Source organism: Pseudomonas sp. L-22-4S-12, from assembly GCF_009799935.1.
In the GTDB taxonomy this organism is placed as follows: Bacteria; Pseudomonadota; Gammaproteobacteria; order Pseudomonadales; family Pseudomonadaceae; genus Aquipseudomonas.
In genome coordinates, this window is the sequence record NZ_WELL01000002.1 from 330413 (window position 1) to 378734 (window position 48322).

The 48322-nt window shown below is 66.1% G+C and carries 43 protein-coding genes and 2 tRNA genes (2 of these 45 cut by a window edge); 36 read left to right on the top strand and 9 right to left on the bottom strand.

The window, feature by feature from the left end:
* The 9 genes from F3I16_RS08125 to F3I16_RS08165 form a co-directional block, all read left to right on the top strand.
* Window positions 1-1543, top strand: the 3' portion of a protein-coding gene (locus F3I16_RS08125) for a nitrite/sulfite reductase (protein WP_160493211.1). The gene continues 125 nt to the left of window position 1, outside the view; 1543 of the gene's 1668 nt are visible here — the last part of the coding sequence; its start codon lies off the left edge, out of view; the stop codon is at window positions 1541-1543.
* Window positions 1540-2022 (top strand): DUF934 domain-containing protein, encoded by a 483-nt coding sequence (locus F3I16_RS08130; RefSeq protein WP_160493212.1) that lies wholly within the window; start codon window positions 1540-1542, stop codon window positions 2020-2022. The genes F3I16_RS08125 and F3I16_RS08130 overlap by 4 nt, the downstream gene beginning before the upstream one ends.
* Window positions 2023-2264: 242 nt before the next feature.
* Window positions 2265-4712, top strand: coding sequence for an EAL domain-containing protein (locus tag F3I16_RS08135; protein ID WP_256670119.1), 2448 nt, complete (start codon window positions 2265-2267; stop codon window positions 4710-4712).
* Between the two features lie 354 nt (window positions 4713-5066).
* On the top strand, window positions 5067-6140 hold the full coding sequence (gene hppD / locus F3I16_RS08140; RefSeq protein WP_160493214.1) for a 4-hydroxyphenylpyruvate dioxygenase: 1074 nt from the start codon (window positions 5067-5069) through the stop codon (window positions 6138-6140).
* Window positions 6141-6201: 61 nt separating this feature from the next.
* Window positions 6202-7341 (top strand): homogentisate 1,2-dioxygenase, encoded by a 1140-nt coding sequence (locus F3I16_RS08145; RefSeq protein ID WP_160493215.1) that lies wholly within the window; start codon window positions 6202-6204, stop codon window positions 7339-7341.
* Between the two features lie 88 nt (window positions 7342-7429).
* Window positions 7430-8413 carry a fumarylacetoacetate hydrolase family protein gene (locus F3I16_RS08150; protein ID WP_160493216.1) on the top strand — a complete coding sequence of 328 codons (984 nt, stop codon included), beginning with the start codon at window positions 7430-7432 and terminating at the stop codon, window positions 8411-8413.
* Window positions 8403-9062: a maleylacetoacetate isomerase gene (gene maiA, locus F3I16_RS08155; protein WP_160493217.1), complete on the top strand. Its 660-nt coding sequence runs from the start codon at window positions 8403-8405 to the stop codon at window positions 9060-9062. Before F3I16_RS08150 ends, maiA begins: the two co-directional genes overlap by 11 nt.
* An 82-nt stretch (window positions 9063-9144) precedes the next feature.
* Window positions 9145-10605, top strand: coding sequence for a sodium-dependent transporter (locus F3I16_RS08160; protein WP_160493218.1), 1461 nt, complete (start codon window positions 9145-9147; stop codon window positions 10603-10605).
* Between the two features lie 564 nt (window positions 10606-11169).
* On the top strand, window positions 11170-12573 hold the full coding sequence (locus F3I16_RS08165) for an amino acid permease (protein WP_160493407.1): 1404 nt from the start codon (window positions 11170-11172) through the stop codon (window positions 12571-12573).
* A 248-nt stretch (window positions 12574-12821) separates the two neighbouring features.
* On the opposite strand, the gene F3I16_RS08170 is transcribed toward F3I16_RS08165, so the two are convergent.
* On the bottom strand, window positions 12822-13865 hold the full coding sequence (locus F3I16_RS08170; RefSeq protein ID WP_160493219.1) for a metal-dependent hydrolase: 1044 nt from the start codon (window positions 13863-13865) through the stop codon (window positions 12822-12824).
* A gap of 176 nt (window positions 13866-14041) precedes the next feature.
* On the opposite strand from F3I16_RS08170, the gene F3I16_RS08175 reads away from it, so the two are divergent.
* The 5 genes from F3I16_RS08175 (at window position 14042) to F3I16_RS08195 (ending at window position 17003) form a co-directional block, all read left to right on the top strand.
* On the top strand, window positions 14042-14464 hold the full coding sequence (locus F3I16_RS08175) for a YciI family protein (protein ID WP_160493220.1): 423 nt from the start codon (window positions 14042-14044) through the stop codon (window positions 14462-14464).
* Window positions 14465-14474: 10 nt separating this feature from the next.
* Window positions 14475-14912: a VOC family protein gene (locus F3I16_RS08180; protein WP_160493221.1), complete on the top strand. Its 438-nt coding sequence runs from the start codon at window positions 14475-14477 to the stop codon at window positions 14910-14912.
* An 80-nt stretch (window positions 14913-14992) separates the two neighbouring features.
* Window positions 14993-15421, top strand: coding sequence for a thioesterase family protein (locus tag F3I16_RS08185; protein WP_160493222.1), 429 nt, complete (start codon window positions 14993-14995; stop codon window positions 15419-15421).
* A gap of 57 nt (window positions 15422-15478) precedes the next feature.
* A complete protein-coding gene (gene arfB / locus F3I16_RS08190; RefSeq protein WP_160493223.1) occupies window positions 15479-15892 on the top strand; it encodes an alternative ribosome rescue aminoacyl-tRNA hydrolase ArfB in 414 nt (137 codons plus the stop codon).
* Window positions 15893-16031: 139 nt separating this feature from the next.
* A complete protein-coding gene (locus tag F3I16_RS08195) occupies window positions 16032-17003 on the top strand; it encodes a sensor domain-containing diguanylate cyclase (RefSeq protein WP_160493224.1) in 972 nt (323 codons plus the stop codon).
* Window positions 17004-17064: 61 nt separating this feature from the next.
* Here the strand turns inward: F3I16_RS08195 and F3I16_RS08200 are convergent, their stop codons facing one another.
* From F3I16_RS08200 to F3I16_RS08220, 5 genes are all read right to left on the bottom strand, one after another.
* A complete protein-coding gene (locus tag F3I16_RS08200) occupies window positions 17065-17682 on the bottom strand; it encodes a DUF4157 domain-containing protein (RefSeq protein ID WP_160493225.1) in 618 nt (205 codons plus the stop codon).
* A gap of 98 nt (window positions 17683-17780) precedes the next feature.
* Window positions 17781-18548 carry a phosphonate ABC transporter, permease protein PhnE gene (gene phnE / locus F3I16_RS08205; protein ID WP_160493226.1) on the bottom strand — a complete coding sequence of 256 codons (768 nt, stop codon included), beginning with the start codon at window positions 18546-18548 and terminating at the stop codon, window positions 17781-17783.
* On the bottom strand, window positions 18545-19372 hold the full coding sequence (locus tag F3I16_RS08210; RefSeq protein ID WP_160493227.1) for an ABC transporter permease: 828 nt from the start codon (window positions 19370-19372) through the stop codon (window positions 18545-18547). Before F3I16_RS08210 ends, phnE begins: the two co-directional genes overlap by 4 nt.
* The gene (locus tag F3I16_RS08215) at window positions 19366-20163 is read right to left on the bottom strand and encodes a phosphonate ABC transporter ATP-binding protein (protein ID WP_160493228.1); all 798 of its coding nucleotides are present in this window, start codon (window positions 20161-20163) and stop codon (window positions 19366-19368) included. Before F3I16_RS08215 ends, F3I16_RS08210 begins: the two co-directional genes overlap by 7 nt.
* On the bottom strand, window positions 20160-21011 hold the full coding sequence (locus F3I16_RS08220) for a putative selenate ABC transporter substrate-binding protein (RefSeq protein ID WP_160493229.1): 852 nt from the start codon (window positions 21009-21011) through the stop codon (window positions 20160-20162). Before F3I16_RS08220 ends, F3I16_RS08215 begins: the two co-directional genes overlap by 4 nt.
* A gap of 167 nt (window positions 21012-21178) precedes the next feature.
* Here F3I16_RS08220 and selD point away from each other — a divergent pair, with 167 nt between their 5' ends.
* Genes selD through F3I16_RS08235 form a run of 3 tightly spaced genes read left to right on the top strand, consistent with a single transcriptional unit; the run spans window position 21179 to window position 23687 of the window.
* A complete protein-coding gene (gene selD / locus F3I16_RS08225) occupies window positions 21179-22213 on the top strand; it encodes a selenide, water dikinase SelD (RefSeq protein WP_160493230.1) in 1035 nt (344 codons plus the stop codon).
* On the top strand, window positions 22213-23319 hold the full coding sequence (mnmH, locus tag F3I16_RS08230) for a tRNA 2-selenouridine(34) synthase MnmH (protein WP_160493231.1): 1107 nt from the start codon (window positions 22213-22215) through the stop codon (window positions 23317-23319). Before selD ends, mnmH begins: the two co-directional genes overlap by 1 nt.
* Window positions 23316-23687, top strand: a complete 372-nt coding sequence (locus F3I16_RS08235) for a hypothetical protein (RefSeq protein ID WP_160493232.1) — start codon at window positions 23316-23318, stop codon at window positions 23685-23687. Before mnmH ends, F3I16_RS08235 begins: the two co-directional genes overlap by 4 nt.
* Window positions 23688-23768: 81 nt before the next feature.
* On the opposite strand, the gene F3I16_RS08240 is transcribed toward F3I16_RS08235, so the two are convergent.
* From F3I16_RS08240 to phhA, 3 genes are all read right to left on the bottom strand, one after another.
* Window positions 23769-24965: an amino acid aminotransferase gene (locus F3I16_RS08240; RefSeq protein ID WP_160493233.1), complete on the bottom strand. Its 1197-nt coding sequence runs from the start codon at window positions 24963-24965 to the stop codon at window positions 23769-23771.
* The gene (locus F3I16_RS08245; protein WP_160493408.1) at window positions 24962-25318 is read right to left on the bottom strand and encodes a 4a-hydroxytetrahydrobiopterin dehydratase; all 357 of its coding nucleotides are present in this window, start codon (window positions 25316-25318) and stop codon (window positions 24962-24964) included. Before F3I16_RS08245 ends, F3I16_RS08240 begins: the two co-directional genes overlap by 4 nt.
* A gap of 124 nt (window positions 25319-25442) precedes the next feature.
* Entirely contained in the window at window positions 25443-26228 is a 786-nt protein-coding gene (gene phhA / locus F3I16_RS08250; protein ID WP_160493234.1) for a phenylalanine 4-monooxygenase, read from the bottom strand.
* Between the two features lie 257 nt (window positions 26229-26485).
* On the opposite strand from phhA, the gene F3I16_RS08255 reads away from it, so the two are divergent.
* From F3I16_RS08255 to F3I16_RS21075, 19 genes are all read left to right on the top strand, one after another.
* Window positions 26486-28039, top strand: a complete 1554-nt coding sequence (locus F3I16_RS08255) for a sigma-54-dependent transcriptional regulator (protein WP_160493235.1) — start codon at window positions 26486-26488, stop codon at window positions 28037-28039.
* Between the two features lie 364 nt (window positions 28040-28403).
* Window positions 28404-30359 (top strand): acetate--CoA ligase, encoded by a 1956-nt coding sequence (gene acs / locus F3I16_RS08260; RefSeq protein WP_160079157.1) that lies wholly within the window; start codon window positions 28404-28406, stop codon window positions 30357-30359.
* A 546-nt stretch (window positions 30360-30905) separates the two neighbouring features.
* Window positions 30906-31682 (top strand): ABC transporter substrate-binding protein, encoded by a 777-nt coding sequence (locus F3I16_RS08265; protein WP_160493236.1) that lies wholly within the window; start codon window positions 30906-30908, stop codon window positions 31680-31682.
* A gap of 133 nt (window positions 31683-31815) precedes the next feature.
* The gene (locus F3I16_RS08270) at window positions 31816-32505 is read left to right on the top strand and encodes an ABC transporter permease (RefSeq protein ID WP_160493237.1); all 690 of its coding nucleotides are present in this window, start codon (window positions 31816-31818) and stop codon (window positions 32503-32505) included.
* A gap of 118 nt (window positions 32506-32623) precedes the next feature.
* On the top strand, window positions 32624-33304 hold the full coding sequence (locus F3I16_RS08275) for an ABC transporter permease (RefSeq protein WP_372239610.1): 681 nt from the start codon (window positions 32624-32626) through the stop codon (window positions 33302-33304).
* 40 nt (window positions 33305-33344) lie between these two features.
* Window positions 33345-34109, top strand: a complete 765-nt coding sequence (gene aotP, locus F3I16_RS08280; RefSeq protein ID WP_160079460.1) for an arginine/ornithine transport ATP-binding protein AotP — start codon at window positions 33345-33347, stop codon at window positions 34107-34109.
* A gap of 17 nt (window positions 34110-34126) precedes the next feature.
* Window positions 34127-35116, top strand: a complete 990-nt coding sequence (argR, locus tag F3I16_RS08285) for a transcriptional regulator ArgR (RefSeq protein WP_160493239.1) — start codon at window positions 34127-34129, stop codon at window positions 35114-35116.
* Window positions 35117-35988: 872 nt separating this feature from the next.
* Window positions 35989-37209 (top strand): aspartate aminotransferase family protein, encoded by a 1221-nt coding sequence (locus tag F3I16_RS08295; RefSeq protein ID WP_160493240.1) that lies wholly within the window; start codon window positions 35989-35991, stop codon window positions 37207-37209.
* Between the two features lie 153 nt (window positions 37210-37362).
* Window positions 37363-38379, top strand: coding sequence for an arginine/ornithine succinyltransferase subunit alpha (gene aruF, locus F3I16_RS08300; protein ID WP_160493241.1), 1017 nt, complete (start codon window positions 37363-37365; stop codon window positions 38377-38379).
* A gap of 83 nt (window positions 38380-38462) precedes the next feature.
* Window positions 38463-39485: an arginine N-succinyltransferase gene (gene astA / locus F3I16_RS08305; protein WP_160493242.1), complete on the top strand. Its 1023-nt coding sequence runs from the start codon at window positions 38463-38465 to the stop codon at window positions 39483-39485.
* Complete coding sequence (gene astD / locus F3I16_RS08310; protein WP_178116659.1) at window positions 39485-40951, top strand: succinylglutamate-semialdehyde dehydrogenase; 1467 nt, start codon at window positions 39485-39487, stop codon at window positions 40949-40951. Before astA ends, astD begins: the two co-directional genes overlap by 1 nt.
* Window positions 40951-42297, top strand: a complete 1347-nt coding sequence (astB, locus tag F3I16_RS08315; protein WP_160493244.1) for an N-succinylarginine dihydrolase — start codon at window positions 40951-40953, stop codon at window positions 42295-42297. Before astD ends, astB begins: the two co-directional genes overlap by 1 nt.
* Before the next feature lie 14 nt (window positions 42298-42311).
* Window positions 42312-42599 carry a topoisomerase II gene (locus F3I16_RS08320; protein ID WP_160079467.1) on the top strand — a complete coding sequence of 96 codons (288 nt, stop codon included), beginning with the start codon at window positions 42312-42314 and terminating at the stop codon, window positions 42597-42599.
* A 14-nt stretch (window positions 42600-42613) separates the two neighbouring features.
* A complete protein-coding gene (gene astE, locus F3I16_RS08325; RefSeq protein WP_160493245.1) occupies window positions 42614-43606 on the top strand; it encodes a succinylglutamate desuccinylase in 993 nt (330 codons plus the stop codon).
* A gap of 152 nt (window positions 43607-43758) precedes the next feature.
* On the top strand, window positions 43759-46374 hold the full coding sequence (alaS, locus tag F3I16_RS08330; protein WP_160493246.1) for an alanine--tRNA ligase: 2616 nt from the start codon (window positions 43759-43761) through the stop codon (window positions 46372-46374).
* Between the two features lie 110 nt (window positions 46375-46484).
* On the top strand, window positions 46485-47723 hold the full coding sequence (locus tag F3I16_RS08335) for an aspartate kinase (protein ID WP_160493247.1): 1239 nt from the start codon (window positions 46485-46487) through the stop codon (window positions 47721-47723).
* 183 nt (window positions 47724-47906) lie between these two features.
* A complete protein-coding gene (csrA, locus tag F3I16_RS08340; RefSeq protein ID WP_069517029.1) occupies window positions 47907-48092 on the top strand; it encodes a carbon storage regulator CsrA in 186 nt (61 codons plus the stop codon).
* 62 nt (window positions 48093-48154) lie between these two features.
* Window positions 48155-48245: transfer RNA gene (locus F3I16_RS08345), tRNA-Ser, on the top strand.
* 53 nt (window positions 48246-48298) lie between these two features.
* Window positions 48299-48322 (top strand) — tRNA-Arg (locus F3I16_RS21075); it runs 153 nt beyond the window's last position.

A 48322-nucleotide genomic window follows, 5' to 3' on the forward strand; every position in this document is an offset into this window, starting at 1 on the left:
GAACGGCCTGTACCTGCAGAAGCACGCCTACATGCTGCGGGTGGCGATTCCCTACGGCACCCTGTCGTCGAGCCAGTTGCGCACCCTGGCGTGGATTGCCCGCGAGCACGACCGCGGCTACGGCCACCTGACCACGCGGCAGAACATCCAGTTCAACTGGATCGAGCTTGAGCAGGTGCCGGACATCCTCGAACGGCTGGCGGCGGTGCAGATGCACGCCATCCAGACCTCCGGCAACTGCGTGCGCAACGTCACCACCGAGGCCTTCGCCGGGGTCGCGGCCGACGAGATCCTCGACCCGCGGCCGCTGGCGGAAATCCTCCGCCAGTGGTCGACGGTCAACCCGGAATTCCTGTTTCTGCCGCGCAAGTTCAAGATCGCCCTGTGCGCAGCGGCCGAGGACCGCGCGGCGGTGCAGGTGCACGATATCGGCCTGCAGCTGTACCGCGACGCCAGCGGCGAGTTGCTGCTGCGCGTGCTGGTCGGCGGCGGCCTGGGGCGCACGCCGATCATCGGCGTGCAAATCCGCGAGGGCCTGGCGTGGCGCCACACCCTGAGCTACGTCGAGGCCATCCTGCGCGTATACAACCGCCACGGCCGGCGCGACAACAAGTACAAGGCGCGCATCAAGATTCTGGTCAAGGCCCTGGGCATCGAGGCCTTCGCCCGCGAGGTGGAGGAGGAGTGGGCGACGATCAAGGATGGTCCGGCCGAACTCACCGAGGCGGAATACCAGCGGGTGGCCGCGCACTTCCAGCCACCGGCCTACGCCACCCTGGCCGATGGCGGCGTGCAGCCGCTGGAACAACCACACGACCCGCACTTCGCCCGCTGGTTGGCGCGCAACGTGCGCCTGCACAAGGTGCCGGGCTACGCCAGCGTGGTGCTGTCGAGCAAACCGGGTGCGGCGTTGCCGCCGGGTGATATCACCGCTGCGCAGATGGACGCGGTGGCCGACTGGGCCGAGGCTTTCGGTTTCGGCGAAATTCGCGTGGCCCACGAGCAGAACCTGGTGCTGCCGGATGTGCGCCAGACTGAGCTGTATCACCTCTGGCAGCTGGCTACGGCAGCGGGCCTGGCCACGCCAAACATCGGCCTGCTCAGCGATATCATCGCCTGCCCGGGCGGCGACTACTGCGCGCTGGCCAACGCCAAGTCGATCCCCATCGCCCAGGCCATCCAGCAGCGTTTCGAGGACCTCGACTACCTGCACGACATCGGCGAGCTGAGCCTGAACATCTCCGGCTGCATGAACGCCTGCGGCCACCACCATATCGGCAACATCGGCATCCTCGGCGTGGATAAGAACGGCAGCGAGTGGTACCAGATCACCCTCGGTGGCGCCCAGGGCCACGGCGCGGCGCTGGGCAAGGTGATCGGCCCAGCGTTCGGCGCCGACGAGGTGCCGGCGGTGATCGAGGGCCTGATCCAGGTCTACCTGCAGCAGCGTGCGGTGGGCGAGCCCTTCGTCGACTGCGTGGCGCGCATCGGCCTGGAGCCGTTCAAGCAGCGGGTCTACCGCCAGCAGGAGGTGCCGGCATGAACAACCTGATCAGGCTGGTGGATGGCGCGGCGCGGCTGGTTGACGACGACCCCTGGCAGCTGCTGCGCGAGGGCCTGGAGCCGGCCGGGGCAGGGCCGCTGATCGTGCCGCTGGCGCAGTGGCTGCAGCGCCGCGACCCGGCACAGGGCCTGTGGCTGGCGCCCGACGATGACGCCGAGAGCGTGCGCGGGTGGCTGGCGGAGCTGCCGCTGATCGCCGTGGACTTCCCGACCTTCCGCGATGGCCGCGGCTACAGCCAGGCCTACCTGCTGCGTACGCGCCTGGGCTGGGGCGGCGAGCTGCGGGCGGTGGGCGATGTGCTGCGCGACCAGCTCAGCCATATGCGCCAGTGCGGTTTCGACGCCTTCGCCGTGCGCGCCGACAAATCGGCGCAGGACGCGCTCAAGGGCCTGGCCGGCATGAGCGTGCTCTATGGCCGCTCGGTGATCGAGCCGCGGCCGCTGTTCCGCCGCCGTTGAGCGTACCCTGCCAAAGCGCGGCGTGGCCGGCTTCCGCGCGCCGGTCGGGCTGGAAACTTTCGCGTCTGCGAATGGCTCCTGACCTGTCGCTCAGCAAGAAATCCATCTATACCTGACAGGTACGCCAGTACCTCTTGGACGAAGAGCTGTGGGCGCCTGTCGTTCTCTCCTAGGCGCGTGGCATGACGTTCGTGTCGCAGGTCGCTCCGGCTGCCCGCGCACCCAGGTCAGGAGAAAGGGATTTGATCAGTGCGAAGACCCGGGGCCGGCGCAGGCGTGCCACCTCCCAGCTGCTGCGGCTGGTGTGGCCCTTTGTCGTGGTGGTTCTGCTGCAGTCGTTGCTGGCCGGTGGCAGCCTCTACCTGCTGTCCGCCGTGCGTGGCTACGTGGGCGGTGAGAGCCTGTGGTCGAAAGGCCTGAAGGATGCCATCCATCATCTCGATCTCTACGCGCAGACCCAGTTTCCCGAGCATTTCCAGGCCTACCGCGAGGCGGTAGCCGTGCCGCTGGGCGACCATGCCTTTCGCCTGGCCATGCACCGGGTCCCGCCCGATCTGCCCGCGGCGCGGGCCGGCATCCTACAGGGCAAGAACCACCCGGACGACGTCGAGGCGATGATCTGGCTGTTCCGCCACTTCCAGAACGTCAGCTACCTGCGCCAGGCCATCGAGCAGTGGACCCTGGGCGACCGCTACATCGCCGAGCTGACCGCGCTGGCCGCCGAGGTGCATGCCAGCGTGGCCCGCGGCCAGCCGAGCTCGCGCCAGGTGATCGACTGGCAGGCGCGCATCGAGCTGATCAACAACGGCGCCACGCCGGCGGCCGAGGCCTTCTCCAGCATTCTCGGCGAGGCCTCGCGGGTGGTGCTGCGCCTGCTGATCTGGCTCAACCTGCTCGTCGCCATCCTGCTGATCGGCCTGGTGCTGCTGCGCACGCGCAAGCTGCTGAACCAGCGCCAACGGGCCGACCACGCCCTGGAGCGCGAGAAGCTGCGCGCCCAGGTGACCCTGGCGGCGATCGGCGATGCAGTGATCAGCCTCGACCAGCAGGGCCTGATCGCCTACATGAACCCCACCGCCGAGCAGCTCACCGGCTGCCGGGTCGAGCAGGCCCGCGGCCAGGCCTTCGATGCGCTGTTCTCGATCGTCGACGAGCAGCCCGGCGCCGCCGGCGAGCCGCTGCTGCAGACGCTGCTGGCCGGCAACAGCCGCAGCATCTGCGACCACAGCAAGCTGATCGTGCGCCCGGACGGCAGTGCGGTGGCGGTCAACCTGGTCGGCACGCCGATCCTCAGCGAAGGCCGGGTCAGCGGCGCGGTGATGGTGCTGCACGACATGACCCGCGAACGCCAGTTCGTTGCCAGCCTGTCCTGGCAGGCCAGCCACGATGCGCTGACCGGCCTGGTCAACCGCCGCGAGTTCGAATACCGCCTGGCCCAGCTGCTGGAGCGCCTGCAGCACGAGCAGCGCCGGCATGCGCTGATGTTCCTCGACCTGGACCAGTTCAAGCTGGTCAACGACACCAGCGGCCACGCCGCCGGCGACGAGCTGCTGCGCCAGGTCTGCGGCGAGCTGCAGCACCACCTGCGCGAGGGCGACACCTTGGCCCGCCTGGGCGGCGACGAGTTCGGCATCATCCTGGAAAACTGCCCGGCGGAGGCCAGCGAGCGGATTGCCGAGGCCCTGCGCAAGTCGGTGCAGGACCTGCGCTTCGTCTGGAGCGGGCGGCCCTTCGCGATCAGCATCAGCATCGGTCTGGTGCAGATCAGCGAAGGCCACAGCAGCCTGGAGTCGCTGCTGCGCACCGCCGACATGGCCTGCTACACGGCCAAGGAAAAGGGCCGCAACCGCGTGCATGCCTACCAGCCGGACGACTCCGAGCTGTCCCAGCGGGTCGGCGAGATGAGCTGGGTGCAGCGCATCCACACGGCCCTGCAGGAAGACCGCTTCCGCCTCTATGCCCAGCGCATCCTCGCCCTGGGCGAGGAGCCGGGCGGCGTGCACATGGAGATCCTCCTGCGCCTGGAGGACGAGGATGGCCAGCTCATCGGCCCCGGCAGCTTCATTCCGGCGGCCGAGCGCTACGGCCTGATGCACCGGATCGATCGCTGGGTGCTGCGCAGCACCCTGCAGGCCCTGGCCGAGCAGCTGGCCAGCGGCACCCTGCAGGACAACGCCACCTGCGCCGTCAACCTGTCGGGGGCGAGCATCGGCGACGCCGAGTTCCTCGACTTCATCCGTCAGCAGTTCGCCAGCCAGCCGGTACCGCCGCGGATGATCTGCTTCGAGATCACCGAAACCACGGCGATCACCAACCTGGCCGAGGCCACGCGCTTCATCGGCGAGCTCAAGGGCCTGGGTTGCCGCTTCTCGCTGGATGACTTCTGCGCCGGCATGTCGTCCTTCATGTACCTCAAGCACCTGCCGGTGGACTATCTGAAGATCGACGGCAGCTTCGTCCGCGACCTGCTGGAAGACCCCATCGACCGGGCCATGGTCGAGGTGATCAACCATATCGGTCATGTCATGGGCAAGCTGACCATCGCCGAGTTCGTCGAGTCGGCGGAGATCCTCAAGGCCCTGCGCGAAATCGGCGTCGACTACGCCCAGGGCTACGTGGTCACCCGGCCGCAGCCCTTCGCCGTGCTCGCCGCATCGCTGGCACAGGAGCAGGCGGTGCCGGCCGACTAAGGCGCGGGCACCGCTGGCCGGCCTCTCGCCGCCAGGGTGCCGAGCTGGCGCCGAACGGTCCGCGGGCATGGACGGCATGAGGCGATTTCGCCCCATTCCACCCCCTGCGACAGTAGCGCTGGCAGGCTGGCGTACCGCCTTGTAAACAAATCATTACGCCGGCGGGTGGGGAATAGGCCGTCGGCCGGCTTTTTGGCGGCTGTCAGGAATACTTGCCAGATCGGCCGGCCGGCCGGCCGCACTGCGCGAACCGGGCGGCTTGTTCGCACCCCGGCCGCGGGTTGTCATGGGGCTATCCACAGCGCGCTGCCGTCAGGGCAGGGTGCATGCCTACAACAACAACGAGGAGGCCGGATGAACGCCGTGGCCAAGATCGAGCAGCACAATCCCATTGGTACCGACGGTTTCGAATTCGTCGAATACACCGCCCCGACCGCGGAAGGCATCGAGCAGCTGCGCCAGCTGTTTACCGCCATGGGTTTCACCGAAACCGCCAAGCACCGCTCCAAGCAGGTCTGGCTGTTCCAGCAGAACGACATCAACTTCGTCCTCAACGGCAGCCCCACCGGCCATGTCCGTGAGTTCGGCCTCAAGCACGGGCCCAGCGCCTGCGCCATGGCCTTCCGGGTGAAGAACGCGGCCCAGGCCGCCGCCTATGTCGAGGCCCAGGGCGCCAAGCTGGTCGGCAGCCACGCCAACTTCGGCGAGCTGAACATCCCCTGCGTCGAGGGCATCGGCGGCTCGCTGCTGTATCTGGTCGACCGCTATGGCGACAAGACCATCTACGACGTCGACTTCGAGTACATCGAAGGCCGCACGCCGCAGGACCACGCGGTCGGCCTGCAGGCCATCGACCACCTGACCCACAACGTCAAGCGCGGGCAGATGGACGTCTGGTCCGGCTTCTACGAGCGCATCGCCAACTTCCGCGAGATCCGCTACTTCGACATCGAAGGCAAGCTCACCGGCCTGCTGTCGCGCGCCATGACCGCACCGTGCGGCAAGATTCGCATCCCGATCAACGAGTCGGCCGACGACAAGTCGCAGATCGAGGAATTCATCCGCGAGTACCACGGCGAAGGCATCCAGCACATCGCCCTGTCCACCGACGACATCTACGCCACCGTGCGCCAGCTGCGCGCCAACGGCGTGGAATTTCTCAGCACCCCGGACACCTACTACGCCAAGGTCGACAGCCGCGTCGCCGGCCACGGCGAGCCGACCGAGGTGCTGCGCGAGCTGAATATCCTGATCGACGGCGCGCCAGGCGACGACGGCATCCTGCTGCAGATCTTCACCCACACGGTGATCGGCCCGATCTTCTTCGAGATCATCCAGCGCAAGGGCAACCAGGGCTTCGGCGAGGGCAACTTCAAGGCGCTGTTCGAGTCCATCGAGGAAGACCAGCTGCGCCGTGGCGTGATCTGAGGATGAGCGCCTTGTTCAGACCCCTGTGGTGCGCACGGCGCACCCTACCTGGAGCTTCGCGATGAGCCGTAACTGGATCAGCTTCCCCCTGCGTGAAGGCGAGTGCTCGCGCCAGGCGCACTGCGACTTCCCGCAGGGCACCTACGAGCGCGAGATGGGCCGCGAGGGCTTCTTCGGCCCGGTGACCCAGCTGCACCACAAGCATCCGCCCACCGGCTGGATCGACTGGCAGGGTCCGCTGCGCCCGCACGCCTTCAACTTCAATAAGATTGCCAGCGAGCGCGACTGCCCGCTGGAGGCGCCGCTGACCCTGCACAATGCCGACGTCAAGCTGCGCGTGTGGAAGACCCACGGCGCCATGCGCCACCTGGTGCGCAACAGCGACGGCGACGAGCTGCTGTTCGTGCATGACGGCGCCGGGCACTTCTACTGCGACTTCGGCCACCTGGAATACCGCGACGGCGATTACCTGGTGATCCCGCGCGGCACCGCCTGGCGAATCGAGCCGACGGCGCCGAGCCATTTCCTGCTGATCGAGAACACCGACGGCGCCTATCAACTGCCGGACAAGGGCCTGCTCGGCCCGCAGGCGATCTTCGACCCGGCAGTGCTCGACCATCCGCGCATCGATGCCGCCTTCAAGGCCCAGCAGGACGAAAACCCCTGGCAGATCCGGATCAAGCGGCGCGAGCAGATCACGACCGTGACCTACCCCTACAACCCGCTGGATGTGGTCGGCTGGCACGGCGACAACACCGTGGTGCGCCTCAACTGGCGCGACATCCGCCCGCTGATGAGCCATCGCTACCACCTGCCGCCCTCGGCGCACACCACCTTCGTCGCCAATGGCTTCGTCGTCTGCACCTTCACCCCGCGGCCGATCGAGTCCGATCCGGGCGCGCTGAAGGTGCCGTTCTTCCACAACAACGACGACTACGACGAGGTGCTGTTCTACCACCGCGGCAACTTCTTCAGCCGCGACAACATCGAGGCCGGGATGGTCACCTTCCACCCCTGCGGCTTCCCCCACGGCCCGCACCCCAAGGCGCTGAAGAAGGCCACGGAAGACCCGGCGACCTTCGCCGAGGAAGTGGCGGTGATGATCGACACCCGCCGCGCCCTGGAAGTGGCCGAAGCCGCCGCCGGCGTGGACGTGCCCGAATACGTGAACTCCTGGCGTGCGCCGGGGAAACAAGGCTGAACAAACCGGTAGGAGCCAGCTTGCTGGCGATGCTGTTGACCTGCTGATCGCCAGCAAGCTGGCTCCTACACATTGACGGAAACTGCTTATGAAACTCGCATCACTGAATCAAGGCCGCGACGGTGTACTCGTCGTGGTATCCCGCGACCTGACCCGCGCGGTCAAGGTGCCGCAGATTGCCGCCACCCTGCAGTCCGCCCTGGACGACTGGGCGATCAAGCGCCCGCAGCTGGAGGCGACCTACCAGCGCCTCAACGATGGCCTGGAGGCGGACGCCTTCGCCTTCGACCAGGCCGCCTGCCACAGCCCGCTGCCGCGTGCCTATCACTGGGCCGACGGCAGTGCCTACGTCAACCACGTCGAGCTGGTGCGCAAGGCGCGTGGCGCCGAGATGCCGGAATCCTTCTGGCACGACCCGCTGATGTACCAGGGCGGCGCCGACAGCTTTATCCCGCCACACAGCCCGATCCTGATGGCCGACGAGGCCTGGGGCATCGACCTGGAAGCCGAGATCGCGGTGATCACCGACGACGTGCCGATGGGCGCCAGCGCGGCCGAGGCCGCCGGGCATATCCAGCTGCTGATGCTGGTCAACGACGTGTCGCTGCGCAACCTGATCCCCGGCGAGCTGGCCAAGGGCTTCGGCTTCTACCAGAGCAAGCCGTCGTCGAGCTTCTCGCCGGTGGCGGTGACCCCGGACGAGCTGGGCGACGCCTGGCAGGGCGGCAAGGTGCATCGCCCGCTGGTCTCGCATATCAACGGCGCGCTGTTCGGCCAGCCGGATGCCGGCACCGACATGACCTTCAACTTCCCGACCCTGGTCGCCCATGCCGCCAAGACCCGTCCGCTGGGCAGCGGCAGCATCATCGGCTCGGGCACCGTGTCGAATTACGACCGCAGTGCCGGTTCTTCCTGCCTGGCGGAGCAGCGCATGCTGGAAATCGTCGAGCAGGGCGAAGCCAAGACGCCGTTCCTCAAGTTCGGCGACCGGGTGCGCATCGAGATGTTCGACGCCAGCGGCCACAGCATCTTCGGCGCCATCGACCAGGCGGTGGAGCGCTATGAGCACTGAGCTGACGCTCTACGGCTACTGGCGCTCCAGCGCCGCCTACCGGGTGCGCATCGCCCTCAACCTCAAGGGCCTGGCCTACCAGCAGGTGGCGGTGCACCTGGTCAAGGACGGCGGCCAGCAGCACGCGGCCGACTATCGGGCGCTCAACCCCCAGGGCCTGGTGCCGCTGCTGGTGGACGCCGGCAATGGCGGGGTGCGCATCGGCCAGTCGCTGGCCATCCTCGAATACCTCGACGAGGTGTTCCCGGTACCGGCGCTGCTGCCGGCCGACCCGGCACAGCGCGCCCAGGTGCGCGCCCTGGCCCTGCATATCGCCTGCGACATCCACCCGCTGAACAACCTGCGCGTGCTGCAGTACCTGTCCGGCGAACTGGGCGCCAGCGACGAGGCGAAGAACGCCTGGTACCGCCACTGGGTCGACAGCGGCCTGGCGGCGGTGGAGCAGGGCCTGGCCGTGCTCGGCGGGCGTCTGTCGCTGGGCGAGCGCCCCGGTTACCTGGAAGCCTGCCTGATCCCGCAGCTGTACAACGCGCGGCGCTTCGAGTGTGACCTCAGCGCTTATCCGCGCATCCTCGCTATCGCGGCGCGCTGCGAAACTCTCGATGCCTTCAAACAGGCCGCTCCGGAGGTGCAGCCCGACGCGCAATAAGGAACACCCACCTTGCCTAGCTCCGCCGTGCCACAAGCGCGGCGGGTTCGATCCCCGTCACGATAAAAACAACAGGTGACGCATGACCCGTGAAAAACCGAAGAACCTCTGGCTCTCGCGCTGGGGTTTCATCCTCGCTGCAACCGGCTCCGCCGTGGGCCTGGGCAATATCTGGAAGTTCCCCTACATCACCGGCGAATACGGCGGTGGTGCCTTCGTCCTGATGTACCTGGCCTGCATCCTGGCCATCGGCATCCCGGTGATGATGACCGAGATCGCCCTCGGCCGGCGTGGCCGCGGCAGCCCGATCGACGCCATCGCCCGCGTGGTGCGCGAGAACAACAGCAACCCGCTGTGGAAGAGCGTCGGCCTGATGGCCATGCTCGCCGGCTTCATGATCCTGTGTTTCTACGTGGTGGTGGCCGGCTGGGCCTTCGCCTACACGTGGAAGATGGCCTCCGGGGCCCTGGCCGCGCCCAGCGTGGATGCCCTGGCCCAGGTGTTCGAAACGCACAACGCCAGCCCCTGGCAGCTGGGCGGCTGGAGCGTGCTGGTGGCGCTGCTGACCCTGTGGATCGTCGGCAAGGGCGTGCAGGCCGGAGTGGAGAAGGCCTTCCGCTGGATGATGCCGGGGCTGGCGCTGATGCTGATCGTGCTGGTCGGCTATGCCTGGACCAGCGGCAGCTTTACCCAGGGCTTCGCCTTCCTGTTCACCTTCGATGCCTCGAAGATCACCGGTGAAGCGCTGCTGGCGGCCCTCGGCCATGCCTTCTTCACCCTCAGCCTGGCGTCCGGCGCCATCCTCACCTATGGCTCCTATATTCCGGACGGCCAGTCCATCGCCCGCACCACCTTCATCGTCGCCATCGCCGACACCTGCGTGGCGCTGCTGGCCGGCCTGGCGATCTTCCCGGTGATCTTCGCCAATGGCATGGACCCCAGCGCCGGTCCTGGCCTGATCTTCATGAGCCTGCCGCTGGCTTTCCAGCAGATGCCGTTCGGTACGGTGTTCGGCGTGCTGTTCTTCGCCATGGTCTCGGTCGCCGCGCTGACCTCGGCCATTTCGATGATCGAGGCGCTGGTCGCCTACCTCAACGAGAAGCACGGCATCAGCCGGGTCAAGGCGGCCGCCGGTTCCGGCGCGCTACTGCTGGTGATCAGCCTGCTGGCGATGCTCTCGTTCAACGTCGGCGCCGAGTGGAAGCTGTTCGGCTTCACCCTGTTCGATGGCCTGGACTACCTGACCTCGCGCTGGATGATGCCGCTGGGCGGGATCTGCATGGTGATCCTCGCCGGCTACTGCCTGCGCAGCGAGATCATGCGTGACGAGCTGGGCCTGGCGCCGGCCGGCTATGCCCTGTGGCTGTTCATGGTGCGCTACGTCAGCCCGGTGCTGATTCTCATGGTGTTCCTGCATGCCCTCGGCTGGCTGGGTTTCGACCCGATCGCCCAGTGGTACTGGATCGCCGGCGCGATTGGCGCCCTGGCCCTGCTCGGCGAACTGTTGGCGCCGCGCGTGCGCCATGAGCTGGCGCTGCGCTAAAGCTGTGTGATGGATGAAAACCCCGCTGCGGCGGGGTTTTTGTTGCGCTCTTGCTTCGTGGGAGCGAATTCATTCGCGATGGGGAACGCTCGGTGCCGCCTGCTTTCGCGAATGAATTCGCTCCCACAGAGAGACAGTGTGTCCGGCGGGATGGAGCAGGCAGGGGCGTGTTGAATTGTTCCTTAATCCCACCTGAGGGATATCTCCTCTGCCGCGTGCCGAGGAGGCATGGCCTGTTCGTTGGCCACTATCCATCCAAGCTGCAGCGCAGTTGCGCCCTTTCTTCGTGGGAGCGAATTCATTCGCGATGGGGAGCGCTCGGTGCCGCCTGCTTTCGCGAATAAATTCGCTCCCACAGAAGCGCTGCGCCCTGCGTCTGCGCAACTCGCCGGCCTGATCCCGGGGTGTATACTGCAACCCGCCCAGCATGGCTCAAGGTCAGGCGGGCCGCGGCCTATCGCTCAGAATATCTCTGCTGGATCACGAGTCCGGCGGCTCATTTCGACAGTCAGGTGACCCCATGCCTTGCACTTGCCTTGCCCTCCGTCCGCTGCGGAGCCTTCGCTGATGTCCGAACATCTGCACGCCGGCCCGCTCAAGCGCGGCCTGAAGAATCGTCATATCCAGCTGATCGCCCTCGGCGGCGCCATCGGCACCGGCCTGTTCCTCGGCTCGGCCGGGGTGCTGCAGAGCGCCGGGCCGTCGATGATTCTCGGCTATGCGATCGGCGGTTTCATCGCCTTCCTGATCATGCGCCAGCTCGGCGAGATGATCGTCGAGGAGCCAGTGGCCGGTTCCTTCAGCCACTTCGCCCACAGCTACTGGGGGCCGTTCGCCGGTTTCCTCTCCGGCTGGAACTACTGGGTGCTCTACGTGCTGGTGGGCATGGCCGAGCTCACCGCGGTGGGCAAGTACGTGCAGTACTGGTACCCGGGGATTCCCACCTGGGCCACGGCGGCGGCGTTCTTCGTGCTGATCAACGCGATCAACCTGGTCAACGTCAAGGCCTTCGGCGAGACCGAGTTCTGGTTCGCCATCATCAAGGTGGCGGCGATCATCGGCATGATCGTCCTCGGCTGCTACCTGCTGTTCAGCGGTGCTGGCGGCGAGCAGGCGAGCATCACTAACCTGTGGAGCCACGGCGGCTTCTTCCCCAATGGCGTCAGCGGCCTGGTGATGATGATGGCGATCATCATGTTCAGCTTCGGCGGCCTGGAGTTGGTCGGCATCACCGCCGCCGAAGCGGATCAGCCGAAGACGGTGATCCCCAAGGCGATCAACCAGGTGGTCTACCGCATCCTGATCTTCTACATCGGCGCGCTGACCGTGCTGCTCTCGCTCTACCCCTGGGACAGCCTGGTGCAGACCCTCACCGCCGGCGGCGACGCCTATGGCAGCAGCCCGTTCGTGCAGATCTTCTCGCTGATCGGCAGCGACACCGCCGCGCACATCCTCAACTTCGTGGTGCTCACCGCCGCGCTGTCGGTCTACAACAGCGGCGTGTACTGCAACAGCCGCATGCTCTACGGCCTGGCCGAGCAGGGTGACGCGCCCAAGGCGCTGATGAAGGTCAACAACCGCGGCGTGCCGGTGCTGGCCATCGGTATTTCGGCGGCGGTGACCCTGCTCTGCGTGGTGGTCAACTACCTGGCGCCGAAGGGCGCGCTGGAGTTGCTGATGTCGCTGGTGGTGGCGTCCCTGGTGATCAACTGGGCGATGATCAGCCTGACCCACATCAAGTTCCGCAAGGCCATGCAGGTCAGGGGCGTGGAGCCGAGCTTCAAGGCCTTCTGGTTCCCGCTGAGCAACTTCATCTGCCTGGCCTTCGTGCTGTTCATCCTCGGCGTGATGCTGCTGATTCCGGGCATCCAGGTATCGGTGTATGCGATGCCGGTGTGGGTGCTGTTTATCTGGGTCTGCTACCGGATCAAGCTGGCGGCCGGCGCCGCGCTACCCGGCCGGGGCTGAACGCCACGTCCGTAAAGGACGCCCGGCTCAGGCCGGGTTTTTTCATAGCTATGTACCTGTTACGCGTTGCTACGCCGCGCTGTTGTTTGGCTCAAACGCTCGCGGTGGCTGCTCTGGCTGTTCGTGGGAGCGAATTCATTCGCGATCAGGGCCTACGCCGAGCTGCCTGTTTATCGCGGATAAATCCGCTCCCACTAAAGCTCGATGGCCTGTGCAACACGGAACTGGTACATAGCCTTTTTCATGCTTCAGGGCTTGTGGTTCAGCGCCTCGGCCCAGCTCAGCAACTGCACCGGCTCGCGCTCGTCCCAGATGCGCTGCCAGAGCACCAGCAGGCGCGCCGGCTCGCCCCGGCTGAAGGGCAGGCGTTCGACCTGGGCCAGCGGCTGCCAGCGGCCATCGCGCTGTTCGGCGAAGATGAAACGGAACGGGTGGTAGCCGGTCATGCCCAGGCGCAGGTCGGTGACGATCAGCTGCTCGCCGATCCGGTCGTAGCGCAGCACGCCATGGGTGAACCAGGCCAGCCGCGCATGCTGCGGTGAGTGGCGCAGCGCAGTGCCCAGGGTCGTGCCGCGGGGGATGCGCTCCAGCCGCGGCGGCGCGTTGTCGAGCCAGCCGACCAGGGCTTCGTGGTAGTCCTCGCCGTCCAGCACTATCACCCGCCAGAGCAGGCTGTTGAACGGCGTGGGGGTGCTGAACAGCTGTTCGGCCTGGATGCCGCGCTGGGCCAGGACCTGCTCGACCTTCTGCTCGGCCATGGCCTTGCCGCCCAGGCTGAAGGCCAGGTACAGGCTGGACAGGCCCAGGGCGCAGAGCACCAGCCACTGCGGGCGCTCGCGCAGGCCGCGCAATAGCCCGACCAGCACCGCCACCAGCAGTGGCAGGGTATACAGCGGATCGATGATGAACACCGAGGACCAGGCCACCGGCGGCGTGGCCAGGGGCCACAACAGCTGGGTGCCGTAGCTGGTGAAGGCGTCCAGCAGCGGGTGGGTGATCAGCACCAGCCAGATGGCGAAGAACAGCCGGCGCGTCGAGTAGCTGGGGTCGGGTCGCAGGCGCCTGGCAATCAGGGTGATGAACAGGGCTAGGGCGCTGAGCACCAGCAGCGAGTGGCTGAAGCCGCGGTGGTAGGTCATGTCGGCTACCGCGTCGCCGTAGTCGATCAGTACATCGAGGTCGGGCAGGGTGCCGAGCATGGCGCCGTACAGCAGGGCGCGGCGGCCCTGCCAGCGGCCGAGCAGCGCGCCCTGGACGCTGGCACCGAGTAGCGCCTGGGTGATCGAGTCCATTCTGTTAGTCCCGAGAAAGAAATCACAGGCTTAACTTACCGCCGAGGCGAATGCCTGACAGCGCAGAAATTCCGACTAAAAATTTCAGGGCCCTGTCGATCTTGCCCCACGCGCTTCGACTACTGGCAGGAGCCGCCCAAAGGCGCGGCCTTTATCTGAGGAAAAGGAGAGCAACGATGCGATTCATGGTGATAGTCAAGGCCACCGCCGACTCGGAAGCCGGGGTGATGCCCAGCGAGGAACTGCTGATGGCCATGGGCCGCTACAACGAGGAACTGGTCAAGGCTGGGGTGATGAAGGCCGGCGAGGGCCTGCACCCCAGCAGCCGCGGCGTGCGGGTGAAGTTCTCCGGCGGCCAGCGCAGCGTGGTCGATGGCCCGTTCGCCGAGACCAAGGAGCTGATCGCCGGTTTCTGGCTGTGGGAAGTGGCCTCGCTGCAGGCATGCATCGACTGGGTCAAGCGTTGCCCCAACCCGATGCCCGGTGACTCCGAGATCGAGATCCGGCAGATCTTCGAGGCCGAGGACTTCGGCGCCGAGTTCACCCCCGAGCTGCGCGAGCAGGAAGAGCGCCTGCGTGCGCAGCTCGGCACCGAATAAGGAGCACGTCATGAAGATCCATGCCTATCTGTTTTTCGATGGCCAGTGCGCCGAGGCCATGAGTTTCTACGCCCAGTGCCTGGGCGGCGAGCTGAACCTGATGCGGTTCAGCGACAACCCCGAGGGCGCCGAAGGCGTGCCGGCCGAGCACCGTGAGCGCATCCTGCATGCCTGCCTGATGGTCGGCGAGGAGGTGCTGATGGCCTCCGACAGCCTGCCCGAACAGGGCTGTGGCGGCGCCAGCGAGGCCACGGGGGTCAAGGGCTGCGCGATGTCGCTGCAGGTGAACAGCATCCGCGAGGCCGAGCGCCTGTTCGCCGCGCTGTCCGCCGGCGGCCAGGTGCGGATGCCGTTGCAGCAGACCTTCTGGGCCGCCCGTTTCGGCATGCTGGAGGATCGCTTCGGGGTGGCCTGGATGATCAACTGCGAGGCGGACAAGCCGGCTTGAGTCGGCCGGTCGGCAGGTCTGTCGTGCTGACCCGTCCGGCGGGTCTAGCATGAAGGCTTGCCATCCCGAGGAGCGTCCGCATGATCGCTTTCGATTTCCAGGTGACCTGGGCCGACCTGGACTCCAATGCCCACCTGAAGAACTCCCGCTACCTGGACTACGCCGCCCAGGCGCGCTTCCTGTTCCTGGCCAGCGCCGGCTTTCCCCCGCAGGCCTTCGCCGAAGCCAGGATGGGCCCGGTTGTGTTCGAGGACCGCGTCGAGTACCGCAAGGAGCTGCGCCTGCTGCAGCACTTCAGCGTGCGCATGCAGATCGGCGGCATGAGCGAGGATGGCGCCAAGTTCATCCTGGTCAACGAGGTGCTCAATCCCAAGGGCGAGCTCTGCGCCCGGGTGGTGACCAGCGCCGCCTGGTTCAGCCTGGAGACGCGCAAGGTCACGCCCCCGCCGCCGGCGCTCAAGACGGCCATGGAGCAGATCGAGCGCACCGCGGATTTCCGCGGGCTGTGAGCGGGCGAGGGCACGCCGGGTTATCCTGAGTGCCCCTCAGCTTTCCGGCCGCGCCCCATGCTGGTGATATCCAACAGCGTCCATTTGCCCGACGACGAAGTCGAGCTGACCGCCATCCGTGCCCAGGGCGCCGGCGGGCAGAACGTCAACAAGGTGTCCAGCGCCGTGCACCTGCGCTTCGACAGCCAGGCCTCGTCGCTGCCGCCGTTCTACAAGGAGCGCCTGCTGGAGCTGCGCGACAGCCGCATCACCGCCGAGGGCGTGGTGATCATCAAGGCCCAGCAGTACCGCACCCAGGAACAGAACCGTGCCGACGCCCTGGAACGCCTGGCCGAGCTGATCCGTAGCGCCGGCAAGACCGACAAGGCGCGGCGCCCGACCAAACCGACCCTGGGCTCGAAGAAGCGCCGCCTGGAGGGCAAGAGCAAGCGCGGGGCGATCAAGGCCGGGCGCGGCAAGGTGGATTTCTAGCGCGCACTTCGTCGGCGGCGTGGATAGCCAATTGCTACTGCTGGATTTGCCTGTGTATAAGCGAAGGCATGGCGAATCCGGGCGCATGCTTACCTGAGCAGGTAGGCCGGTCCGGAGCCGATCAACCGGGAGAGCGGCGGTGAGTGACACGAACAATGGGGTAACCGACAGCGCGGTGTACAAGACCCTGCTGGAGTCGACCAAGGCGATCCCGTGGAAGATCGACTGGAAGACCATGACCTTCGCCTATATCGGCCCGCAGATCGAAAGCCTGCTGGGCTGGACGCCGCAGAGCTGGGTCAGCGCCAACGACTGGGCCGAGCGAATGCACCCGGAAGACCGCGACACGGTGGTCAACTTCTGCGTCTCGCAGTCGCAGTGCGGCATCGACCACGAGGCCGACTACCGCGCCCTGACCAAGGACGGCGGCTACGTGTGGATCCGCGACGTGGTGCATGTGGTGCGCAACGCCGAAGGCGAGGTGGATTCGCTGATCGGCTTCATGTTCGACATCAGCGAGCGCAAGCAGACCGAGGAGCAGCTGCTGAAGCTGCAGAAGCAGCTGGAGGAGTTCTCCTACAAGGACGGCCTGACCGGCATCAACAACCGCCGCATGTTCGACTCGATGCTGCAGATCGAATGGGCCAACGCCCAGCGCACGCGCAAGCCGCTGTCGCTGATCCTGCTGGATATCGACTACTTCAAGCAGTTCAACGACCACTACGGCCACATCAAGGGCGATGACTGCCTGCGCCGCGTGGGCCAGGCCCTGCAGGGCGCGGCCGTGCGCCCGCGCGATTGCGTGGCGCGTTTCGGCGGCGAGGAGTTCGTCCTGGTGCTGCCGGAAACCGACGAGGCATCGGCGAAACAGGTGGCCGAGCGTTGCCGCAAGCTGGTGCGCAAGCTGCGCATTCCTCACCCGCAGTCCAATGTGGCGCCGCTGCTGACCATCAGCCTGGGCGTCGGCACCCTGGTGCCCGAGCAGGGCGATGCGCCGCTGGCCTTTATCGAGGCGGTGGACCGGCTGCTCTACCAGGCCAAGCAGCAGGGCCGCGACCGCCTGCAGTATGGCCACTGCGGTGGCGGCGAAGTGGACGCCTGCCAGGCCTGAACGGCTCGCGAGTCAGAACCGGGGCGCCCGTAGCGCGGATGCAATCCGGGAAATCAGGCTGCTAGCGTGCCGGCCCGCCCTGCGCCACCTGGGCGCGCAGGGCGCGGGCGACTTCGATCTGCAGCTTGTAGGCGGGCGCCTCGATGGCCTCGTGGTCGCGGGTGTAGCGGCGGGCGAATTCGCGCACGCCCCACTGCTGGTACTGCTGCACATGCAACAGCTCGTGGGCCCACAGCGCGACATTGTCCTGCGCGTCTGCGGCGTTACGGAAGACGATGATGTCGATCAGCGTCACCGCCTGCACATCGGGGTTCTTCAGCATGGTATTGGCCGCGCCCAGGGTTTCGCCGTCGCCCACCTTGTAGCGCGCCGCGTCGAGTACGCCGATGTCGTAGTAGGGCTCCAGCTGGGCGCGGATATGCAGGGGAATGGGCAGGGTGCCGCTGGCTGCCGCCGTCTCGCGCGACTGCAGCAGCCATTGCTCCAGGCCCGAGGCGGCCATCTGGCTGAGGTCCTGGTACAGCACCTCGATGTCCGCCTGGCTGATCGGTGCGCAGAAGCACACCACCGTACAGACTTGTTGTTGCCCGCTCGGGCAGGCCAGCACCGAGGCGGCCAGGCCAAGCCCGCCAAGCAGGGCGGTCAGGCGCAAGGTGCGACGTGAAAACACAGCAGGCAAGGCAGTCTCCCGAAGCAGTAACAAGGGTAGGCGCTATCTGGGGCAACGCCGTGCCGGGATTGGACAGTGGCCGCCGCCTTTGGTGCCAAGCGCAGGGTTTAGGCCCTTACCCAGCGCTGCCGCGTCCAGCCGCTCAGCGCATCGACGCCGAACACCAGCATCAGCATGGCCAGGATCACCGTGCTGGCCTGGGCTTCCTGGAACAGGCTGAGGCTGACATAGAGCATCTGCCCGAGTCCCCCCGCACCGACGAAGCCGAGCACGCTGGCCATGCGGATGTTGTTTTCCCAGCGGTACAGGCAGTAGGCCAGCAGCTGCGGCCACAGGTTGGGCAATGTGCCGTAGCAGAAGGCCGCGACCTGGCTGCCGCCCTGTAGGCGAATCGCTGCGGCCGGCGCGGTCGGGGTGTTTTCCAGGGCCTCGGCAAACAGCCGGCCGAGCACGCCGGCGGTGTGCAGGGCCAGGGCCAGGGTGCCGGCATTCGGCCCGAGCCCTGCGGCCAGCACCATCAGCGCCGCCCAGACCAGTTCGGGGATCGCCCGCAGGGCATTGAGCAGCAGCCGTGCGGCGCTCTGCAGCGGCCAGCCGAAGCGCCCGGCCGCCGGCAGCGCCAGCAGCAGGCCGAACACGGCGGCGAGCAAGGTGCCGAGGGCCGACATGGCCAGGGTCTCCAGGGCGCCACGGGCGATGGCGGCCAGGTGCCCGGCGCTCAGGTCGGGCTGCAGGAAACGCTGCACGTAGCCGGCCATCCGGCCCAGGCTGTCGCCACTGGTCAGCGCGCCCAGGTCGATGCCCAGATAGGCGAACGAGGCAAATACGGCGGCGCCGATGCCGAGCAGCAGCACCAGGTTGAGCAGCCGGTTCATGCCAGCCTCCCGCGCAGCAGGCGGCTGAGCAGGTCGGCCAGCAGCACCAGCAGGAGGAAGGTCAGCAGCATGCTGGCCACCTCTGAGCCTGCGAACATGCGCATCGACAGGTCGATCTGCTGGCCCAGGCCGCCAGCGCCGACGAAGCCCATCACCACCGAGGCGCGGATCGCGCATTCCCAGCGGTACACCGTGTAGGAGGTCAGCTCCGCCGCGGCATTCGGCAGGATGCCGTAGACGAACGCCGCCAGCCGGCCGCTGCCGGCCTGGAGCAGGGCGTGGGCCGGGCGCTGGTCGACCGACTCGAAGATTTCTGCATAGACCTTGCCGAGCATGCCGCTGTAGGTGATGGCGATGGCCAGCACCCCGGCCGTGGGGCCGAGGCCGACGGCGCGAACGAACAGCAGGGCCCAGACGATTTCCGGCACGCTGCGCAGGAAGATCAGCAGGCCGCGCACCGGCCAGCGCAGCCATTGCGCCAGGGCGCTCGGCCGACCGACGCGGGAAGCGGCGGACAGCGACAGCGCGCGGCTGGCCAGCAGGCTGGCCGGGATCGCCAGCAGCAGGGCCAGGGCCATGCCGGTGGTAGCGATGGCCAGGGTTTGCAGGGTGGCGTCGAGCAGTAACTGCAAAAAGTCCGGGGCATGCGCCGGCGGCCAGAAGGCGGCGACGAAGCGGCCCATCTCGCTCTGGCTGTCGGCCTGCAGCAGCACGCCGAGATCCAGTTCGCTGAGCCGGATGCCCGGCCACAGCAGGGCCAGCGCCAGCAGGGTGAGCAGCAGGCGGGGCAGGGCGGCCGGGTCGCGGGTGTTGCGGGTCAGCATCGGGGGATCTGCAGGCTCAGGGTCACGCTGGGCGTGGGCGGCGAGAGCAGCTGTTCGTTGGCATACAGGGCGTCGAGCAGCTCGCGGCTGACTTCGCCGGCCGGGCGGTCGAACAGGATCTGCCCGTCGCGCAGGCCGATGACCCGCGGGAAGTGCGCCAGGGCCAGCTCCACCGCATGCAGGCTGGCGACCAGGGTCGTGCCATTGGTTTCGGCATGCCGGCACAGCACGTTCAGCGTGTGCTCGGCCAGCACCGGGTCCATGGCCGACACCGGCTCGTCGGCCAGCAGCACCTCGGGCGCCTGGTATAGCGCGCGGGCGATGCCGACCCGCTGTAGCTGGCCGCCGGAGAGCTGCTGGCACTGGGCGAACAGCTTGTCGGCGAGGTCCAGCCGGGCCAGCTCGCGGCGGGCGCCGGGGATGTCCACGGGGTGCAGCAGATTGAGCAGGCTTTTGCCCAGGCCCCATTGGCCGAGCTTGCCGGCCAGCACGGCGGTGACCACCCGCTGGCGCGCCGGCAGTGGCGGCGCCTGGTGGATCAGGCCGATGCGTGCACGCAGGCGTTGGCGCTGACGGCTGGAGAGCTGCCAGGGCTGCTCGCCGAGCAGCTGAATCTCACCGCTGCTGGGTTGCAGGGCGCTGGCCAGCAGGTTGAGCAGGCTCGACTTGCCGGCGCCGGACGGGCCGATGATGGCGACCCGCTCACCAGCGGCGATATGCAGGTCCACGCCGCGCAGGGCGTGGACTCCGTTGCCGTGGCTGAGGCGGGCGCCGGACAGGCGCAGGGTCATTTCAGCAGGTCGGCGGCGCGGGCGGCGTCCTCGATGCCTTTGTAGTTCTCGGGCTTGGTTTCGATGAAGCGGCTGGCGGCCTGCAGGTCGAGGATCGCCTTGTGCTCCGGCTTGGCCGGGTCGAGGGCGAGGAAGGCGGCTTTGATCTTCGCGGCCAGGGCCGGCACGAGGGTGCCGCGCACGGTCCAGTTGTAGTCGTAGTAGGTCGGAGTGGTGGCGAAGACCTTGACCTTGCTGGTGTCGACCTTGCCGGCGGCGACCAGCTTGTCCCACACGCTGGCGTTGAGCACACCGCCGTCGACCTTGCCGGCCTGGACCCAGGCGGCGGTGGCGTCATGGGCGCCGGAGTAGCCGACTCGGCTGAAGAAGGTTTCCGGCTTGATGCCGTCCTGCAGCATGAAATAGCGCGGCATCAGACTGCCGGAGGTGGACGATACCGAACCGAAGGCGAAGGTCTTGCCCTTGAGGTCGGCCAGGCTCTTCACGTCTGGGTTGGCGCTGATGAACTTGCTGGTGAACTGGGCGTCCTGCTCGCGCTGCACCAGCGGGATGGCGTTGCCGGTCTTCAGGCGCACCTGGACGAAGGTGAAACCGCCGAGCCAGGCCAGGTCCAGACGGTCGGTGGCCAGGGCCTCGACCACGGCCGGGTAGTCGGCGACCGGGACGAACTCGACCTTCATGCCCAGCTGTTGTTCCAGGTAAGCGCCCAGCGGCTTGAACTTGCGCAGCAGTTCGGTGGGGGCTTCGTCGGGAATGGCGGAGACGCGCAGCACGTCGGCGGCCTGGGTCAGGCTGGCGGACAGGGACAGGGCAAAGCCGGCGGCGAGCGCCAGGGTACGCTTGAGCATGGAAAGTTCTCCGGTTCAATAGCGGAAAAAATTCAAAACGCCAGGCCATGCGGGGTCTGACGCTTCGCGGAAGGGGTAAAGAGCGCGGCGATTATACGGGGGGCGTGGGCAAAGGCCAGCTTTGCTAGAATCGCCGCCCTGTTTTCCGTTATTGCCGAGAAAGTGCGATGAGCGAGCCGATCCGCCTGACCCAGTACAGCCACGGTGCCGGTTGTGGCTGCAAGATTTCCCCCAAGGTGCTGGAAGTGATCCTCGCCGGCAGCGGCGCGCAGAACCTCGACCCCAAGCTGTGGGTCGGCAACGCCTCGCGCGACGATGCGGCGGTCTACGCCCTGGACGACGAGCGCGGGGTGGTCTCGACCACCGATTTCTTCATGCCGATCGTCGACGACCCCTATGACTTCGGCCGCATCGCCGCGACCAACGCGATCAGCGACATCTACGCCATGGGCGGCGACCCGCTGATGGCCATCGCCATCCTCGGCTGGCCGGTCAACGTCCTGCCGCCGGAAGTGGCCCGCGAAGTGATCCGTGGCGGCCGCGCGGTGTGCGATGCCGCCGGCATCCCGCTGGCCGGCGGCCACTCGATCGACGCGCCGGAGCCGATTTTCGGCCTGGCGGTGACCGGCGTGGTCGAGAAGCAGCACATGAAGCGCAACGACACCGCCACGGCCGGCTGCCGGCTGTACCTCTCCAAGCCGCTGGGCATCGGCATCCTCACCACCGCCGAGAAGAAGGCCAAGCTGCGCGCCGAGGACGTTGGCCTGGCGCGTGACTGGATGTGCACCCTGAACAAGCCCGGTTCGCGCTTCGGCAAGCTGGCCGGGGTCACGGCGATGACCGACGTCACCGGTTTCGGTCTGCTCGGCCACCTGGTGGAGATGGCCGATGGTGCGGGTCTCACCGCCCAGCTGGACTACGCCGCCGTGCCGCGCCTGCCGGGAGTCGACTATTACCTGGCCGAGGGCTGCGTGCCGGGCGGCACCTTGCGCAACTTCGACAGCTACGGCGAGAAGATCGCGCCCATCAGCGACGCGCAGCGCGACCTGCTGTGTGATCCGCAGACCAGCGGCGGCCTGCTGATCGCCGTCACCCCGGAAGGCGAGGCCGAGTTCCTCGCGGTGGCCGCCGAGCTGGGCCTGAAGCTTTCGCCGATCGGCCGTCTGGCTCCGCGACAGACCCACGCGGTCGAGGTGCTGTGATGCGCGACAACAGCAGCGACTACCGCGCCATCTTCCTCAACGACATCCCGCTGATGGACATGCGCGCCCCTGTGGAGTTCGCCAAGGGCGCCTTCCCCGGCGTGGTCAATCTGCCGCTGATGACCGACAACGAGCGGCAGCGGGTCGGCACCTGCTACAAGCAGAAAGGCCAGGACGCGGCCATTGCCCTCGGCCACCAGCTGGTCTGCGGCCAGGTCAAGGCCGAGCGGGTCGAAGCCTGGGCGGCCTTCGCCAAGGCTCACCCCGAAGGTTACCTGTACTGTTTCCGCGGCGGCCTGCGTTCGCAGATCGTCCAGCAGTGGCTGGCCGAGGCCGGCATCGACTACCCGCGGGTGATCGGCGGCTACAAGGCGATGCGCACCTTCCTGCTGGAAACCACCCAGCAGGCGGTGGCCGAGTGCGACTTCGTCATAGTCGGCGGCATGACAGGCACCGGCAAGACCGAGGTGATTGCGCAACTGGGCAACAGCCTGGACCTGGAGGGCCACGCCAACCACCGCGGCTCCAGCTTCGGCAAGCGCGCCACGCTGCAGCCGGGGCAGATCGATTTCGAGAACCGCCTGGCCATCGACCTCCTCAAGCAGCGCGCCGCCGGCACCGAGCAGTTCGTGCTGGAGGACGAAAGCCGCCTGGTCGGCAGCTGCTCGCTGCCGCTGGAACTGCACCAGGGCATGCAGGGCTATCCGCTGGTATGGCTGGAAGACAGCTTCGCAGGCCGCGTCGAGCGCATCCTGCGCGACTACGTGATCGACCTGTGCGCCGAGTTCATCGCCGTGCATGGTGACGAGCACGGCTACCGCCTGTTTGCCGAACGCCTGCTGCAGAGCCTGAGCAATATCCAGAAGCGCCTGGGCGGCGAGCGCTACCAGCGCCTGTTGGCGATCATGCAGGCGGCGCTGGCCGAACAGCAGGGCAGCGGTAGCGTGGATTTGCATCGCGGCTGGATTGAAGGCCTACTGCGCGAATACTACGACCCCATGTACGCCTTCCAGCGCGACAGCAAGGCGGGGCGTATCGAGTTTGCCGGTGAGCAGGCGGCCGTTGTGGCCTACCTGCGTGACCGCGCCCTACGGAGAAAGTCATGACCACGCCACACAGCCTGCTGGACCACGCCGATGCCCAGGATTGCACGGTCTACCGTCCGGACGACCGCGATCCGGATGCCGACGAGCTGGAGCTGGGCGATGCACGCATCCTCCTGACCGGCCCGTTCGTGGCGCCGGCCGACTGGGACGCCCTGGCCCGCGAGGACTACTTCGATGGCCATGAGGAAGAGCTGTTCGTGACCGCGCGCATCGAGAGCGAGGCGGTGAAGGGCACCCAGGGCTATTTCGTCGCCGAGCCGGGAGACTACGTGGCCGTGGTGGCCGATGGCGAGGTGCAGATGTACTACGTCTATGACGTGGACGATGGCAGCTACGTGCTGATCCGCGACGACGAAACGCTGGAGTGAGCCCGTAGGGTGCGCCGTGCGCACCATTGGCTCTGCACGGGGCCTTGGTGCGCATGGCGCACCCTACGGTTCGCGCTGCCGTTAGCCGCACACCTTGGCAATCGCCGCCGCCAGGTATTCCAGGCGCAGTTCCGCCATCCCCGCCACGCTGGCGCGGCCGCTGCTGACCATGTACACGCTGAACTCCTCGCGCAGGCGCTGCACCTGCGCCGCGCTCAGGCCGGTGTAGGAGAACATGCCGCGCTGCACGGCGATGTGCGCGAAGCGTTCGCCCAGGCCATGGGGTTGCAGCGCCGCGACCAGGCCGCTGCGCAGGCTGGCGATGCGCAGGCGCATGGCTTCCACTTCCTCGACCCACAGGGCATGCAGCTCGGCGTCGCCGAGAATGGTCGCGACCACGGCGGCGCCATGGGCCGGCGGGGTGGACCACAGATTGCGGGCGATGGCGGCCAGCTGGCTGCGTACATCGGCCAGTTGGCTGCTGCTGGCCGCGCGCACGATCAGCGCGCCGGTACGTTCGCGGTACAGGCCGAAGTTCTTCGAGCAGGAGCTGGTGATCAGCAGTTCCGGCAGCTCGCTGGCGAACAGGCGCACGGCCCAGGCGTCTTCGGCCAGACCGGCGCCAAAACCCTGGTAGGCGAAGTCGATCAGTGGCAGCAGTTCGCGGGCCTTGACCACTTCCAGCACGCGCTTCCAGTCATCCTGGCTCAGGTCGAAGCCGGTCGGGTTGTGGCAGCAGGCATGCAGCAGCACCACGTCGCCCTGGGGCACATGGGCCAGGGCGGCGAGCATGGCTTCCACCTGCAACTGGTTGCCGGCGTCGACATAGGGGTAGTGGCCGACCTTGAGGCCGCAGGTGGCGAACAGGGTTTCGTGGATCGGCCAGGTCGGGTCGCTCAGCCAGATGCCGCGACCGGGCAGGTTGCGGGCGATAAACTCGCCGGCCAGGCGCAGGGCGCCGGTGCCGCCGGGCGCCTGGGTGGCGCCGGCCAGCTCATCCTGCAGCAGCGCGCTGCCTGCGCCGAGCACCAGGCGCAGCAGCTGCTCGCCGAACTCCGGCGCGCCGTGGCCGCCGATATAGGTCTTGGTCGTCTGCGTATCGACCAGCCGCTGCTCGGCCAGCTTCACCGCGCGCGGGATCGGCGTCAGGCCCTGGGCGTCCTTGTACACGCCCACGCCGAGGTCGAGCTTGGCCGGGTTGGGGTCGGCGCGGAAGGCATCCAGCAGGCCGAGGATGGGGTCGCTCGGAACCCGGACGATGCGGGCGAAGTGGCTCACTTGCGGCCCTCGGCGGTGCTGGCGACTAGGTCGGTGCGCGCGGCCATGATGAAGTCATTGCGGTGCAGGCCTTTCATCTCGTGGCTCCACCAGGTCACGGTGACCTTGCCCCATTCGGTGAGCAGGGCCGGGTGGTGGCCGACTTCCTCGGCGATGGCGCCCACCGCATTGGTGAAGGCCAGGGCATGGCGGAAGTTCTTGAACAGGAAGGCGCGCTCCAGCTCCATGTGGCCGTCGCGCACTTCGATGTTCCAGTCCGGGATCTCGCGGATCAGTTCGGCCAGTTCCTCATCGGACACATGGGGCGCGTCGGCGCGGCAGGCTTCGCATTGGGCTTGGGCAAGGCTCATCAGGGTTCTCCGGGGTTTGTGTGTGGTCAAAGCGTAGGTTGGGTTGAGCCGCGAAGCGACGAAGCCCAACGCGGCGCTGAAGATGTTGGGTTTCGCAGGCTCAACCCAACCTACAGTCCTGTATCGGTCAGGCCGCCTTCGGCGGAAATTTCGGCGTATGCAGGCCCAGGGCCAGGGCCTGCTGGACCAGGCCCATGATGTCCTCATGGGCCAGTTCGAACAGGCGCTTGAGCTCCGGCAAGACGAAGTACAGCGGCTGCAGGATGTCGATGCGGTACGGCGTGCGCATGCATTCCAGCGGGTCGAAGGCCTGGTGTTCGGGCGCGTCGGACAGGCTGTAGAGGGTCTCCTTGGGTGAGGAGAGGATGCCGCCGCCGTAGATGCGCCGGCCCTGCGGGGTGTCGACCAGGCCGAATTCGATGGTCATCCAGTACAGCCGCGCCAGGTACACGCGCTGCTCCTTGGTCGCGGCCAGGCCGAGCTTGCCGTAGGTGTGGGTGAACTCGGCGAACCAGGGGTTGGTCAGCAGCGGGCAGTGGCCGAAGATCTCGTGGAAGATGTCCGGCTCCTGCAGGTAATCCAGTTCCTCGGGTGTGCGGATAAAGGTAGCCACCGGAAACTGCTTGCTGGCCAGCAGCTCGAAGAAGGTCTGGAACGGAATCAGCGCCGGCACCCGCGCCACGCGCCAGCCGGTGGTGGCGGCAAGCACCTGGTTGATCTCGCCGAGCTGGGGAATGCGCTCATGGGGCAGGCCGAGCTGTTCGATGCCATCCAGGTATTCTTGGCAGGCGCGGCCCTCGATCACCTTGAGCTGGCGGGTGATCAGGGTATTCCACACCGCGTGCTCGCTGTCCGGGTAGTGGATAAAACCGCTCGCGTCGGGTTCGCGGGCCAGGTACTGCGTGGTCTTCATCGTCGCCTCCAGCGGGGGATCTTGTTGTTGTGTTGGACAATGGATAACCCGCTGGCAGGCCGCGGGACAGCTGGCGAACAGGCGTATTCGGTGGTTGGCTTTGGCTTATTCGTAAAGAAATGGTTACGGGGTTGGCGAAGTAGCGTGTCATCGCCTTGCTGGTTTGCTTATCTGTCACATATTCTTGACGGATAAAATGTCGCAGCCTTCGCTAAGCGTGCCGCTGCGCCCATAACAAGCCCGAGCCGAGCCTTGCCATGCGTATCAAAGTCCACTGCCAGAACCGCGTCGGTATCCTGCGCGACATCCTCAACCTGCTGGTCGACTACGGCATCAACGTCGCCCGTGGCGAAGTCGGCGGCGAGCAGGGCAATGCCATCTACCTGCACTGCCCGAACCTGATCAACCTGCAGTTCCAGGCCCTGCGGCCGAAGTTCGAGGCGATACCTGGGGTGTTCGGGGTCAAACGCGTCGGCCTGATGCCCAGCGAGCGCCGTCACCTGGAGCTGAATGCCTTGCTCGGCGCCCTGGATTTCCCGGTGCTGTCGATCGACATGGGCGGCAGCATAGTCGCCGCCAACCGCGCTGCCGCGCAGTTGCTCGGGGTGCGCGTGGACGAGGTGCCGGGCATTCCGTTGTCGCGCTACGCCGAGGATTTCGACCTGCCCGAGCTGGTGCGCGCCAACAAGTCGCGGATCAACGGCCTGCGGGTCAAGGTCAAGGGCGACATCTTCCTTGCCGACATCGCCCCGCTGCAGTCCGAGCATGACGAGAGCGAGGCGCTGGCCGGTGCGGTGCTCACCCTGCACCGCGCCGACCGGGTCGGCGAGCGCATCTACCATGTGCGCAAGCAGGAACTGCGCGGCTTCGACAGCATCTTCCAGAGTTCCAAGGTGATGGCCGCCGTGGTGCGCGAGGCGCGCCGGATGGCGCCGCTGGACGCGCCGCTGCTGATCGAGGGCGAGACCGGCACCGGCAAGGAGCTGCTGGCGCGCGCCTGCCACCTGGCCAGCCCGCGCGGGCAGTCGCCGTTCATGGCGCTCAATTGTGCCGGGTTGCCGGAATCCATGGCCGAGACCGAGCTGTTCGGCTACGGCCCCGGCGCCTTCGAGGGCGCGCGCCCGGAAGGCAAGCTCGGCCTGCTGGAACTCACCGCCGGTGGCACCCTGTTCCTCGATGGCGTCGGTGAGATGAGCCCGCGCCTGCAGGCCAAGCTGCTGCGCTTTCTGCAGGACGGCTGCTTTCGCCGGGTCGGCAGCGACGAGGAGGTGTACCTGGATGTGCGGGTGATCTGCGCCACCCAGGTCGACCTGTCCGATCTGTGCGCCAAGGGCGAGTTCCGCCAGGACCTCTATCACCGCCTCAACGTGCTCAGCCTGCATATCCCGCCGCTGCGCGAATGCCTGGATGGCCTGGCGCCGCTGGTCGAGCACTTTCTCGATTCGGCCAGCCGGCAGATCGGCTGCCCGCTGCCCAAGCTGGCGCCACAGGTGCTGGACAAGCTCAGCCACTACCACTGGCCGGGTAACGTGCGCCAGCTGGAGAATGTGCTGTTCCAGGCTGTGTCGCTGTGCGACGGCGGCACGGTCAAGGCCGAGCATATCCGCCTGCCGGACTACGGCGCGCCGCAGCCGCTGGGCGATTTCTCCCTGGAGGGCGGGCTGGACAGCATCCTCGGCCGCTTCGAGAAGGCGGTGCTGGAGCGCCTCTACCACGAGCATCCGAGCAGTCGCCTGCTGGGCAAGCGCCTGGGTGTGTCGCACACCACCATTGCCAACAAGCTGCGCCAGCATGGCCTGGGCAAGGAGTAAGCGCTGCATTGGTACCTGTAGGAGCGAGCTCTGCTCGCGAAAATTCGCCGCGTAAAGAGCTTCGCGAGCAGAGCTCGCTCCTACGGATGGGCGCGCCGGCTTTACGACCTTGGTGCAATAGGCGGGGGTAGGGGGAGGGGGTAAAAAGTCAGACGTCCGGTTCCTGCGAATCCCGGACGGCGTTTCTGACATTCCTCCCCCGGAATGCCTTGGCGGCGGCCCTCGGGTCGCCCTTTTTTTGCCTGAAAAAAAGCGTTGAGACCTTGGTCGTAGAGTGGTAAGACCATGGTCGAATGGCCCCACCCGCTGTCGGGGGATACAAAAGACACCATAGAACAACAACTACCCGCCGAGGTGTTAAGTCATGAGTGCTGCTTCCCTTTATCCCGTCCGCCCCGAGGTGGCCGCCACCACGCTGACCGACGAGGCGACCTACAAAGCCATGTACCAGCAGTCGGTGATCAACCCCGACGGTTTCTGGCGCGAGCAGGCCAAGCGCCTGGACTGGATCAAGCCCTTCACCAAGGTCAAGCAGACTTCCTTCGACGACCACCACGTCGATATCAAGTGGTTTGCCGACGGCACCCTCAACGTCTCGGCCAACTGCCTGGACCGTCACCTGGCCGAGCGCGGCGATCAGCTGGCGATCATCTGGGAAGGCGACGACCCATCCGAGCACGAGGAAATCACCTACCGCCAGCTGCACGAGCAGGTGTGCAAGTTCGCCAATGCCCTGCGCGGCCAGGACGTGCACCGCGGCGACGTGGTGACCATCTACATGCCGATGATTCCGCAAGCCGTGGTGGCCATGCTGGCCTGCGCCCGCATCGGCGCCATCCACTCGGTGGTGTTCGGCGGCTTCTCGCCGGAGGCCCTGGCCGGACGCATCATCGACTGCCAGTCGAAGGTGGTGATCACCGCCGACGAAGGCGTGCGTGGTGGCAAGAAGACCGCGCTCAAGGCCAACGTCGACGACGCCCTGACCAACCCGGAAACCAGCAGCGTGACCAAGGTCATCGTGTGCAAGCGCACCGGTTCGGACATCAAGTGGAACCAGCACCGCGACATCTGGTACGAAGACCTGATGAAGGTCGCCGGCAGCGTCTGCGCGCCGAAGGAAATGGGCGCGGAGGAAGCGCTGTTCATCCTCTACACCTCGGGCAGCACCGGCAAGCCCAAGGGTGTGCTGCACACCAGCGCCGGCTACCTGCTGTACGCCGCGCTGACCCACGAGCGCGTGTTCGACTACCGTCCGGGCGAAGTCTACTGGTGCACCGCCGACGTCGGCTGGGTCACCGGCCACAGCTACATCGTCTACGGTCCGCTGGCCAATGGCGCCACCACCCTGCTGTTCGAAGGCATCCCGAACTACCCGGACGTGACCCGCGTCGCCAAGATCATCGACAAGCACAAGGTCAACATCCTCTATACCGCGCCCACCGCCATCCGCGCCATGATGGCCCAGGGCAAGGCCGCCGTTGAGGGCGCCGATGGCTCCAGCCTGCGCCTGCTCGGTTCGGTCGGCGAGCCGATCAACCCGGAAGCCTGGCACTGGTACTACGAGAACGTCGGCCAGTCGCGCTGCCCGATCGTCGACACCTGGTGGCAGACCGAAACCGGCGCCACCATGATGACCCCGCTGCCGGGCGCCCATGCGCTCAAGCCGGGCTCGGCGGCGCGTCCCTTCTTCGGCGTGCAGCCGGCGCTGGTGGACAACTTGGGCAACATCATCGAAGGCCCCGCCGAAGGCAACCTGGTGATCATCGACTCCTGGCCGGGCCAGGCGCGTACCCTGTACGGCGACCATGACCGCTTCGTCGACACCTACTTCAACACCTTCAAGGGCATGTACTTCACCGGCGACGGCGCGCGCCGCGATGAAGACGGCTACTACTGGATCACCGGCCGGGTCGACGACGTGCTCAACGTTTCCGGGCACCGCATGGGCACCGCCGAAATCGAGAGTGCCATGGTCGCCCACCCGAAAGTCGCCGAGGCCGCCGTGGTCGGCGTGCCGCACGACATCAAGGGCCAGGGCATCTATGTCTACGTGACCCTGAACAGCGGCGAGGAGCCTTCCGAGCAGCTGCGTCAGGAACTGAAGAACTGGGTTCGCAAGGAGATCGGTCCGATCGCCTCGCCGGACGTCATCCAGTGGGCGCCAGGTCTGCCCAAGACCCGCTCGGGCAAGATCATGCGTCGCATCCTGCGCAAGATCGCCGTCGCCGAATACGATGCCCTCGGCGACATCTCCACGCTGGCCGATCCTGGTGTGGTGCAACATCTCGTCGATACCCACCGCACCATGCAGGCCGCCTGACCCGGCATCTGCGCAAGGCGAACAAACCCCGGCCACAAGCCGGGGTTTTTCTTTTTCGGGGCCCCGGGCTGCGGCTCGCGTCACGTGATTGCCCGCCAGGGGGATGAATATCGAACTTGTCGGGGCCGGGGCGGATGGGTAACACCCGGGGGTAACGCGTCGCACCGATTGGGGGAGGGTGGAAACACGGCGCCCCGTTCGGGGGCTTCGAGAAAACCCGGTTCTTCTCTGAGTGTGCCGTTCTAGAGCCATTTGCTGTTTGTTGGCGTATTTATTGCTGGTTATATCGGTTGATCTTCCTGTCCCTATGGTCATGTTTTGCCTGACCTGTCAAGATGCTGCGCGCGCCTCTCCGGTGGTTCTGTAATTTGTTGTCGCTTTGAGGAAATATCGGTCTTGTGCCGCTCGCTAGAATGCCGCCCACCTGGCCGAGCCTGTCGCTGTGCCTCTCGGCGCGGCAAACACGGCGACACTTCCTACAATTCACACACGGCCCTGGCGAACCTCATTCTGCCAAACGATGTCCCCATTCGAAGGAGTCACAACATGAAGAAGATCGTACTTCTCGGCGCCCTGGCGCTGTCCGCGTTCAGCGCGCTGGTGCAGGCAGAAGACAAGCCGCTGCGTATCGGCATCGAGGCCGCCTACCCACCCTTCGCCTACAAGACTCCGGAAGGCAACATCACCGGCTTCGACTACGACATCGGCCAGGCCCTGTGCGAGGAGATGAATGTCGAGTGCAAGTGGATCGAGCAGGAGTTCGACGGCCTGATCCCGGCGCTGAAGGTGCGCAAGTTCGACGCCGTGCTGTCGTCCATGTCGATCACCGAAGACCGCAAGAAGTCCGTGGACTTCACCGGCAAGTACTACGCCACCCCGGCCAAGCTGGCGATGAAGGCGGGTACCGAGCTGAAGGACCCGCAGGCCGACCTGAAGGGCAAGAAGATCGGCGTGCAGCGCTCCTCCGTGTATGACCGTTACGCCACCGACGTGTTCGCCGCGGCCGGTGCCGAGATCGTGCGCTACAGCTCGCAGAACGAAATCTTCCTCGACCTGGCTTCCGGTCGCCTGGATGCCACCCTGGCCGACTCGGTGAACATCGACGACGGCTTCCTCAAGACCGATGCCGGCAAGGGCTTCGCCTTCGTCGGGCCGGACTTCACCGACGTCAAGTACTTCGGCGAAGGCCAGGGTATCGCGGTGCGCAAGGGCGACAAGGCCCTGGCCGACAAGATCAGTGCGGCGATCCTGGCGATCCGCGCCAACGGCAAGTACAAGGCCGTGCAGGACAAGTACTTCCAGTTCGACGTCTACGGCAAGTAAGGCCGGCAAGACCTTCCCCCGCCACGGGGGAAGGTGGCCCGCGGGCCGCGTGCGGGCCGCCCGAAGTCGGCCCGCCGCGCTCCGTCCCTGAGGGAGAAGGGCGTTCTTCCTGTATTCCCCTGAGGATTGATTCATGCTCAATGGCTACGGCTCGACCATTCTCGATGGCGTCTGGCTCACCTTGCAGCTGGCTCTGCTGTCGATGGCGGTCGCTATTTCCCTGGGTCTTATCGGTGCGTCCTGTCGCCTGTCGCCGATCAAGTGGCTGGCATGGCTGGGCGACGCCTATGCCACGGTGGTCCGCGGCATCCCCGATCTGGTGCTGATCCTGCTGATCTTCTACGGCGGCCAGGATCTGGTGAACCGTATCGCCCAGTGGGTTGGTTATGACGGCTACATCGACATCAACCCGTTCATCGCCGGTGTCGGCACCCTGGGCTTCATCTATGGCGCCTACCTGTCCGAGACCTTTCGTGGCGCCTTCATGGCCATCCCCAAGGGTCAGGGCGAGGCCGGCATGGCCTATGGCATGAGCCCGCTGCGGGTGTTCCTGCGCATCCTGGTGCCGCAGATGATCCGCCTGGCGATTCCCGGCTTCACCAACAACTGGCTGGTGCTGGTCAAGGCTACCGCGCTGATCTCCCTGGTCGGCCTGCAGGACATGATGGCCCGCGCCAAGAGCGCCGGCGACGCGACCCGCGAACCGTTCACCTACATCCTGCTGGCGGCGGCCATGTATCTGGTCATCACCAGTGTTTCCCTGCTCGTCCTGCGCCACCTCGAACGCCGCTATTCGGTCGGCGTGAAAACAGCCGAGATCTGAGAGTCCTGCTATGGAATTTTTCGAAAGCGCACGGCAGTTCCTAGAGTCCGCTTTGCTAGTCCTTGAGCCTTACGTTGCACTGGTCTTGGGTTGGATCGAGAGGGTCTTCAATTACAAGGTGATTGCCGAGAGCCTGCCACTCTACTTCGATGGCGTGCTGGTCACCCTCAAGCTGTTGCTCATCGCCCTGGCGTTCGGCCTGGCCCTGGCCGTGCCGCTGGCGCTGATGCGGGTGTCCAAGCGTTCGGCAGTGAATCTGCCGGCCTGGCTGTACACCTACGCCATCCGCGGCACGCCGATGCTGGTGCAGCTGTACCTGCTGTACTACGGCCTGGCCCAGTTCGAGGGGGTGCGCGAGAGTTTTGCCTGGCCGTATCTGAGCAACGCGACCTTCTGCGCCTGCCTGGCGTTCGCCATCAACACCAGCGCCTATTCGGCGGAGATCCTCGCCGGCAGCCTCAAGGCCACGCCCCATGGCGAGATCGAGGCGGCCAAGGCCATGGGCATGTCGCGCTTCAAGCTGTACCGGCGGATTCTCCTGCCCTCGGCCCTGCGCCGCGCGCTGCCGCAGTACAGCAACGAAGTGATCATGATGCTGCATACCACCAGCTTGGCGTCCATCGTCACCCTGGTCGACATCACCGGTGCGGCCAAGACCGTCAACTCGCAGTACTTCATGCCGTTCGAGGCCTATGTCACCGCCGGCCTGTTCTACCTGTGCCTGACCTTCATCCTGGTACGCCTGTTCAAGCTGGCCGAGCACCGCTGGCTGGCCTACCTGGCTCCGCGTAAAGCCTGAGCCACCGATTCCACCGCATTCGCATACGAGAGCCGAGACCATGTACAAGCTTGAAGTCCAGGATCTGCACAAACGCTACGGCGACCACGAAGTGCTCAAGGGTGTGTCCCTGGCCGCCAAGGCCGGCGACGTGATCAGCATCATCGGCTCCAGCGGTTCGGGCAAGAGTACCTTCCTGCGTTGCATCAACATGCTCGAGCAGCCCTACGGCGGCAAGATCCTGCTCAACGGCGAGGAGCTGAAGCTGGTGCCGAGCAAGGGTGGCGCGCTCAAGGCCGCCGATCCCAAGCAGCTGCAGCGCATGCGCTCGCGCCTGGCCATGGTGTTCCAGCACTTCAACCTGTGGTCGCACATGAGTGCCCTGGAAAACGTCATCGAGGCGCCGGTGCATGTGCTCGGCGTGCCGAAGAAGGAAGCCCTGGAAAAGGCCGAGCATTACCTGGCCAAGGTCGGCGTGGCGCACCGCAAGGATGCCTATCCCGCGCATATGTCCGGTGGCGAGCAGCAGCGTGTGGCGATTGCCCGTGCCCTGGCCATGGAGCCGGAAGTGATGCTGTTCGATGAGCCGACCTCGGCGCTCGACCCGGAGCTGGTCGGCGAAGTGCTCAAGGTCATGCAGGACCTGGCCCAGGAGGGTCGCACCATGGTCGTGGTGACCCACGAGATGGGCTTTGCCCGCGAGGTGTCCAACCAGTTGGTGTTCCTGCACAAGGGCCTGGTGGAAGAGCGTGGCTGTCCGAAGGAAGTGCTGGCCAATCCGCAGTCGGATCGCCTCAAGCAATTCCTTTCCGGCAGCCTGAAGTAGGAACTAGACTGCCCATCATGACGCAAACTGCCCACTGCATCGGTTTCCTGATCTGGCCGCAAACCCGGCCCATGACCCTGGCTCTGGCCGAGGAAGCCCTGCGCGTGGCGCAGCGCGTGCACCCGGAGGTGGTGTACGAGGCGCGTTTCCTGCTCGCCGAGCCGCCTGCCGATGAGGCGGGTTGGCGCTTGCCGGGCGAGCCCTGGGCCGGGCACCTGGAAGGCTGTCAGAAGCTGTTCCTGCTCGCCGACGAGCCGCCGGCCAGCGTGGCGCCGGCGCTGGCCGCCGCGCTCAAGCAGCTGGTGCGCAGCGGTGCGCAGATCGGCGGCCTGTCGGCCGGGGTCTACCCGCTGGCCCAGCTCGGACTGCTCGATGGCTACCGCGTCGCCGTGCACTGGCGCTGGCAGGACGATTTCACCGAGCGCTTCCCCAAGGCGATCGCCACCAGCCATCTGTTCGACTGGGACCGCGACCGCCTCAGCGCCTGCGGCGGCCTGGCCGTGCTCGACCTGCTGCTGGCGGTGCTGGCCCGCGACCACGGCGCCGAGCTGGCCGGCGCGGTGAGCGAGGAGCTGGTGGTCGAGCGCATCCGCGAAGGCGGCGAGCGCCAGCGCATCCCGCTGCAGAACCGCATCGGCTCCAGCCATCCCAAGCTGACCCAGGCCGTGCTGCTGATGGAAGCCAATATCGAAGAGCCGCTGACCACCGACGAGATCGCCACCCATGTGTGCGTGTCGCGCCGCCAGCTGGAACGCATCTTCAAGCAGTACCTCAACCGCGTGCCGAGCCAGTACTACCTGGAGCTGCGCCTGAACAAGGCGCGCCAGCTGCTGATGCAGACCAGCAAGTCGATCATCCAGATCGGCCTGTCCTGCGGCTTCTCCTCCGGCCCGCACTTCTCCAGCGCCTACCGCAACTTCTTCGGCGCTACCCCGCGCGAAGACCGCAACCAGCGGCGCAGCACCAGCCCCTTCGAAATCGCCCCGAGCGTCGCCGAGCGCGGCTGAATTGCTTGAGGCTCGGTGTTTGGGCTGATTTCCGAGCTGGTGTAGGCTTTTGGTTTCGGCCACCCGGCCGAGTCACTTTCTCTTTGCTCGCGCGAAAGAGAAAGTAACCAAAGAGAAAGCGCGCCCGATCATCCGGCCCCGCCTGCGGCGGGGTTCCCTCGTTCCGGCGCCGCTCCGGGGGCCGTCACGAAGGGACGTCCCTGTCCCTTCGCTCCTCGCTCGGCGTCCTGCCTCGCGTCCCCCTGCGCGACCCCTCCACTCGGCCTTCTGGGCGGGACCCGTTCGAGTCGCCTGAAAGGCCCATTAATGAGAGTAGGGCTGTCAGGCGACACCCGAATCCCCTTCAGGAGGGTGAGCGGAATCGTTGTGGAAGGGGTTGAGCGGCATGGATGCCGCGAGAGACGCGATGGGCCAGGGATGGCCCTTCGCGGCGTACCCCTGGAGCGACGATGGATTGAGCGAACCCGGAGCGAAGCGCAGGGCCGGATGTAGGGGTGGCCTTCTCTTTGGTTACTTTCTCTTGGCCAGACAAGAGAAAGTGACTCGGCCGGGTGGCCGAAACCAGAACTCTCTGCCAACTCGGCAAGCGGCCGCTCATCAACCCAAAACCGCTGCATGCCCCGGCTTTCAGGCTCTCGTTGGTGATTGGGTTGAGATTTTGCCGGGCTTCAGCGAATTGCCCGATCCAGCCGCGCAGCGTTTAAACTGCGCAATTCCGCTGCTTTCTGTCGCATTGCCGAAAGCCCCGGAAAACCACGGGTTGCCGCTGTAAGAAGTTGTCGCATGGCGGCAATGCGCCCTAGTTATGAGCCCCTACAATCCTTCCATCACCTGCCATTCAGTGCCGGTGCTGCTTATTCAGGAGAGCCCCGATGTCCGTTCAGCACGATCCGGTGCAACGCGCCGATTTCGACCAGTTCATGGTCCCCAACTATGCTCCCGCCGCTTTCGTTCCGGTGCGTGGTCAGGGGTCGCGAGTCTGGGATCAGACCGGCCGAGAGCTGATCGACTTCGCCGGCGGCATCGCCGTCAACGTGCTGGGTCACTGCCATCCGGCACTGGTCGGCGCGCTGACCGAGCAGGCCAACACCCTGTGGCACATCTCCAACGTGTTCACCAACGAGCCGGCCCTGCGCCTGGCGCACAAGCTGGTCGATGCCACCTTCGCCGACCGCGTGTTTTTCTGCAACTCCGGCGCCGAAGCCAACGAGGCCGCCTTCAAGCTGGCCCGTCGCGTCGCCTTCGACAAGTTCGGCGCGGACAAATGCGAGATCATCGCCGCCACCAACAGCTTCCACGGCCGCACCCTGTTCACCGTCAGCGTCGGTGGCCAGCCCAAGTACTCCGATGGCTTCGGGCCGAAGATCCAGGGCATCACCCATGTCCCGTACAACGATCTGGACGCGCTGAAGGCGGCGATTTCCGACAAGACCTGCGCCGTGGTGCTGGAGCCGATCCAGGGCGAAGGCGGTGTGCTGCCGGCCGAGCAGGCCTACCTGGAAGGCGCGCGCAAGCTGTGCGACGAACACAACGCGCTGCTGGTGTTCGACGAAGTGCAGACCGGCATGGGCCGCAGCGGCGAGCTGTTCGCCTACATGCACTACGGCGTGACCCCGGACATCCTCTCCAGCGCCAAGAGCCTGGGCGGTGGCTTCCCGATCGGCGCCATGCTCACCACCAACGAGCTGGCCAAGCACCTGGCGGTCGGCACCCACGGCACCACCTACGGCGGCAACCCGCTGGCCTGCGCGGTGGGCGAGGCGGTGATCGACGTGGTCAACACCAAGGCGGTGCTGGACGGGGTCAAGGCCAAGCACCGGCAGTTCACCTCGCGCCTGCAGGCGATCGGCGAGCAGTACGGGATTTTCAGCGAAGTGCGCGGCCTCGGCCTGCTGCTCGGCTGCGTGCTGACCGAAGCCTGGAAGGGCAAGGCCAAGGCCGTGCTGGATGCCGCCGCCGCCGAAGGCGTGCTGGTGCTGCAGGCCAGCCCGGATGTGGTGCGTTTCGCCCCGAGCCTGGTGGTGGACGATGCCGACATCAACGAGGGCCTGGATCGCTTCGAGCGCGCCGTGGCCAAGCTGGTCCAGGGCTGATGCCCGCCGGGCGGCGCGGGAAGCGCCGCCCGAGTCACCTCAGGATGAGCGATTCCCTGCGTGATCGGGCCAGGCCCGGTCTTTCTCCAGCGACAGTCGTCGAGGTTTCTGGAGTTTTTATTCGAAAGACGTTTTTGTCGAAAGGAGAAGGCCATGCTGGTGATGCGCCCCGCGCAACTGTCCGACCTTGCCGAAGTGCAACGTCTGGCTGCGGATAGCCCGGTCGGTGTGACCTCATTGCCGGACGATGCCGGTCGCCTGAGCGACAAGATCGCCGCCTCGGAGGCCTCGTTCGCCGCCGAAGTCAGTTTCAATGGCGAGGAGAGCTACTTCTTCGTCCTCGAGGACAGCGCCAGCGGCCGCCTGGTCGGCTGCTCCGGCATCGTCGCCTCGGCCGGCTACTCCGAGCCGTTCTACAGCTTCCGCAACGAGACTTTCGTGCACGCCTCGCGCGAGCTGAAGATCCACAACAAGATCCACGTGCTCTCGCTGTGCCACGACCTGACCGGCAACAGTCTGCTGACCAGTTTCTACGTGCAGCCGGAGCTGGTCGATACGGCCAGCGCCGAGCTCAACTCGCGGGCCCGCCTGCTGTTCGTCGCCAGCCACCCGGAGCGTTTCGCCGATGCGGTGGTGGTGGAGATCGTCGGCTACAGCGACGAGCACGGCGACTCGCCGTTCTGGGACGCGGTGGGGCGCAACTTCTTCGACCTCAACTACAGCGAGGCCGAGCGCCTGTGCGGCCTGAAGAGCCGCACCTTCCTCGCCGAGCTGATGCCGCATTACCCGATCTACGTGCCGCTGCTGCCGGATGAGGCGCAGGAGGCCATGGGCCAGGTGCATCCGCGCGCCCAGGTGAGCTTCGACATCCTCATGCGCGAAGGCTTCGAGACCGACCACTACATCGACATCTTCGACGGCGGGCCGACCCTGCATGCACGCACCTCGGGCATCCGCTCGATCGCCCAGAGCCGCGTGGTGCCGGTGCGCATCGGCGATCCGGGCAAGGTGGGCCGCCCGTACCTGGTCAGCAACGGCCAGCTGCAGGATTTCCGCGCCATCGTCGCCGACCTCGACTGGGCGCCCGGCAAGCCGGTGACCCTGTCCGCCGAGGCGGCCGAGGTCCTGGGTGTCGGTGAAGGCGCCAGCGTCAGGCTGGTCGCGGTTTAAGACCATCAGCGGCCAGCTGTCTGGCCTGGCTGTATTTCAACTCGTAGCGGGCCGCAGCAGGCGTGCCGTTACCCGGAGGATCTATGATCGTTCGTCCCGTCCGTAGCACCGATCTGTCGGCGCTGTTTGACCTGGCCCGCAGCACCGGTGCCGGGCTGACCACCTTGCCGGCCAACATGGAGCGTCTGGCGCATCGGGTCGGCTGGGCCGAGAAGACCTTCCGTGGCGAGGCCGAACGGGCCGATGCCGACTACCTGTTCGTGCTCGAGGACGACGACGGCAAGGTCGTCGGCATCTCCGCCGTGGCCGGTGCCGTGGGCCTGCGCGAGCCCTGGTACAACTACCGCCTGGGCCTGACCGTGAGCGCCTCGCAGGAGCTGAAGATCCACCGCGAGATCCCCACCCTGTTCCTGGCCAACGACCTCACCGGCAACTCCGAGCTGTGCTCGCTGTTCCTGCATGCCGATCATCGCAGCGGCCTCAACGGCCGCCTGCTGTCGAAGGCGCGCTTCCTGTTCATCGCCGAATTCCGCGAGCTGTTCGGCGACAAGGTGATCGCCGAGATGCGTGGCATGTCCGACGCCAATGGTCGCTCGCCGTTCTGGGAAAGCCTCGGCCGGCACTTCTTCAAGATGGAGTTCAGCCAGGCCGACTACCTCACCGGCGTCGGCAACAAGGCCTTCATCGCCGAGCTGATGCCCAAGTTCCCGCTCTATACCTGCTTCCTCTCCGAGGACGCGCGCAACACCATCGGCCGCGTCCATCCGAACACCGAGCCGGCGCTGGCCATGCTCAAGGGCGAAGGCTTTGCCTACCAGGGCTATGTCGACATCTTCGACGCCGGCCCGGCCATCGAGGCGCCCACCGACAAGATCCGCGCGGTGCAGAACAGCCAGACCCTGGTGCTGGCCGTCGGCACCCCGGGCGATGAGGCCACGCCTTACCTGATCCACAACCGCAAGCGCGAAGACTGCCGCATCACCGCTGCCCCGGCGCGTGTCGCCGCCGGCACCCTGGTGGTCGATGCCCTGACCGCCAAGCGCTTGCAACTCGCGGTCGGCGCCCAGGTGCGCGCCGTGCCCCTGTCGGCCAAGGAGACACAATAATAATGAGTACGCACTTCATCGCCGGCAGCTGGCAGCCCGGCCAGGGCGAGGCCTTCGCCTCCCTCAACCCGGTCAGCCAGGAAAGCATCTGGGCCGGCAATGGCGCCAGCGCCGCACAGGTCGAGGCCGCCGTGCAGGCCGCCCGCGCCGCCTTCCCGGCCTGGGCCCGGCGTCCGCTGGAAGAGCGCATCGCCGTGCTGGAGCAGTTCGCCGCCACCCTCAAGGCGCACAGTGACGAGCTGGCGCGCGCCATCGGCGAGGAAACTGGCAAGCCGCTGTGGGAATCGGCCACCGAAGTGACCAGCATGGTCAACAAGGTTGCCATCTCCGTGCAGAGCTACCGCGAGCGCACCGGCACCAAGAGCGGCCCGCTGGCCGACGCGACTGCCGTGCTGCGGCACAAGCCGCATGGCGTGGTGGCGGTGTTCGGCCCCTACAACTTCCCCGGTCACCTGCCCAACGGCCATATCGTGCCGGCGCTGCTGGCCGGCAACGCGGTGGTGTTCAAGCCCAGCGAGCTGACGCCGAAAGTCGCCGAGCTGACGGTCAAGTGCTGGATCGAAGCCGGCCTGCCGGCTGGGGTGCTCAACCTGGTGCAGGGCGCCCGCGAGACCGGCGTGGCCCTGGCCGCCAACCCGGGCATCGACGGCCTGTTCTTCACCGGCTCCAGTCGCACCGGCAACCTGCTGCACAGCCAGTTCGCCGGCCGCCCGGACAAAATCCTCGCCCTGGAAATGGGCGGCAACAACCCGCTGGTGGTGGATCAGGTCGCCGATCTGGATGCCGCCGTGTACACCATCATCCAGTCCGCCTTCATCTCCGCCGGCCAGCGCTGCACCTGTGCGCGGCGCCTGCTGGTGCCGGCGGGTGAGTGGGGCGATGCCCTGCTGGCACGGCTGGTGGCGGTCAGCTCGACGATCAAGGTCGGCGCCTTCGACGAGCAGCCGGCGCCCTTCATGGGCTCGGTGATTTCCCTGGCGGCAGCCGAGCACCTGCTCAAAGCCCAGCGCCAGCTGGTCGATCAGGGCGCCAGCGTACTGCTGGAGATGATCCAGCCGGTGGCGAGTGCGGCACTGCTGACCCCAGGGATCATCGACGTCACCGCGGTTGCCGAGCGCATCGACGAGGAGTTCTTCGGCCCGCTGCTGCAGGTAATCCGCTACGAAGGCTTCGACGCCGCCATCGCCGAGGCCAACAACACCCAGTTCGGCCTGGCCGCCGGCCTGCTGTCGGATTCGGCCGAACGCTACCAGCAGTTCCTCATCGAGAGCCGCGCCGGCATCGTCAACTGGAACAAGCAGCTGACCGGCGCCGCCAGCAGCGCGCCGTTCGGCGGCATCGGCGCCTCCGGCAACCACCGCGCCAGCGCCTACTACGCGGCCGACTACTGCGCCTACCCGGTCGCCTCGCTGGAAAGTGAAACCCTGAGCCTGCCCGCCACCCTGACCCCGGGAGTGAGTCTGTGATGTCCGCCTATGAAATGAACTTCGATGGCCTGGTCGGCCCGACCCACAACTACGGCGGCCTGTCCTACGGCAACGTGGCGTCGCAGAGCAACAGCCAGGCGGCGTCCAACCCGAAGGAGGCGGCGCTGCAGGGCCTGGGCAAGATGAAGGCGCTGATGGAGATGGGCTTCAAGCAGGGCGTATTCGCCCCGCAGGAGCGCCAGGACGTCGCCGCCCTGCGCAGTCTGGGTTTCGCCGGCAGCGATGCCCAGGTGATCGCCCAGGCGGCGAAAGAGGCGATGCCGCTGCTGGCCGCCGTCAGCTCGGCCTCCAGCATGTGGACCGCCAACTCCTGCACCGTCAGCCCCAGTGCCGATACTGCCGACGGCCGGGTGCACTTCACCGCAGCCAACCTCAACTGCAAGTTCCACCGCAGCATCGAGCACCCGACCACCAGTCGCGTGCTCGGCGCCATGTTCGCCAGCCAGCAGCACTTCGCTCACCACGCCGCGTTGCCGGCGGTGGGGCAGTTCGGTGATGAAGGCGCGGCCAACCACACGCGTTTCTGCAAGGGTTATGGCGATGCGGGTGTGGAGTTCTTCGTCTACGGCCGCAGCGCCTTCGACAGCCGCTACCCGGCACCGCAACGCTACCCGGCGCGGCAGACCCTGGAAGCCTCGCAGGCCATCGCCCGCCTGCATGGCCTGAGCGACGACGGCGTGGTCTATGCTCAACAGAACCCGGCGGTGATCGACCAGGGTGTGTTCCACAACGACGTGATCGCGGTGGGTAACGGCGAAGTGCTGTTCTACCACCAGGATGCCTTTCTCGACACCGAGCGGGTGCTGGCCGAACTGGCCGCCAAGCTCGCTCGTCGTGGCGGCAACTTCCAGGCGGTCTGCGTGCCGCGCGAAGCGGTGACGGTGGACGATGCGGTGCGCTCCTACCTGTTCAACAGCCAGCTGTTGACCCGCGAAGACGGCAACATGCTGCTGATCGTGCCGGAGGAGTGCCGCAACAACGCCAACGTGTGGAACTACCTGCAGCAGCTCACCGGCGGCAACGGCCCGATCCGCGAGGTCAAGGTGTTCGACCTCAAGCAGAGCATGCAGAACGGTGGTGGCCCGGCGTGCCTGCGCCTGCGCGTGGCGCTCAAGGACAACGAACTGGCGGCGGTCAATCCAGGCGTGATCATGACCCCGAGCCTGTACGAAACCCTGACCGTCTGGGTCGGTAAGCACTACCGCGACCGCCTGGCGGAAAGCGACCTGGCCGATCCGCAATTGCTCATCGAATGCCGCACGGCATTGGATGAACTGACGCAGATCCTTAAACTGGGCGCGGTTTACCCCTTCCAATTGGCTTAACGAGTACTTATTCCATGTCCGACGCCCTGCAACTGATCCTCGAAGACACCGACGGCACCCAGCTGGAAACCACCTGCACGCGCTTTGCCGTGATCTGGCAGGGCAAGGAAGTGTGGATCCAGCAGGCCGGCAACGGCCAGCTGCTGATCGGCGTGGACGTGGAGGAGGGCGACAGCGAGTACGCCAACCTGCTGCTGCGCCCGTTGGCCACCAACCTGGTCAGCCTGCAGCTGGAAATGGAGCCGGCCGAGGTCGGCGACGAAGACGACGACCATGTACATGGTCCGGACTGCAACCACTAAGGACGCCGCCTGTCATGCTCGCCCTCGGCAAACTGCTTGAACTGACCCTGGCCGGCCGCGAGCCGACCGAGAAGATTCAACTGACCCGCGAGGGCGTGCGCCTGCACTGGCTGGCCAATGGCGCGCTGGAAGTGACGCCGTCGGTGAGCGCCGACAGTGGCCTCGACCTGCTGCTGTCGGCCGGCATCCATGGCAATGAAACCGCGCCGATCGAGTTGCTCGACCGCCTGCTGCAAGGCATCGCCTCCGGCCAGCTGATTCCCCAGGCGCGGATTCTCTTCCTGTTCGGCAACCCGGAGGCCATGCGCCGCGGCGAGCGCTATATCGAGCAGGACATCAATCGCCTGTTCAGCGGGCGCCATGAGCAGAGCAGTGGGCCCGAAGCCTTGCGTGCCAACGAGCTGGAGCACCTGGCCGCGGCGTTCTTCAGCAAGCCCGGGCGTTCGCGCCTGCACTACGACCTGCACACCGCCATTCGTGCCTCGAAGATCGAGCAGTTCGCCCTCTATCCCTACGCCGAAGGCCGTGCCCATTCGCCCCGCGAACTGGCGCGCCTGCGCGCGGCGGGGATCGAGGCGGTGCTGCTGCAGAAGAAGGTCGGCATCACCTTCAGCTCCTACACCTATGCCCATCTGCAGGCCGAGGCCTTCACCCTGGAACTGGGCAAGGCGCGGCCGTTCGGGCAGAACCAGCAGGTCAACCTCGATCCGCTGGAGCGGCGCCTGCGCCTGATTATCGAGAACGCCGAGCCGGCCGATAGTGCGCTCGATGGCCTGCAGTTGTTCAGCGTGGCGCGCGAGGTGATCAAGCACAGCGATGCGTTCCGCCTGCACTTGCCCAGCGACGTGGAGAACTTCAGCGAGCTGCCGGTCGGCTACCTGCTGGCCGAAGACATCGCCGGCACCCGCTGGCTGGTGGAAGAGGCGGGGGCGCGGATCATCTTCCCCAATCCCAAGGTGAAAAACGGCCTGCGCGCCGGGATTCTGATCGTTCCGGCCGCGATCTGACCGCGTGCCCTGCCTTGTCGGCGCGCCTCTAGCGGTGCAATAGACGCTTTCTATCCATTTTCCCTGCAAACAGGCTGTGCCTGCCGCGCAGGGCCGATATAATGCGGCCCTTTGCCGGCTTGCCGTGGCCGTCGTTTGCCTGGAAGAAATACATGAAAAGCGCAGAAATCCGTGAAGCCTTCCTCCGCTTCTTCGAAGAGAAGGGGCACACCCGTGTGGCATCCAGCTCGCTGATCCCGGCGAACGATCCGACCCTGCTGTTCACCAACGCGGGGATGAACCAGTTCAAGGACTGCTTCCTCGGCCTGGAAAAACGCGCCTATACCCGCGCCACCACCAGTCAGAAGTGCGTGCGTGCCGGCGGCAAGCACAACGACCTGGAAAACGTCGGCTACACCGCGCGCCATCACACCTTCTTCGAGATGCTGGGCAACTTCAGCTTCGGCGACTATTTCAAGCGTGACGCCATCACCTATGCCTGGGAGTTCCTGACTTCCGACAAGTGGCTGAACCTGCCGAAGGAGAAGCTCTGGGTCACCGTCTACGCCACCGACGACGAGGCCTACGACATCTGGCACAAGGAAGTCGGCATCCCGGCCGAGCGCATGATCCGCATCGGCGACAACAAGGGCGCGCCGTACGCCTCCGACAACTTCTGGGCGATGGGCGACACCGGTCCGTGCGGCCCGTGCACCGAGATCTTCTTCGACCACGGCGAGCACATCTGGGGCGGCCCGCCCGGTTCTCCGGAAGAAGACGGTGACCGCTACATCGAGATCTGGAACAACGTGTTCATGCAGTTCAACCGCACCGCGGACGGCGTGCTGCACCCGCTGCCGGCGCCGAGCGTGGACACCGGCATGGGCCTGGAGCGCATCAGCGCCGTGCTGCAGCACGTCAACTCGAACTACGAGATCGACCTGTTCCAGAGCCTGCTGAACGCCGCGGCCAAGGCCATCGGTTGCGCCAACCAGGCCCAGGCTTCGCTGAAAGTGGTGGCCGACCACATCCGTTCCTGCGGCTTCCTGATCGCCGACGGCGTGACCCCGTCCAACGAGGGTCGCGGCTACGTGCTGCGCCGCATCATCCGTCGCGCCTGCCGCCACGGTAACAAGCTGGGCGCCAAGGGCAGCTTCTTCTACCAGATCGTCGGCGCGCTGGTCGGTGAGATGGGCGAAGCCTTCCCCGAGCTGAAACAGCAGCAGGCGCACATCGAGCGCGTGCTGAAGACCGAGGAAGAGCAGTTTGCCAAGACCCTGGAACAGGGCCTGAAGATTCTCGAGCAGGACCTGGCCGAGCTGAAGGGCAGCGTCATCCCGGGTGAAGTGATCTTCAAGCTGTACGACACCTACGGCTTCCCCATGGACCTCACCGGCGACATCGCCCGCGAGCGCGAGCTGACCCTCGACGAGCAAGGCTTCGAGCGCGAGATGGACGCCCAGCGCGAGCGCGCCCGCTCCGCTAGCGCCTTCGGCCTGGACTACAACAGCCTGGTCAAGGTCGACGTGGACACCGTCTTTACCGGTTACGCGGGCACCCAGGGTGCCGGCAAGGTCGTCGCCCTGTTCAAGGCCGGTGCCGCCGTCGACAGCCTGGGCGAAGGCGAGGAGGGCGTGATCGTCCTCGACCAGACCCCGTTCTATGCCGAATCTGGCGGCCAGGTCGGTGACACCGGTTACCTCACCGCCGCAGGCGTGCGCGTCGATGTGCGCGATACCACCAAGGCCGGTGGTGCCTTCCTGCACCACGTTATCGTGGCCCAAGGTGCGATCAAGCTTGGCGCCGAGCTGCAGGCCGCGGTCGACGCCTCGGTGCGCCAGGCTACCGCGCTGAACCACTCCGCGACCCACCTGCTGCATGCCGCGCTGCGCCACATCCTCGGCGAGCACGTGCAGCAGAAGGGCTCGCTGGTCGACAGCCAGCGCCTGCGCTTCGACTTCAGCCACTTCGAGGCGATCAAGCCCGAGCAGCTGAAGGCCCTGGAAGAGCTGGTCAACGCCGAGATTCGCAAGAACTCGGCCGTCGAGACCGAGGAAACCGACATCGAAACCGCCAAGCAGAAAGGCGCCATGGCGCTGTTCGGCGAGAAATACGGCGACGAAGTGCGCGTGCTGAGCATGGGTGGCGGCTTCTCCGTCGAGCTGTGCGGTGGCACCCACGTGTCGCGCACCGGCGACATCGGCCTGTTCAAGATCACCAGCGAAGGCGGTGTGGCCGCCGGCGTGCGGCGCATCGAAGGCGTCACCGGCGCCGCGGCGCTGGCCTGGCTGAACGGGGCGGAAGAGCAGCTGAAAGAAGCGGCGAGCCTGGTCAAGGGCAGTCGCGACAACGTGCTGGACAAGCTGGCCGGCCTGCTCGAGCGCAACCGTCAGCTGGAAAAGGAGCTGGAGCAGCTCAAGGCCAAGGCCGCCAGCGCGGCGGGCAACGATCTGGCCGGCTCGGCCATTGAGGTCAACGGCATCAAGGTGCTGGCCGCGCGTCTCGACGGCCTGGATGGCAAGGCCCTGCTGGCGATGGTCGATCAATTGAAGAACAAGCTGGGCAGTGCGGTGATCCTGCTCGGCGGCGTGCAGGACGACAAGGTCGTGCTGGTCGCCGGGGTGACCCAGGACCTGACCGCCAAGCTCAAGGCCGGCGATCTGATGCGTCAGGCCGCCGCCGTTGTCGGCGGCAAGGGTGGTGGTCGGCCGGACATGGCCCAGGGCGGCGGCGTGGACGCCGGCAAGCTGGATGAAGCCTTGGCCCTGGCTGCCGCTTTCGCCGGCTAAGCTCGATAAATCCGCGATACCCAAGGCTGGCAGCGCGTCCGGCAAGCCTTGGCAGTGTGGCCCGATGCGGGTCTAATGGGCGCCCTTGAGGAATCAGGCGGCTTTTTGACATGGCTTTGATCGTACAGAAATTTGGGGGCACCTCCGTCGGCACCGTCGAGCGTATTCAGCAGGTGGCCGACAAGGTGAAGAAGTTCCGCGAAGCCGGTGATGACATCGTCGTCGTGGTGTCCGCCATGAGTGGCGAAACCAACCGCCTGATCGAACTGGCCAAGCAGGTCAGTGATGGTCAGCCGGTGCCGCGCGAGCTGGACGTGATGGTCTCCACCGGCGAGCAGGTGACCATTGCCCTGCTGGCCATGGCGCTGATCCAGCGCGGCGTGCCAGCGGTGTCCTATACCGGCAACCAGGTGCGCATCCTCACCGACAGCGCGCACACCAAGGCGCGCATCCTGCAGATCGACGACCAGCGTATTCGTGCCGATCTCAAGGCCGGTCGTGTGGTCGTGGTCGCCGGTTTCCAGGGCGTGGACGAGCAGGGCAACATCACTACCCTCGGTCGTGGCGGTTCCGACACCACCGGCGTGGCCCTGGCGGCGGCGCTGAAGGCCGACGAATGCCAGATCTACACCGATGTAGACGGCGTCTACACCACCGATCCGCGCGTGGTGCCCAAGGCTCGTCGCCTGGAGAAGATCACCTTCGAGGAGATGCTGGAAATGGCCAGCCTCGGCTCCAAGGTGCTGCAGATCCGCTCGGTGGAGTTCGCCGGCAAGTACAACGTCCCGCTGCGCGTGTTGCACAGCTTTCAGGAGGGTCCGGGCACCCTCATTACCCTTGATGAAGAGGAATCCATGGAACAGCCGATCATCTCCGGCATCGCTTTCAACCGCGACGAAGCCAAGCTGACCATCCGTGGCGTGCCGGATATCCCGGGCGTGGCCTTCAAGATTCTCGGCCCGATCAGTGCCGCCAATATCGAAGTGGACATGATCGTGCAGAACGTGGCGCACGATAACACCACCGATTTCACCTTCACCGTGCACCGCAACGACTACCAGAACGCCTACAGCGTGCTGGAGAGCACCGCGCGCGAGCTGGGGGCCCGCGAGGTCAGTGGCGACACCAATATCGCCAAGGTCTCCATCGTCGGGGTCGGCATGCGTTCCCATGCCGGCGTCGCCAGTCGCATGTTCGAGGCGCTGGCCAAGGAAACCATCAATATCCAGATGATCTCCACCTCGGAAATCAAGGTTTCCGTGGTGATTGAGGAGAAATACCTGGAGCTGGCCGTGCGCGCATTGCACACTGCCTTCGAGCTGGACGCTCCGGCCCGACAGGGTGAGTGAAGCGTTGTCCGAAAGGCGCGGCTAGTCCGCGCCTTTTGCTTTTTTTGACCGGTGTGACGGGGGCTTTCCTTTTGTCGATGCTGGTCAATACTTGGGTGAAGGTTCCGGCTTGATATGCGCGGGGCTGCCACCATTTTATTTCTGCAGATTGTTGTCCTGAACTAAGTCCGTAAGGAGAAAGGAATGCTGATTCTGACTCGCCGGGTTGGAGAGACCCTGATGGTCGGTGATGAAGTGACCGTCACTGTGTTAGGCGTGAAAGGTAACCAGGTGCGCATCGGCGTTAACGCTCCGAAGGAAGTGGCCGTGCACCGGGAAGAAATCTACCAGCGCATCCAGAAAGAGAAAGGCGACGAACCAAGCCACTAATTTTTCTCGAAATTTTGGCTTTGCAAACGGGGAAAACATGGTTATCATGCGCCCCGTGTTGCGGAGAGGTGGCCGAGTGGCCGAAGGCGCTCCCCTGCTAAGGGAGTACACCTCAAAAGGGTGTCGGGGGTTCGAATCCCCCCTTCTCCGCCATTATTTAGTGCTGTAGGCGTTAGTCTTGGATGTCTGCAGTGCAAGCGTTACATGCACTCATAGCTCAGCTGGATAGA

Excerpts from the sequence above, each read along its gene's own strand:
- F3I16_RS08130 (WP_160493212.1), top strand. The coding sequence starts at position 1,540 with ATGAACAACCTGATCAGGCTGGTGGATGGCGCGGCGCGGCTGGTTGAC.
- hppD (WP_160493214.1), top strand. The coding sequence starts at position 5,067 with ATGAACGCCGTGGCCAAGATCGAGCAGCACAATCCCATTGGTACCGAC.
- F3I16_RS08145 (WP_160493215.1), top strand. The coding sequence starts at position 6,202 with ATGAGCCGTAACTGGATCAGCTTCCCCCTGCGTGAAGGCGAGTGCTCG.
- F3I16_RS08150 (WP_160493216.1), top strand. The coding sequence starts at position 7,430 with ATGAAACTCGCATCACTGAATCAAGGCCGCGACGGTGTACTCGTCGTG.
- maiA (WP_160493217.1), top strand. The coding sequence starts at position 8,403 with ATGAGCACTGAGCTGACGCTCTACGGCTACTGGCGCTCCAGCGCCGCC.
- F3I16_RS08160 (WP_160493218.1), top strand. The coding sequence starts at position 9,145 with ATGACCCGTGAAAAACCGAAGAACCTCTGGCTCTCGCGCTGGGGTTTC.
- F3I16_RS08170 (WP_160493219.1), bottom strand. The coding sequence starts at position 13,865 with ATGGACTCGATCACCCAGGCGCTACTCGGTGCCAGCGTCCAGGGCGCG.
- F3I16_RS08175 (WP_160493220.1), top strand. The coding sequence starts at position 14,042 with ATGCGATTCATGGTGATAGTCAAGGCCACCGCCGACTCGGAAGCCGGG.
- F3I16_RS08180 (WP_160493221.1), top strand. The coding sequence starts at position 14,475 with ATGAAGATCCATGCCTATCTGTTTTTCGATGGCCAGTGCGCCGAGGCC.
- F3I16_RS08185 (WP_160493222.1), top strand. The coding sequence starts at position 14,993 with ATGATCGCTTTCGATTTCCAGGTGACCTGGGCCGACCTGGACTCCAAT.
- arfB (WP_160493223.1), top strand. The coding sequence starts at position 15,479 with ATGCTGGTGATATCCAACAGCGTCCATTTGCCCGACGACGAAGTCGAG.
- phnE (WP_160493226.1), bottom strand. The coding sequence starts at position 18,548 with ATGAACCGGCTGCTCAACCTGGTGCTGCTGCTCGGCATCGGCGCCGCC.
- F3I16_RS08210 (WP_160493227.1), bottom strand. The coding sequence starts at position 19,372 with ATGCTGACCCGCAACACCCGCGACCCGGCCGCCCTGCCCCGCCTGCTG.
- F3I16_RS08215 (WP_160493228.1), bottom strand. The coding sequence starts at position 20,163 with ATGACCCTGCGCCTGTCCGGCGCCCGCCTCAGCCACGGCAACGGAGTC.
- F3I16_RS08220 (WP_160493229.1), bottom strand. The coding sequence starts at position 21,011 with ATGCTCAAGCGTACCCTGGCGCTCGCCGCCGGCTTTGCCCTGTCCCTG.
- selD (WP_160493230.1), top strand. The coding sequence starts at position 21,179 with ATGAGCGAGCCGATCCGCCTGACCCAGTACAGCCACGGTGCCGGTTGT.
- mnmH (WP_160493231.1), top strand. The coding sequence starts at position 22,213 with ATGCGCGACAACAGCAGCGACTACCGCGCCATCTTCCTCAACGACATC.
- F3I16_RS08235 (WP_160493232.1), top strand. The coding sequence starts at position 23,316 with ATGACCACGCCACACAGCCTGCTGGACCACGCCGATGCCCAGGATTGC.
- phhA (WP_160493234.1), bottom strand. The coding sequence starts at position 26,228 with ATGAAGACCACGCAGTACCTGGCCCGCGAACCCGACGCGAGCGGTTTT.
- F3I16_RS08255 (WP_160493235.1), top strand. The coding sequence starts at position 26,486 with ATGCGTATCAAAGTCCACTGCCAGAACCGCGTCGGTATCCTGCGCGAC.
- acs (WP_160079157.1), top strand. The coding sequence starts at position 28,404 with ATGAGTGCTGCTTCCCTTTATCCCGTCCGCCCCGAGGTGGCCGCCACC.
- F3I16_RS08265 (WP_160493236.1), top strand. The coding sequence starts at position 30,906 with ATGAAGAAGATCGTACTTCTCGGCGCCCTGGCGCTGTCCGCGTTCAGC.
- F3I16_RS08270 (WP_160493237.1), top strand. The coding sequence starts at position 31,816 with ATGCTCAATGGCTACGGCTCGACCATTCTCGATGGCGTCTGGCTCACC.
- aotP (WP_160079460.1), top strand. The coding sequence starts at position 33,345 with ATGTACAAGCTTGAAGTCCAGGATCTGCACAAACGCTACGGCGACCAC.
- argR (WP_160493239.1), top strand. The coding sequence starts at position 34,127 with ATGACGCAAACTGCCCACTGCATCGGTTTCCTGATCTGGCCGCAAACC.
- F3I16_RS08295 (WP_160493240.1), top strand. The coding sequence starts at position 35,989 with ATGTCCGTTCAGCACGATCCGGTGCAACGCGCCGATTTCGACCAGTTC.
- aruF (WP_160493241.1), top strand. The coding sequence starts at position 37,363 with ATGCTGGTGATGCGCCCCGCGCAACTGTCCGACCTTGCCGAAGTGCAA.
- astA (WP_160493242.1), top strand. The coding sequence starts at position 38,463 with ATGATCGTTCGTCCCGTCCGTAGCACCGATCTGTCGGCGCTGTTTGAC.
- astB (WP_160493244.1), top strand. The coding sequence starts at position 40,951 with ATGTCCGCCTATGAAATGAACTTCGATGGCCTGGTCGGCCCGACCCAC.
- F3I16_RS08320 (WP_160079467.1), top strand. The coding sequence starts at position 42,312 with ATGTCCGACGCCCTGCAACTGATCCTCGAAGACACCGACGGCACCCAG.
- astE (WP_160493245.1), top strand. The coding sequence starts at position 42,614 with ATGCTCGCCCTCGGCAAACTGCTTGAACTGACCCTGGCCGGCCGCGAG.
- alaS (WP_160493246.1), top strand. The coding sequence starts at position 43,759 with ATGAAAAGCGCAGAAATCCGTGAAGCCTTCCTCCGCTTCTTCGAAGAG.
- F3I16_RS08335 (WP_160493247.1), top strand. The coding sequence starts at position 46,485 with ATGGCTTTGATCGTACAGAAATTTGGGGGCACCTCCGTCGGCACCGTC.
- csrA (WP_069517029.1), top strand. The coding sequence starts at position 47,907 with ATGCTGATTCTGACTCGCCGGGTTGGAGAGACCCTGATGGTCGGTGAT.